This is a genomic window from Flavobacterium sp. LC2016-23 (assembly GCF_009674775.1).
Lineage (GTDB): Bacteria > Bacteroidota > Bacteroidia > Flavobacteriales > Flavobacteriaceae > Flavobacterium.
Window position 1 is genome coordinate 115,343 of sequence record NZ_WKKE01000002.1, and the last position, 57,671, is coordinate 173,013.

Below are 57,671 nucleotides of genomic sequence, written 5' to 3' on the forward strand. Positions count from 1 at the left end.
AGTTGAAAAAATAGGATATTCAGGTTTTTAAGCTTTTTGTAATGAATACGTTTAATAATTTGATAAATCGTTTGGATTAATAACATGTTATGGTTTAAAAAGTAAGGAATTTAACTATGAAAAAATGAGGGTTTTTATAAATGTGTAACGTACACCTTTTCAAAATTGTCATTTGTCGAAATAATGATTTAGTTAACAAAACCTATCATTAAATTTAACATGTTATTAACTCAAAAAACAACTATATGATTAAAGATGTACTAAAATTACTGTTGGTAGTTTGCCTGTTCGGATTTCAAAGTCTTCAGGCACAAACAACAGTAAAAGGGACTATCACAGATGCTTCCAGCGGAATTCCAATCCCGGGAGCGAATGTTGTGGTAAAAGGAACAAAAACTAGTGTGTCAACAGATTTTGATGGGAAGTACAGTATTAATGTTCCAAATCAGTCAGCAGTATTAGTATTCTCTTATGTAGGCTCAGCTACAAAAGAAATCCCTGTTGGAACACAAACGAACCTCAATGTTACGTTAGGCGCAGACACGAACCAGTTAGGGGAAGTAGTAGTAACGGCACTTGGTATCAAGAGAGAGAAAAAGGCCGTTACCTATTCTGCGCAAAATATCGCGGTAGATGAGCTTTCAGAAGCAAGATCACTAAACGTTGCCAACTCACTTTCTGGTAAAGTTGCCGGTCTTAACTTCTCTACCACTTCAAACGGAGTAGGAAGTTCATCCAGAATTACACTTAGAGGGAACAGGTCTCTTAACGGTAACAACCAACCGCTTTATGTGGTAGATGGTGTGCCAATCAGTAACGGAACTACAACCGGAAATCCTGATATTGATACAGGTGGAACAACACAGCCTGACGGTATTTCGAATATTAACCCGGAAGATATTGCTTCTATGACAGTTCTTAAAGGACCTTCTGCGGCAGCTCTTTACGGAAACAGAGCAAGTAATGGTGTTATTATTATTACGACTAAATCCGGTAAAGCAGGAAAAACTTCGGTTTCATTGTCTTCTAATTTTATGGCATCTTCAGCTTATAATCTGACCAATTTTCAAAACGAATACGGTCAGGGAGACGGAGGCAATTATAATCCGATCTCGGTATCAAGCTGGGGAGGAAAATTAGACGGACGTCAGGTTTCGGCCTGGCAGTTAGCCCGTAATCCTAATTATACAGGTCCTGCAACTACAAGTTATTCAGCACAGCCTAATAACGTTATTGACTTTTATAAAACAGGATATAACCTGGCCAATACAATATCTATTACTACAGGAAATGAGAAAGCACAAGGATACTTCTCGTATACAAATACTCGTGCAGAAGGTATTGTTGGCGGAAATGCTTTAGACAGACACAACCTTAACTTAAGACTGACAAGTAAATTATCAGATAAATTTTCTTTGGATGTAAAAACAAACTACATCGTTCAGAACATCGATAATTTATTGAGAACCGGTGAGGAATCTATTGGTACATCTGCTTATTTATTGCCTCGTAGTATTAAATTCAACGAATACCGCAATTTCGAATATACCGATGCAGCAGGACAATTGCAGCAGAATTATTTTATAGATGAAGCAGGTTCTCCGGGAGGAAATCCATACTGGTCTGCCTTACGTGATGATTCAAGAGATGACAAAAGAAACAGATTTATAGGTCTTGCGTCTCTTAAGTATGATATGACAAGTAATTTAAGTTTACAAATAAGAAGTGGTCTGGATCAAATGACGAATAAAACAGTCAGAAACAGATATGCGACCCGTGCATTTAATAATAACTTAGGTTCGTATAGTGAATCATACGAAACAGTAAGTGAATTCAATACAGATGCATTACTTTCGTATAAAGATACATTTGGTGATTTTACAATTGGTCTTAACGCCGGTGCCAACATGCTGAAACAATCCAGTTCTGCATTAAATTCAGGCGGGGTTTTAAGTAAAAGAAACTATTTTTCTTTAATCAACGTGGCTACAGTTCAGTCTCTTTCTACCATGTCAGAGAAACAAGTTAATTCTGTTTACGGATTTTCTCAAATTGGATTCAGAAATTATTTATTCCTGGATATAACAGCAAGAAATGACTGGTCTTCTGCATTGCCTTCACAAAACAGATCTTTCTTTTATCCTTCAGCTGGTATTTCTGCTGTGGTATCAGATATGGTTACTTTGCCGGAAGTGATTAGCTTTGCTAAATTAAGAGCCTCTTATGCCAAAGTGGGTAATGATACAGATCCTTACCAGACAAGTTCTCAATTGTCTTACATTGGCGGTAATGGTGGTATGTTGTATTCTCAGACTACAGCTGCAAATCCTAACCTTAGACCGGAAATGTCAAGTTCTACAGAGGTTGGTGCGGATGTGAGATTTTTTAAAAACCGTTTGGGATTAGATTTTACGTATTTCCAGACCAAAACATCAGATCAGATTTTCTACATCAACACACCTGAATCTTCTTCAAAATCAAGAGCAGTATTAAACGGTGGTGATATCGAAAACAAAGGGGTAGAGCTTACGCTTACAGCAACGCCTATACAGACAGAAAATTTCTCCTGGGATATTATGGCGAATTATGCTTCTTATAAATCTAAAATTACTTCTATCTATGATAACAGAGAAGAATTGGTTATTGGTGAAGGAAGATTGGTGAGAAGTAAAGTGATTAAAGGAGGCGAATATGGTGATTTATACATCAAAGGTTTTCAAAGAGCACCTGATGGTCAGATTATTGTAAACGCTGCCGGTATACCTTTGGCGACGGATGATTTTAGTGTTCGCGCGGGTAATTTTAACCCGGACTGGACGGCTGGTTTTAAAAATAATTTCAGATATAAAGATTTTTCACTAAGTTTCCTTGTTGATTTTAGAATTGGTGGAGAAGTAATCTCTTATACACAGGCGAGACAAGCCGGTTTAGGGGTAAGTGATATCACTTTAGCAGGAAGAGAAGGCGGAATTGTTGTTCCCGGTGTAGTAGCAAGCGGAGGATCTTATGTTCAGAATACAACAAGTATTACAGCAGAACAATACTGGACAGCAATCGGACAAAGAACACCGGTAGCAGAACCTTTTATTTATGATGCCACAAACATCAGATTAAGAGAACTTGTTTTTGGATATTCATTGCCAAAGCGTATGTTGATGAACAGCGGTTTTGCTAATATAGATTTCTCAATAGTAGGAAGAAATTTATTCTTCTTCCTGAACGAAGCAAAATACTTTGATCCTGAAGCAGGAGCTGGTACAGGAAACTTACAAGGTATTGAGTCTTTTAATATTCCTTCAACGAGAGAATATGGTGTGAATGTAAAGTTTGGATTTTAATTTAAAAAAAATAACATGAAAAATAATTATAAAATTAAAACAATTGGAGTGGTCCTGTCGATGCTCTCTGTTTTTTCAAGCTGTACACAGGATTTTGATGAGATCAACACCAATAAAAATACGTTGACAGAAGATCAGTTAGATCAGACTCTTGCAGGTCCTGCATTTGCCTCAGCATTATATGCAGGGATACATAATGGATCGTACTCTTCACCGGGAGTAGATGATCAGGGAACCTGGGGTATTGCAACAGGTATTTTACCCTCTACTTTTACACAATATTTAAGCTGTGGATATGGTACAGAAAGAAATGCATTTGTAAATGGTTATGAAGGACGTGGATGGTTAAGATTCTACACCGTTGCCGTACCGGCATTAAACAATGCTATCAAAGCATCTGCAGGAAATGCTGACGCACTTGCAGTACTAAAAATCTGGAAAGTATTCATGTACAATCAAATGACAGATGCTTATGGTCCGATTCCTTACACAGAAGCAGGGAATAATAAGGAAAAAGTACCTTACGATAGTGTAGAATTTATTTATGCAGACTTTTTTAAACTGTTAGATGAAGCAAATGCTACACTTAGCGCTACTTCAGCAACAACAGTAGGTACCCTTCAGCCTAATGACAGAGTATATTCAGGAAATGTACAGAACTGGAAAAGATTTGGAAACAGTCTTAGACTGCGTTTAGCTTTAAGAATTTCGGATATTGACCCTGCAAAAGCAAAAACTCAGGCAGAAGCCGCAGTAGCTGCAGGTGTTATAGAAACGAATGAGCAAAGCGCTACTTTTAAAGTAAGTAATATTACACCAAACAACATGAACATGATTGTAAATGCTTGGGGATATTATATGACCGCTTCTATGGAAAGTCTTTTGGTAGGATATGGTGATCCAAGACTGGCAAAATGGTTCTCTCCAATTGATACAGGTGTGTATCAGGGAAGACCTGTTGGAGGTTTACAAGGGCAGTTTGGAACTACTAAGTTCTCTATGTTTAATAATGACGTGCTGGGAAGTGGTCCTAACGGAAGCCTTAGTGAGACCAAAAACATTGAAATCTTCATGGCTTCTGAAAACTATTTAAGCAGAGCTGAAGGCGCATTAAATGGATGGAACATGAGTGGTACCGCGCAAAGTCTGTACGAGCAGGGTATTGCATTATCATTGAGACAATGGGGTATTACTGATGCTACTACTATAAGTAATTATATCTCAGGAACCTCTACACCAAGTGTGCCAAATGTTGCAGCTGCTTATCCATCGTTAGGCCTACAAACTGTTCCTGTGACACTTCCTGTAGCATGGGATGCTTCTGTAGCCAACCAGCGTACACAAATTGCAGTTCAGAAATATTTAGCAATATTCCCTGAATCCTGGGAAGCATGGGCTGATTTACGCAGAAGTGATGCTAAAGTTATTTACCCGATACTGAATACAGATAATGTGGAGGCCGGCGTAGGTAAAAGCCTGATGAAACGTGTAATCTTTGTTACCAATGAATATTCATCAAACAGAGACGCCGTTACAGATGCAATCGCAAAACTTAAAGGTCCTGATTCCGGAGGTACTAAACTTTGGTGGGATACAAAATAAGTAGTTTTAGTAAAGTTTAGTTTAAGGGATTCTTTACTTGACAAGGCAAAAAGGAGAGGTAACTCTCCTTTTGCTATTTAGGGAAAACAGTCAAACAGAAAAAGCATAATAAATAGAAATGTAAACAGGAATGATTGTCGGTTTTTTAATCGTGAAGATTAAAGAATTGATAAGAGAACAATCATTCATAAATAAAAGAATAATCATGGCTAATCGCAATAAACCATCTTCTTCTGACCAGAATAGTACCTTAATTCCAATTATAATTATAGCAAGTCTTTTCTTTATTTTTGGATTCGTAACCTGGATCAATGGAGCGCTGATTCCGTTTATGAAAACCATAAACGAGTTAACATCTGCGCAATCACTTTTAGTAGCATCGGCATCGTATATTTCATTTGTAGTTATGGCACTGCCCGCATCTTATATTTTAACAAAGATTGGCTATAAAAAAGGAATGTCCCTGGGGTTGTTTATCATGGGATTAGGAGCTTTAGTATTTATTCCGGCTGCCGAGGCGAGAACCTACTGGATGTTTTTGACCGGTATTTTTATTCAGGGCACCGGAATGACATTACTCCAGACCGCATCAAACCCTTATATTACTATTTTAGGCCCCATTGACAGTGCTGCGAAACGAATTTCGATTATGGGTATTTGTAATAAAATTGCAGGAGCTTTAGGTTCCCTTATTTTTGGAAGCCTTCTGCTATCAGGAATTGATGAAATTCAGAAAAAACTAAGTGTCGTATCGGTAACAGAAAAGAAACAATTATTAGATACTATGGCAGATAGTGTCGTTGCACCCTATATTACAATGGCAGTAGTCTTATTTGTTCTGGGAATACTAATCAGGAAAGCCCCTTTGCCGGATGTCGAAGCAGAACCTATAGAAGTAGCAAAAGAAGGCAAAACGACAAAAACAAGTATCTTTCAGTTTCCGCATTTATGGCTGGGTGTGTTAACCCTTTTTATGTATGTGGGAGTCGAAGTTATCGCGGGAGATACCATTATAGCGTATGGAATCTCATTGGGTTTTCCTGCAGAAGAGGCTAAGTTTTTTACCACCTTTACCTTATTGGCAATGGTAGCCACTTATGCGCTTGGCGCTTTTTTAATTCCAAAATATATCACCCAGACAGCAGCATTAAAAGTAAGTGCCATTCTGGGGATTATATTCTCATTCTTCATTGTATTTACCTCGGGCTTTGTATCCATTTTATTTGTGGCCGCTTTAGGAATAGCAAATGCATTGGTCTGGCCTGCAATCTGGCCTCTGACATTAAAAGGTCTCGGTAAGTTTACAAAAACCGCTTCAGCATTGTTAATTATGGCTATTTCAGGAGGGGCGGTAATTCCTCCGCTGTATGGAAAATTTGTAGATTTAAACAAGGCAGATATGTTAGCCATGGGATTATCACAAAAGGCAGCGACTGCAAACGCTGCGACAGAAGGCTATTGGATTATACTTCCTTGTTATGTCTTCATTTTGTATTACGCCCTTTTTGGACATGCAGTTGGGTTGAAGAAAATTGGAAAATGAGAAAATGAGAGAATTAGAAAATTAGAGAATGAGGAAATTTGGAATTTGGAGTTTCTAATTTGGAATTTAAACACTAACTAAAATGATTTTAAAATTTAAACCTTTAGTAATTCTATTGCTGGCGCTTTGTATTTCCTGCACTTCTGTACCGAAGAAAAACCTTCAGGCAGTAAATATTACACAAAGTTACATTGCCGATGAACCTGTTACCCATAACAGCCATGCGGCAACTCTTGTCGAAATTAAGCCCAATACGCTTATGGCGGCTTGGTTTGGAGGCAAATACGAAGGCGCTAAAGACGTAGGGATTTATTTTTCGGTTTATAAAGATAAAAAATGGTCCGTACCTCAGAATCTTATTAAACCTGCGATTATCAAAGGCGATACACTGCCCTGCTGGAATCCGGTAGTATTCAAAAGCAAAAGCAATAATTTGTATTTGTTTTATAAAGTCGGAAAAAACCCGAGAGAATGGTTTGGCGCTATGATTACGTCAAAAGATGACGGGAAAACCTGGAGTGCCCCAAAGTACCTGCCGGAAGGAATTCTCGGTCCGATTAAAAATAAGCCCGTTGAGGTTGTTCCGGGTGTTCTTTTATGCGGCAGCAGTACAGAAAGTACCCAAAATAACCAATGGAGGGTACATGTTGAAACGTACACAGAAGCAACCGATACCTGGGAAAAAATAGCGGTAGCAGACAAAAAACAGTTTGATGTGATTCAACCCACGTTTTTAGTGCACGCCAATAACACGATTCAGATGTTATCGCGAAGCAAACACAATAAAATAATAACAAGCTGGTCTAAGGACAAGGGGCAGCACTGGGCGGAAACCGATAGTATTAATGTTGTAAATTCAAATTCGGGAATTGATGCTCTGACGTTATCCCCAAAAGCTTTTTTACTGGTCAATAATCCATTACCGCAAGGAAAAGACTGGTTCAACGGACGTAATATCCTTGACGTAGAATATTCATCAAACGGAATTTCATGGAAAAAACTGTTTGATCTCGAAAATCAAACCGAAGGCGAATTCAGTTATCCGGCCATTATACAGACCACAGACGGGAAAATTCATGTTTTGTATACCTACAACAGGAAATATATTAAACATGTCGCATTTGATGTCATTTGAATACAAAGAGGAAGCCAAAAACTTCCTCTTTTTTAATGCATGTATTTCACAAAATTGATGATGTATTTTGTTGTCAGTTCCGGATACTGATGCTGAGGTCCGTGACCCGTTTCAGAATAGACAATCAGTTGTGCATTGACCATATGATTGATGACAGGATACCAGTTTTCTACCGCAAAACTAATATCATGATCTCCCGAAATAACCAGCACCGGCGTTTTGGTTTTTTTAAGCTGTTCCCTGAAGTTTAAAATATCTTCCCGGAAACCGTCTCCACCCGCAAAATAAACCTGAAAAACATCCATAGTCGAAGGAATCTTTTTGACATCTAATTTTTTATGAATCCGCTCATGGGATGCTTTTGCAGCAGCACGGCTTCTTTCTGATTTCGGCTCGAAAAACAAAACCACTTCATCCTCAAAATCATTGACTGGTTTTAGCGCAGCATCCAGAAAAGCCTGCTCAAACGGCACTTCATTTTTGCCCGGGGGATTTGTTCCCAGTAAAATAGCATGAGTGACCAGATTCGGATACAATAAAGTAGCGGCCTGAGCCACCAATCCGCCATAAGACCATCCTAAAACAATAAAAGTGCCCAGTTTCAGACAGTCGGCCAGATCTTTAATATCTTTGGCTACAATCGCAATGTCAGGTGCCATAGTTCCGCCGGACGAACCAATTCCGGAGTAATCAAAAGTAATTACATGGAATCTTTTAGCCATCATGGTGATAAATAAGGGATCCCAGGTGTCAAGAGTTCCTCTGAAACGGTTTACAAAAATGATCGTTTTTCCCTTGCCATAAGAGCGATAAGCAATCTTTCGATCGCCCGTATCGGCAAAAAGGGTTTCTGTTTCATAAAATTTTTTCATAATTATATTGTAAAGATTGGAAAAATAGGAAGTGGATTTTAAACATGATGTTCGGCAAAAAAATAAAATCCGTAGAGCTCAGTTTTTCAGGTTTGTTTACCGATAATCAAATCAGGCAAAGATCAGACCAGATAGAAGAACGTGTGAAATGGGGATATTTCAGCTTTTACTACTTTTTGAATAATGATATTTCGCTATTCTTTCCTGATATTTCATACATTGTAATGAAAAATCAAAATTGTTTAAATATAGTAAAATATTTAGCAGGTAAATGTTAAGTAATTGTAATTCAGTGTTTTGATTTTGTTAAGTTGCAACTTTACCCGGATTTCGGTTGTAGTGGATACTTTATCCGAAAAATTGTACTTTTGTTTGTAAGTCCTTCAGTAAGATAAAAATGGTGTACTGCTGATCAGGACTTGTTTTAACCGGAATCTGTTTTTTGAAAGAAATTTAAATACCTTTGAAATATGAGCACAGCAACAAGACCAAATCATATAGGCCGAAAAATCAGCCGTATTCGTGAACTTCGCGATATGAAGCAGGAAGCATTGGCACAAGCTTTAGGCACCAACCAGCAAGCTGTTTCAATTATTGAAAACAGCGAAACAATTGATGAAGACAAACTGATAGAAGTTGCTAAAGCACTTGGTGTAACAGCAGAAGCCATTAAAAATTTCTCCGAAGAAGCTGTTTTAAATATTATTGGAAATACGTATCATGACAGCAATGTTGTTAATGGAAATGCATATAGCTGTAATTTCAATCCTCTTGATAAAGTAGTAGAACTTTATGAACGTTTAGTTCAGGCTGAAAAAGAAAAATTAGAGTATGTAGAAAAACTATTGAAAAAATAAAATGTTTAGCAATCACTACTCTATATAGATTGAATTGACTCCAGCTTTAGCTGGAGGTTATAATAAAATATCGCAATGGCTTTAGCCGAATTTGCGAAAAGAGGTTTAAAATAAAACCTGCAGTTTTATATGGCTAAAGCCTTCAAAGGAATTCATCTGAACCCAGAAATTGTACTTTTGTCCGTAATTCAGGCAGGAAGATAAAAATGATATACTACTGATCAGGACTTGTTTTAAACGGAATCTTTTTTTTAAAAGAAATTTAAATACCCTTGAAATATGAGCACAGCAACAAAAACCAAACACATTGGCAGAAATATCAGCCGCATTCGTGAACTTAAAGACATGAAGCAGGAGGCGTTGGCACAAGCCTTAGGAACAAGCCAGCAGACAATATCTGCTATTGAAAACAGTGAAAATATTGATGAGGAAAGACTTGTTGAGGTAGCGAAAGCATTGGGAGTGACTACAGAAGCAATTAAAAACTTTTCCGAAGAAAATATGATTAACTATTTCAATACTTTTTACGACAACAGTGCAAAAGACGGAATATTTAATTCTAATCATTGTACATTTAATCCCTTAGATAAAGTAGTTGAACTTTATGAGCGTCTCGTACAGGCTGAAAAAGAAAAATTAGAGTACGTAGAAAAGATATTAAAGGATAAATAACCTTTATAAATAGGAAAAACAAAAAGAGACTTTTTAATAAAAGTCTCTTTTTGTTTTTAATTAGAAAGAGTTTCTAAAATAGATATTTGGCGTCAGTTACCATAAAATTTCACGTCTGTAACTCTAAGTATCCTTTTTCAAATACCAATTATGGCCTCTGCGCTGTATAATTATACGTTGCGTCAGGCGTCATTGGGGTTCTGAACCCTACAAACTACGTTCACAACCTATAATTATAAACCAGAGACGCCATTAATGACGTTTAAGACGTGATGAATGGCGTTCCGGACGTCAAATTACAGGGAGCTGACGCCAATTGAGCATGTCATAACGTGATCAGTTCATGATAGAACCTCAAACAAGTGCTTGTAGAAATAGTGTATTCTGCAGTTTACTACTATTATTTTTCAGATCAACCTGACAACTTTATGGATGGTTTAAAATAAGGAAGAGAATTTCAGGTACCTAAATGTCCAATTCAGCGCTTTTTTAGACGGTTTCCCTGTTTTAATGCTTTTCTAAAGAGCGTTACCGAAATACCTTTGATGTATCAAAATCTAGAAGTGTTTGTGATTTTGAACAAATTATTAATCTAAAAAATAACTTATGAAAAATTTACAAAACAAAAAACTCGTATGGAATGCCATTGCAATTATGAGTTTTGCAGCCTTTATGCTTCCGGTTTCCGTAGCAGCTCAAAAAGCGGAAATAAAACGTACCCTGCTACAGCAGCACGATCTGAGTGTTCAGGGAAAAGAAGTCGTACAGGCCACTATAGATTTCGGAGCACATACCGCTTTTGGTAAACATTATCATCCCGGAGAAGAAATTATTTATGTTGTAAAAGGATCTTTGCAGTATGAAGTTGAAGGAAGCCTGCCGGTAACATTAAAAGCCGGAGAGGTGCTTTTTATTCCCGCAGGAACGGTTCATTCCGCTAAAAATGATACCAATGAAAATGCTGTTGAACTCGCCACTTACGTAGTCGAAAAAGGGAAACAGCTCGTAGTATTGACCAAATAAGATTTTAACGCGAAAAAGTCTTTTCAAGATAAAAAAAATGCTTTTGAAAGTGCCGTGTAAGCAATTTCAAAAGCATTTTTATGAAACAGAAATTAATCTCTTATTTGATCTCTGTTATGAATTCATTTTGTGGAGTTCTCACTTTTTTCATGTTTACCAGCCAGTCGTTTGCCTCATCTCTGTAACCAAGCGTAAGGATGATAGCACTTTTAAGTCCAAGTTCATTCAGCCCTAATAACTTATCTACTTCAGCAGGAATAAAACCCTCCATAGGTGTTGCATCTACTTTTTGTTCAGCAGCAGCAGCGATCGCAAGACCAAACGAAATGTAAGCTTGTTTGGCTGCATGTATAGCATGCCATTCCTGACCAAGAGGCTCGTACATTCCCCAAAGCATTTTTTTATAATCATCCATGGCTTCAGCAGGTAATCCTCTTTCTTTAATGGTTCTGTCAAATACAGCTGAAATTTTTTCCAGGGAATAGCCGTCCCAGGATGCAAAAACCAATACGTGCGATGCATCGGTAATCTGACTCTGGTCAAAACCTACGGCTCTGATTTTTTCCTGTAATTCTTTATTAGAAATTACAAAAATCTGATAAGGCTGTAAACCGGATGAAGAAGGAGCTAATCGTGCTGCTTCAAGGATATAATCCAGTTTCTCCTGCGGAACAACTTGTCCGTTCATTTTTTTGGTAGCATAACGCCATTCAAGTGCTTCTATTAAGGCCATATTTTTTATATTAAATTTAAATTATTGTCAAAAGTAAAGACTTTACGTTTATTTTTGTCATCTGATTACCAAAAGTAACTGTTACATCCGGGTAACTAACTAACATACGATGATTAAAGAGCTACAACACGACCAGCAAAAATGCAACAAAAACATCATGGCAGTGCACGATGCCATGGATATCCTGAACGGAAGATGGAAAATTTCGATTATTGCTTCCTTGTGTTTTAGTACGTTAAGATTCACGGATCTTTTAAGGGAAGTAGAAGGAATTTCGGGTAAAATGTTAAGCAGGGAACTCAAAAACCTGGAAGAAAATCAACTGGTGACTCGAACGGTTTTAAACACAAAACCCATAACGGTCGAATATGAGCTGACCGAATATGGTCATACCCTAAAAGAAGTGATCGAATCGTTGGCAAAATGGGGGCACAATCACAGAAAAAAAATAACAGGCAAACTATAATATTACCTGCTGCGTTCCGAAACACGCTGAAAAAAGCCTTGTGTCGCCAATTTTTGTTCGGCTTCTTCGATGGCTTTTAAAAGATTATTTTGGTTATCAGCAATTTCGGCGAGTGTGTTTTTCATGACCGTCCAGACCGGCTGCATTTTTAGAACCAGTTCTTTTCCTTTTGGCGTTAGCACAATTAATCTTTTTCGCTCGTCTGATTTATCTTTTTTAGAACTGATCATTTTTAGTTTTTCAAGTTCCTTCAGTAAACTAATCGTCGAAGGGTGAGAGTACCCAATTTCGTTGGCAATTTCAACCACGCTCAGCTTTTCTTTGATATGTAAAGTATAAATTACGGGAAACCATTTGGGCTCAAAATCAATATCGAAAGATTTATAAACCAAAGCACCATCCTTGCGCAATTGCTCACTTAAGCGCTGTAATCGGGTGGAGAGGGCAAGGATACCTATTTCATCAATTATATTCATTTTGCTGGATTTAGGGGTAAATGACAGAATACATTATCAGGTCGCATCAGCGGAAAATCATCCGGAAGCGCCTCTTTTGCGATGGTAATGAAATTATTTCTTTCGTAAAACCGCAAGGCCGCCTGTAAGATGGAAACGGTTCCTAAATATAAGTCTTTTAAGCCGTTTTCTTCACTATATTGTATTAATTGTTCTAACAATTGCTGCGCAATATTAAATTCTTTTCCCCTGTATTCTTTTCGCACAAACATTTTCCTGATCGCTCCGGCTTCCTCATTAAACTTTACCAGTGCTATAGTTCCAACCAGTTTTTCGTCAATAAAAGCGCCCAGAAAAAAACCGCCTGACTCGTAATAAAAGTTTTTGATGTCTAATAAATCCGGCTGATCTTCTAAGGTAATCGGAACATTGAATTCTTTCTGCTGAATGTTTAAAATTAAATCAACGATTTCTTTTTCATATTCATTTTGGATAAGTTTTATTTCCATTTTTATTTCAAATTAGATATAGGTACAAAACTACGTAGTTGAATACATATATCCAAATAAAAAAACTGAAAAGTATATTAAGAGACTTTTCAGTTGATGGTTACAAATAAGTATCAGAGATGAAAAACTTGATTTTTCACCTCTGATTAACTGTTGTGCTTATTTTGCAATTTTGTAGATTTTAGCATTTGCGCCATCTGTCACAGCATACAAAGCGCCGTCTTTTCCTTCTAAGACATCTCTAAAACGGCTATTAGCAGAAGTAAGCAATCTTTCTTCGGCCACTACAACATTGTCTTTAAGTACAAGTCGCACTACATGCTGACCACTTAATGCAGCAGCAAATAAATTATTTTTCCACTCCGGAATTAAATTTCCTGAGTAGAAAGTAATTCCGCTTGGCGAAACTACAGGATCCCAATAATAAACCGGTTGTTCCATACCGCTTTTGGTGGTAATACCGTCTCCGATTTTTGCACCGCTATATTCCAGGCCGTAGGTAATGGTTGGCCAGCCGTAATTTTTGCTGGCTACAATTTTATTCAGTTCATCACCTCCCAGCGGTCCGTGTTCCACTTCCCAAAGGTCTCCCGTTACAGGATGAATGGCAAGCCCCTGAGGATTCCGGTGTCCGTACGAATAAATTTCAGGCAATACACCTGTCTGACCAATAAACGGATTTCCCGCAGCAGGTTCACCATTTTTGGTGATGCGTACAATTTTACCAAGAGCAGCATCTAATTTCTGGGCCAGCGGTCTTGAGGCGATATCAGAACGTTCCCCGGTGCTTACAAAAAGATTTCCCTGTTTGTCCCAGGCAAGGCGTGAACCGTAATGTAACGTGCTGTTAAATTCCGGAATTGCTTTATAAATTATAACAGCATTTTCGATTTTGGTCTCGTCTGCAGAAAGTTTTCCTTTTGCTACGGCTGTTGCAGTACCTGCAGTTCCGTTAAACGAAAAACTCCAGTACACCATTCGGTTTGTAGCAAAGTCAGGATCAATGGCAACATCTAATAAACCGCCTTGTCCGTTACTGTTTACTGCCGGAATTCCGGTAATTGTTCCGCCAACAGTTCCGGCCTGAGTAACAATTCTCATGGTACCCGCTTTTTGAGTTACTATAATTCTTCCGTCAGGTAAATTATCCATTCCCCAGGGACTGGCCAAACCTTCGGCGAAAACTTTAGTCGTATAAACAGTTTCGGTTTTTATCCCGGCAATTCGGGTTTGTCCTTTAAATGCCGGAACATAAGTTGAGTTTGCAGGTTTAGTTTCTACCGGAGGAAGTGTTCCAACAGGTACATCATCATCGTCATCACTACCATTATTATTCTTATCTTCATTATTGCAGGATAGCTGACTAAGTACTAAGAATAAAACGGAAAGATAAACAAGAACATGCTGTTTTTTTAGAAATGGGTTTTTCATAATGTAATTTTTTTAATGTTAAAATTAACTTCATATAAATATAACCCTCTTTAAGATAATTTTATTGTTTTGTGATTTACATAATTCCCATGTTTTCGGTAAGAAGTGTGTTAAAAATGAAAATAGATATCTGTTTATGAGTTGATTAGCTATTTTGATGTTTCTGGTTTTTACATAAGCAGGCTCCTTTGGTTGTAATTCAAATTGGTGTTAGGCTGAGCGAAGTCGGAGCTCTTTCCATCTAAAAAAAGCCTTCGGCTCCGCTCAGGATGATATTGATTTCTAAAAGAATAAAAATAGTTTACCCAAACTAAAACAATTCCAACTGATTTCCGGGATTAGCAGGTTTGTTTTTTGGAGGTTTAGCATCGCCAAAAACGGTTCTTCCGCCATATAGATGTGATTCATTTCTTTCTTTTTGAATCAAAGCATCAAAATTAGTGTTTGGGGTAAAACCTTCTTCTGCTTTTCGGGAAATTTCAGATAATTTTCGAATCGCATCGACTTTATCACTGTTGCCAATTTTGGCACGGTTGATTGCTCTTTGTAAAGTAGTAATCGTTTCATCATAAATCTTTACCGGAACCGGAAAGGGATGGCCGTCTTTTCCGCCGTGTGCAAAAGAAAAGCGGGCAGGGTCCTCAAAGCGTGTTGGTGTTCCGTAAATAATTTCGCTTACTAAGGCTAACGATTGCAGAGCTCTTGGTCCCATTCCTTTTAGAAGTAAAAGTTCTTCAAAATCTTCAGGTTTGTTTTCGTGCGTGGCCCATAACATTGCCCCGAGACGTTTCATATTGACATCTTCCATCCTCACGTCGTGATGGGACGGCAAAGAAAGATGTTGCATTTCCTTCATGATTTTGGTCGGGGATTCTTTCGATAATTCTAAAATACCGGCTCGGGATTTCTCCGCGGTTCCGGCCGTAAGATTAAGGATCGCGCCCTGATTTTCACCGTAGATGAAAGTATGGGGTTCGTTTATAAAGGATTTTAAATCTTTCGAATGCCAATGGTACCTTCTCGCGGTTTTTGAATTCGGGTTCATTCCCTGCTGGATTACCGTCCATTGTCCTTTGTTGTCGACAATAAAATTGTGCTGGTACAATTGAAAACCATCCTGAATGGCCGTGTTGTCTACTTTAGCGGTAAGCCTGCTGCAATTGGCCAGATCATTGCCATCGAGTCCGGTTCTTTCACCTACAGACAAAAGTTCCCGCGGTGTAAGCATCGAATGTTTGCCTTTTCCGCCACAGATGTAAATTCCGAGTTCTTTCGAATGTGGATTAACCGATTTTTTTAAAGCTCCCAAAACAGAAGTTGTAATTCCCGAAGAATGCCAGTCCATGCCCATAACCGCACCAAAACTCTGAAACCAAAACGGATTACTCAGTTTACTGATGACTTCAGAGGTTGAAAATTCCATAGCAATCGTCTCTACAATCGCAAAGCCAAGTTTTGACATTCGGTCAGCAAGCCATAAAGGAACATGACCATAATGTAAAGGGAGATCTGCCGTACCGGAACGTTTCATAGGAGAGATTTGGATTGCTGTAAAATTACAAAAAAAGCGGAGGGAAAGATGTTAAAGGATTATCTGGTTTTGTTCAGGAAAGGATGTGAATTGCCGGTTTTGTTAAAAGGAAATGAAAGTGACCAATAGATTTTTATCGATTCCATCGGGCCGGCGAATATCCCAGTGAAATCCCGCCCCAGTAATGAAAATCTTTTCCGCCGCTATATTCCCTGCTTCTTCCGTAAAGGGCATATTTTAAATAAAACCGGTCTTTGATCAGTACATTTACTCCGGCACTAACATCAAATACAACACGGTTAACATCACTGTGCGGAATTTTATAAATACTGTGATCGCTGAACAGCAGCCCTTCTAAAGTGGTATTGTAGGCAACGGCTCTTATTTCGGGCGTGATAAAAACATTCATTCGGATCGCAGGAAAAATAGCAGGTGTTTTTTTAAGAAAAGTGCCGGGAACACTCGGAGAATAGTCCTGCATAATTCCGCTGTTTAAATTAAGGAGGTTTATTTTTATTCCGCCTTTTACATTCGCAGTGTAGTTTCCCAATTCTGCCCCGGCACGCCAACGCAGTTGCAGCCAGCTGCATTTTGCATCAGCATTAAATCCCGGAAAGACCGGACATTCCATTCGGGCGTTATAATTAAAAATAAAAGATCCTTTGTACCCAATTTGATTGTCCCAGCCCATGGGCACATCCCGGGTTGATCCGAACCAATGGTGTTTATGGATGTAGGATTGTGCATTGCCGGGTAGGGAAGTACCTATAGCACCAATTACAATTTCACTTTGAAGTACAGCTCCCGTTACCAAATTATAAGAGGTATTTCCAAAATTCAGGAACATCAGCGAGGCGTAAGGCCTGTCGTTTGTAATGGGTTCTGATGCCGCTAAATTTTGGGGCGTGTAAGCGGTTCCGCCAATACCAATACGCTGAATCGTGAGCGTTTCTTCCGGTTTCTTGTATTTAAAAAAAGGAAACCATTTAATGAATTCCGGAAACTGCACTTCTATTTTGGCACTTCCCGTATAATTTTCATCCTTATTCTTAATGGCTAAAAAATCATTTTCGGTGGTAAAAAGTACCTGAAAACCTTTTCCCTGTGCTTTTAAATCAGACAGAAAAAGTAGCATTATGATCAATAGTACAGGACGAAGTAAGGAAGTGCTATTCATATTATCAGGCTTTAATATGGTAAATAATTGATCTGTCTTGATTCGGTATTTATTTCTTTATGCTAAAATAGAAAGAAAATAAGTACAATTTTTAAAATTAGCCTAAAGTTAAAAGTTAAAAACCTGTAAACAATATATTTACAGGTTTTTTTAATGATTATGTTTAAAATGAAATACCTAAACTTCTTTTAATTTCGAAGGGCCCACGACTTCAGTTAAAATAAAGATTTAAGGACTATGTATTATTATGGGCTGATTGTAGGGCAGTTTGGTATTCTTCATCTGTGACAGGCTGAAGCCAGGTGACCTGCAAATCGTCTTTGTAATTTGTAATGGCAATATGCGTCATATTTGTGTTTTCTGACGCTCCGTGCCAATGCTCGACATTTTCAGGAATATTGATGACATCGCCTTTTTTAATGATTTGGGCAGCTTTATTTTTTTCCTGATAATATCCCTGGCCTTCCGTTACCAGTAAGACTTGACCTTTGGGATGTGTATGCCAGTTGGTTCTTGCCTTCGCGTCAAAGCTGACGCTGCCTGCCGAAAATTCGTTGTTTTTGTCCCGTGCAATCAAAGGAGTTAAAAAAGCCTCGCCGCTAAACCAGTCATTGGGTAGTTTGTTGCCTTTTGGAAAAAGAGTATCGTTGTTTTCTGTCGTCATTTTTTCTGAATTTTTAGTTGTACAAACCAGTAGTATAGTCGGTCTTACTGACACCAGCTATAAAGTTAAGATTTGAGTTTCAATAAACTTCAAATTTTTGTAAAAAATACAGCTAAAGTACCGAAAGCAATAACAGCTGTTTTACCGTATAAGTCCAGATAATACATGCTGTTTTTAAAAAGTTATGGAGTTTATCGCTCCAATTTTCAATTAAGCTACTTTTTCAAGAACCGGCATCGTGGCATGAGCAATAGACAATGTTAGCGGATCTAAATGGCCGGCAAAAAAAGTGTCCAGAAGTTCTTTAAATATAGGATTTGCATTTTCGACCTGACAAAATAATGTTAGTGATGAACGCAATTTTCGGGCATCTAATTCTCCCAGAATAGCTTCGGCAGATTTCCTTTTGTATTGTAATAAAAGTTGTGAGATTTCTACAAGATGTTTTTCTAAAATGGGATGCTGCAGATAGGCTTCAGCTTCTTTCAAATTTGCAATTGAATAATAATCAGCTATACTGCTTTTTCCCAATCCTTTTATCTGAGGAAAGATAAACCACATCCAGTGCGATTCTTTTTTTCCTTTTTTAATTTCTGAAAAGGCAGTAAGGTACATTTTATTTTGAGCATCTAAAAAGCGGGTTAAATCATTATTTGCGTAAGCCATGGTCGAATGTATTTATGAAAAAAGGTTGTGATTGATCCTGTTTTTATCTCTTAAAGACGTTTCAAAAATACAGCCGATCCCAATTTTTAATTTATATAATTCTCGGTGTTTGTTATATAATTTATATTATCGTTACCAGTCACAATATCAGTGGATTATTTGTTATTATTTTATCTTCTTTCCCCAACCTGCTGACGCCACATAGAATAATAAAGACCTTTTTTCTCCAGAAGTTCTTCATGGGTCCCTGTTTCAGAAATCTTTCCTTTTTCTAAAACATAAATAGTATCAGCATGCATGATGGTGGAGAGTCTGTGTGCAATTAATATGGTCATTCGCTTTCTGCTTTGTGAAATTTCCCGGATAGTTGCCGTAATTTGTTCTTCGGTCAGGGAATCCAGGGCAGATGTTGCTTCATCAAAAATAAGCAGCTGTGGTTTCCGCAGCAAGGCTCTCGCTATCGAAAGACGTTGTTTTTCGCCACCGGAAAGTTTCATTCCGCTTTCTCCTAAAATTGTATTTAAACCATGCGAAGCTTTTGCAATCAGAGCAGAGGCAGATGCTTTGCTCAGTGCTTCATTAATTTCCTCGTCTGTAGCAGCAGGATTTACAAAAAGCAGATTGTCTTTGATAGATCCGGCATACAGCTGGGTATCCTGCGTCACAAAACCAATTTGTCTTCGCAATGGGTTGTAGCGGATCTGGTCGGAGTTGATGTCATTAAAATAAATAGCTCCTTCCACAGGAATATAAAGTCCGACGAGTAATTTGACCAAAGTAGATTTTCCGGAACCGGATGGACCAACAAAGGCAATAGTATTGCCCAGACTGATTTTAAAGGAGATGTCGTCAATAGCATTGTACCCGGCAGTTTTGTGTTTGAAGACAACGTTTTTAAATTCAAGGGATTCCAGTTTGTCCACTTCGATAGAATTTTCAGGGCGCGTTTCTATGGGCCTGTTCATTAATCGGTCAAAAGTTTTTAAAGAAGCATCTGCCTCTCTGTATAAGATGATCATATTTCCCAAATCCTGTAAAGGTGTAAAAATGGCGGTCGATATAAATTGCATCGCAATTAGCTCGCCTGTCGTAAGCACTTTCCTGAAAATGAGCCATAATAAGATAAACAGGATCGATTGTTTGAGAAGATTTAGCATATTCCCCTGCAGAAAAGAAAGTACGCTTACTTTTTTTGCTTTTTGCATCTCGAGGTTGTAGATCCGTAAAGTCTGCTGATTCATTCTCTTAATTTCTGCAAATGTAAGGCCAAGACTTTTTACGAGTTCTATATTTCGAAGGCTTTCTGTAATTACTCCGGCTTGTTTGTCCGTTTGTCGGTTAATCGATTTCTGGATGCCTTTTATTCTCTTCGAAACCAGTCCCGTTAGTGATCCCAGTAAGACAACACCAATAAAAAATACAGGAACCAGCAGCCAGTTTTTATTGATGCTGTACCAAATCAGAAACCCAACACCAATGAGCGACGAGTACATGACGTTGATAAAAGAATTGATAAACCGTTCGGAATCTGTTTTTACTTTTTGGAGTACGGATAACGTAGTACCGCTTCTGCTTTCTTCAAATTCCTGATACGAAAGCCTGAGTGTTTGTTTCAGTCCATCGTTAAAAATAGACATTCCAAATCCGGCAACGGCTTTTCTGGTAAAATAATCCTGTGCAGCTTTGCTTAATCTTGCGAATACAGCTATTCCGAGTGCAATTCCGAGCCAGTATAATATTCCGGAAAGCAGTTCATTTTCAGAAAGGTTATTTTTGTTGGTGGCATACTGATCTATAATTTTTCCGAATATGACAGGATCAACCAAAGTAAGAAGCTGCGCTATTCCGGCGAGTAATAAAGAAAGAAAAACGAGATTACGATGTGGCTGTAAATATTTCCAGAGTATTTTCATTAAGCTGTTTTTTGAATAGATTGTGAGAATTGCAATTGATTTTTACTAAGTTACCATTCTTATCTTGGATTTTAAAAGTATTTTTAAGCGAACCTTTAGTAAAAAAAAGACCTGTAAACAATTTGTCTACAGGTCTTTTGTGAATTAGACCGGATTACAGTCTGAATTGTATGATTTTATCTTAATGTTTTCCTTTACCATGGACATTTCCATGACCTTTATCATGTCCGTGACCGTTATCATGTTCGTCATGAGAATGTTTATTGTTTCCTTTACCAGGTTTTGGGCCAATTGTTTTTTGTGGGCCTCCTTTGTAACCTTTACCATATTTTACTTTATGAACTTTGTAATTATCATAAGGTCTGTCTCCTCTGTAATCCGTAAGAACTACTTTGTACTCGTTGTAAAGGTCATAATTACGATAAACTCTTGGTAATGATCTTGCGCGAATCCATTTTCCGTTACTTACATAAATATAATTAGACGTATTTACATCATAATAGGTATCCAGATCTGGTAAATAGTAATAACGTGCATTATCGTATCCTGTAGGACCCCATGCAGGTGGTGTTCCAATGTTGACATTAACAGATACCTGAGCATAAGAGAAACTCAATGCGAAAAAAGAAAGTATAGTCAATAAATGTTTTAAAGATTTCATAATCATAGTTGTATTAGATTAATAATTTAGGTTAAAGACAAAAACTAAGCCGAAGTTAAAAATTAAGCAATTAAAAATGGATTTCATATAAAATGACCGCTTACATTAACTAGTTTCTAGGGCTATTTGTTTTGTCCGGGAGCGTATTTCTTTGCACTTTTATCGCCGTTCATTTTTTTGGCCTGTCCTGGTGGTATACTCTTTACCTTTCCGCTAGAGTTGCGTGAAGAGCCGCCTGAGCTTACACTGCAGCTGGCAAAAGAAAATACTGCCGACAGCATTAGAGTTTTAATCATTGTATTTTTCATGTTTTTTTTCAAAGTTAATTTTTTTAAAACACTTTACACCTATTTATTGAAAGGTTTGGTAAGCAATTGTATTTCATGTACGAATAATTTTACTTTTTAGTTTTTTCTAATTTTAAACATTCACTTTTACTTCAGTATTAGCGCTATTTTTTAATTTTAGCAACTTTTTCGGTAAGGTTTTTCCAGTACCTTTTAGGCATGTGCCGTAAGTGAAGGCGTGTGTTTTTTCTGGATTCAATATTGACATGAGTAAAATATTGCACCCACAAATTTTGAAAAAAGGCTTCTTCCTGATCACAGATTTCAGCCAGAAATTTATCAGAATTGTGCTCGCTGCTAAATTGCAGTTCTACTGTCGAGACTTTTTTGAGGTCATAATAGATGCCGTATTTTCGTTTCGCATCATAAATTAGCCAGCGCTGATCTGCATAGCGGCTACTGAAATGATTTTCGATTAGCGGAAGCACATCGCAGTCCGGTTCGATAATAGCGTAATACAACTGATCTTTCGTTAGCTTAAAACGAACAAAGGCCTTCATTCGGTGGCTCTCTCTTCTGGTGATCTGGGCGGCTTTTCTGACTCCCCATACTTCGCTGTTGGACAAATCTTCTTCAATATTTTTTTCAGAGGCGAAAACATAGCTGGCAAATCGAAACATTAAATCTTCAGACTGTGCTGTTTCTGATAAAAACGTACTGTAGATTCTTTTAAATCCTTCCTTTGAAAGCCTGTTTCTTAAACTATCGGAAACACGTTTCGCTTTTTCAGGATCCGTTACCACATAATAAGTATCCGCAAAAAGCAGACTGGTTGCCGGTTCTTGTTTTGCAAAAACGATGTCTTGTAGTTTTAATTCTTAAATTTCAAAGACGGCGGTGAGCCATCCTTCAAAAGTACCGTCATATATTACCTGTGTCATGCGCCGAATAGAGAAAGTTGATTGGAGAAATTGTTTTGGTATTTGCTTTTTTGGGCATCTAAAATGTGATCCTTGATCTGAATAGCGGTATAATCCTTCTGCAGTAGAAAGGGTGATGCAAAAGCTAGGAAGTAACGTGCGCGGCTGTAGGCAATCCCCATTTTCTGTAAGTCCGGGGCAGTGAGTTTTTTGAACTTTCTGGCCGCGACAATTTTTTGGGCGCTTAAAAAACCGATTCCGGGAATGCGTTTGATGAGTTCGAGATCCGCCGTGTTAACATCTACCGGAAATTGGTTCAGGTTGCGCAATGCCCATCCGAGTTTGGGATCAATATCCAGGTCCAGATTAGGCTGGTCAAATCCAACAATCTCATTGACATTAAAACCGTAATAGCGAATTAACCAATCGGCCTGATACAAACGGTTTTCACGGATAATAGGAACCGGTGTCCCGATAGAAGGGAGGCGGTTGTCGTAGCTTATTGGTACATATCCGGAATAATACACCCGACGCATGTTCATCTGCTGATAAAAATAGTCCGCCATTCCTAAAATTTCAAGGTCGCTTTCTTTCGTTGCGCCAATGACCATTTGCGTACTTTGGCCTGCGGGAGCAAAAAGAGGTGCCTTGAAGTTGGATTTTCGTTCTTCCTTGTGGCCGGCAATTTCATTTTTAAGGTAGTGCATGGGTTTCATGACATCACCATGATTTTTTTCCGGTGCCAGTAATTTCAGGCTTTGTTCGGTTGGCATTTCTACATTTACACTTAAGCGGTCGGCATACATTCCGGCTTCTTTCAATAATTCGTCACTGGCTCCGGGAATCGCTTTCAGGTGTATGTAGCCATTAAAATTATGTTCCAGCCTTAATTTCTTCGCAATTCTAACCAGACGTTCCATAGTAAAATCGGGATTGTCAAAAATACCGGAGCTGAGAAATAAGCCTTCAGTATAATTTCTCCGGTAAAAACCAATCGTAAGGTCCACAACTTCCTGTACCGTAAAGGCAGCACGTTTGACATCATTGCTTTTTCGGCTGACGCAATACGCACAATCAAAAATACAATGGTTGGTCAGTAGAATTTTCAGTAAAGCCACACAACGCCCGTCTTCGGTATAGGAATGGCAAATACCGGATCCGCTGGAATTTCCAAGTCCTTTGTCTTTATTCTTTCGATTGCTCTGACCAGAGGAACAAGAGACATCATATTTTGCCGCATCCGACAGAATGGCCAGCTTTTCCATTACTCTTTCATGTACCATTTTAATTTTCTTTTATAGTTGCAAATCGTTATAAAAGCGATGAATCTTCATCCAATAAAATGATCTTTTAAGGATTGCTATTTTGTTTTTGGGAATCATCCTGTTCGCTGTGAAACAGGCAAACGCTTTTAGTTGTAATAATAAATCGTGGTTTTTATCTCTTACGCTTTCAAAATTAGTTCAATTTGTAACAAGTTTGGATTGGTTTCGTGTTCTAAATTGTAACAAATAGTGTTAAAGGTAATTCTGTAAAAAGCAACAATACCTGAACAAAGGGAATTTTAAACAGGTGGCCAAATGCCGGGAGGGAATTAAAAATAAAAAATCGCAATTATCAACATATTTGATAATTGCGATTTTATTTAGTGGAGTCGCCGGGAATCGAACCCGGGTCCAAACAAGCAACTAAAGAGCTTTCTACGCGTTTATTTCCTGATTGGATTTTCGATGTTAAGCTAGGTCAGGAACAACCACTCAACACTTATCTTCTTAATTTCGAAATCCACCCGAAGCTCATGGAAATCTAGGTCTATTTTTACGGTTCCCCTGTACTGACCGCCACAAACCAAGGCTTTCAAGGAGAATCCAGCTTCCCTATCTGATAGGGACGTGGCTAATCTTACTATAATTCGGATTATGCAGCTAAAGCGTAGTTATTTTCGCCGTGTAAAATTGTAAGATCTTATATTTACGAGCAAGGTCTCAATGCTCGACGTGCTTACTTTTCAATTCGACTTGCTGTCAAAACCAGTCGACCCCAAAAATGAGTTTGCAAATTTATACTATTTGAAGTTAGTTTCGTAATAAATTTTACAGAAAAATATCTTTATTCTTCGTCCTTAAAATTAAACGGGTAATCGCCGAAAACCGGAGCCAGTTTACGCACCGCATACGTGTTTCTCGTAAATTTATTCGATAAGGCAATAATAGTAATGTTTTCTTTCTGTAACGGAATGTACGATGAAGTGTATCCATGCCACCAGCCGTTGTGAAAGTAAAAATTCTGTCCGGTCTCCCAATTGATCATTCGGATTCCCAAACCATAGTTTTTGGTGCCTTTACGTTCGTTGCTATAACCGGTATAGACTTGCTTTAATAGCGCAGGCTTTAAAAAATCAGGGGAATTTCTCGCACGGTCAAATTTTAATAAATCGCGCGGGGTCGAGAAAATGTTTTTATCGCCATAAACGGCATCCATATAATCAAGTCCGATTTCGACATTGTTTCCTTTATAAGACGGAACGATTGTTTTTCTGTCCTTTTCCCAATCGAAAACAAAAGTATGCGTCATTCCGAGTGGCTTAAAAATCATTTGGGTCATGGCTTCTTTATAAGTCAGCCCTGTTATTTTTTCAATAATAAGCGCCAGCATGGCATAATTGGTGTTGCAATAGGCAAAACGCGTTCCTGTTGTTGCTTCCAGGCCAATATTTTTAGTAGCCAGAAGCTCTAAAATATCTTTATTGGTCAGTTGATTGTGCCTGTCCCAAACCGATTTATCCCTGTCGGTGAAATAAGCGTAATTTCTCATTCCGCTGCGGTGGCTCAATAACATTCGAACCGTACATTCCGGATAAGGAAAGGTTTTTAGAATCGTGTTTACTTTTTGGTCTAAATCCAGTTTTCCGGCATTCACCAATTTTAAAACGGCAGTTGCCGTCAAAACTTTGCTGACAGAGGCAATATGAATAGGAGTATCTGCATTTATGGTAGTACCTTCATTTTTGTCTGCGTAGCCATTATATCGTTCAAAAATAATCTGACCGTTTTTAGCAACCAGAAAACCGCCGTTCATACTGTTGTTTTTCCAGTTTTTAGTGTAAAAGTGATTTATTCTTCCAGCTACCGAATTAATATAAGCCTGGCTTATTTTTTTTTCAGGCCCTAACGGTTTCATCTTAGGTAAAGTATCTTCGACCGCCGTAATCTCTTTTTCTGTATTTTTTTTATCTTTTCCGCAGGATCCTAAAACTAAGATTAGAAAAAGTATTTGTGGTATATTTGTTTTTTTAAGGAAGCTCATTTTCATCATTCTTTAAAAACAAATATATAGAATTCAATACTTTTGATTTGCCATTTTTAAATCTGTAAAATATAGTTTTTAACTTTTTTTTAACTTCTTTTTTTTGTATTCAGTTGGTCATCAGCTTTTAGCGTTACAGAACTGTTTGAAATTAAAGAATTACAACAAAAATTTAACTTATTTTGTTATATTTGAAACAAATTCAATTCAAAAAGTTATATTAATATTTACTTTAATCCGTTATAAATGAAATTTGGTATCATAAAAGAAAGAAAAAACCCACCAGACAGACGTGTTGTGTTTGCGCCAGGAGAACTGGCAAAACTGAAACAGCTTTATCATGACGCTACAGTTGAAGTTGAAAGTTCAGATATTAGAATATTTTCTGATATTCAGTACCAAAGTTTAGGGATAACTATTACAGATGATGTTTCCGGTTGTGATGTTTTATTTGGAGTGAAAGAAGTTCCGGTAGAAAATTTAATTCCGGACAAATCGTATTTCTTTTTTTCTCATACTATAAAGAAACAACCTTATAACAGAAAGCTACTAAAAGCGATCTTAGAGAAAAATATCGATTTATACGATCATGAAACTATTGTAGACAGCAACAACAGAAGGCTTATTGGTTTTGGAAAATATGCAGGAATGGTCGGTGTTTACAACGGAATTCGAGCTTTTGGGATAAAATTTGAATTGTTTAAATTGCCAAAAGCAGAAACTCTTGCCGGAAAAGACGCCCTGATTATGCACCTGAAACGCATTACGTTACCACCTTTAAAATTTGTGATCACCGGAACGGGTAAAGTGGGGAGTGGCGCGAAAGAAATTCTGGACGCTATAAAGATAAAAGAAATCACGGTTGAAAATTATTTAACCAAAAACTACACGCAGCCGGTTTATGTGCAGCTGGATGTTTTGGAATACAACAAACGAATTGACGGACAGGTTCTTGATTTTAATGATTTTGTCACACATCCGGAGGCCTATGTTTCTGATTTTGAAAAATTCACAAAAGTCACCGATATTTATTTTACAGGTCATTTTTACGCCAGCGAGGCACCGGTAATTCTGACAAGAGAAATGTTGAATGCCAGCGATTGCAAGATAAAAGTGGTAGCCGATATTTCCTGTGATGTCAATGGCCCAATTGCCTGCACTTTGCGTGCTTCTACGATTGCAGAGCCTATTTACGGATACTGGCCGGCCGAAGGTAAAGAAGTGGATGTTTTTCATCCCGGTGCTATTGTTGTAATGGCCGTTGATAATCTGCCATGCGAAATTCCAAAAGATGCAAGCGAAGGTTTCGGAGAACAATTTATGGAACATGTAATCCCCGCTTTCTTTAATGGAGATAAAGACGGAATTCTGCAAAGAGCCAAAATAACGGAGAAAGGGAAGCTTACTCCGAGATTCAGCTACTTACAGGATTATGTAGACGGGAAATAAGTTTCTAGTCTCAGTCTCAGTTTACAGTCTCTCCCAATAGCTATCGGGATCAGTCTCAGTTTACAGTTTAAGAGGGTATGTGAAAGTTTTTCCATTCCAAACAACTGAAAACTGAGACTGAGACTGAAAACTTTTTTTTACACCATCTCTTCCGGTTTTACCCAGGCATCAAAATCTTCCGGGGTAACATAGCCCAAGCGAACAGCTTCTTCTTTTAGGGTTGTTCCGTTTTTGTGGGCAGTCTGTGCAATTTCAGCAGCTTTATAATATCCGATTTTGGTATTTAGTGCGGTAACCAGCATCAATGAATTGTCTACCAATTCTTTGATACGTTTGTGGTTGGGCTCAATTCCCTGTGCGCAGTGTTCGTCAAATGAAACGCAGGCATCGCCCAATAATTGAGCGGATTGAAGGAAATTAGCAGCCATAACAGGTTTAAAAACATTCAGTTCGTAATGTCCCTGCATACCGCCAACAGCAATCGCCATATCGTTTCCGATCACTTGTGCACAAACCATTGTCAAAGCCTCACATTGTGTCGGATTTACTTTTCCGGGCATTATAGACGATCCGGGTTCATTTTCAGGAATATGAATTTCTCCAATTCCGGAACGCGGACCTGAAGCTAACATTCTGATGTCATTCGCAATTTTATTTAGGGAAACAGCCAATTGTTTTAATGCTCCGTGTGTTTCAACAATAGCATCATGAGCCGCTAAAGCTTCAAATTTATTTTCAGCAGTGACAAAAGGATGATTGGTAAAATTTGCAATATATTCCGCCACTTTCACATCGTATCCTTCCGGAGTGTTAAGTCCTGTTCCTACTGCGGTTCCTCCCAATGCAATTTCAGCTAGATGTGGCAGTGTATTTTTTAATGCTTTCAGTCCGAATGTTAATTGGGCTGCGTAACCTGAGATTTCCTGACCTAAGGTAAGCGGCGTAGCATCCATAAGATGGGTACGGCCAATTTTTACCACATCTTTATAGGCTGTTGCTTTTGCATGGAGCGTATCTCTTAATTTTTCTACACCGGGAATGGTAGTTTCTACAATCATTTTATAAGCAGCGATATGCATTCCGGTTGGGAAAGTATCATTCGAGGATTGTGATTTATTCACATCGTCATTTGCTTTTATGAATTGCTCGCCTTCACCAATCTGAAACCCTTTAAGAACCTGTGCACGGTTGGCGATTACTTCATTTACGTTCATGTTGCTTTGCGTGCCGGAACCGGTCTGCCAGATCACCAGTGGAAACTGATCGTCTAATTTACCTTCTAAGATTTCGTTACAGACTGCTGCAATGGCATCTCTTTTTTCGATTGGCAAAACACCCAAATCGTAGTTGGCATACGCAGCCGCTTTCTTTAAATAAGCAAAGCCTTCTATGATTTCTTTTGGCATAGATGCCGAAGGTCCTATTTTGAAATTGTTTCTGGAACGTTCTGTCTGCGCACCCCAATATTTATCGGCCGGGACCTGAACTTCTCCCATGGTGTCTTTTTCTATTCTGTATTTCATTTGTTTGATTCTATACTATATTTGTAAAATGTATTCTGTAATATGTGATTTGTAAGCTGAGACTGCGACTGTGACTGCAAACTGAGACCAAGACTGCAAACTAAAAAAGCTCTTATTTAAAATGAGTTTAAATATACGGATAATTGTGATTTTATAAAAATTGATTTGGTTTTTATTGGCAAGGAAAAATATAAAAGCTACATTTGTGCTTACATTCAAAAATTCCGGAAAACATGTTTGAATTTTCACAGTACTTAGGTTTTTTACTTTTCTTAACCATACTAACTATAGGGTTTTGGTTAATGTTCTTCTTAGTTGGTTTCGTATCTTATTGGGTTACGGGAGCAAGCTGGGAAATGTTCAAAGAAATGAGAGCAAAGAAAAAGCAAGAACAATCGATTTAATTTTAAATTGATTTCATAAAAAAAGGACCCGTTTTGCGAGTCCTTTTTTTTATTCCGGAAAATCCAAAATTCAATAAAAAAAATCCAAATTCCAATTTCTGCAGCTTAATTATAAAGTGTCAGTAATTGGAATTTGGATTTTAAAATTTTTGGAATTTTAAACTAAGTTAACCCGGAAATTCTCCACCACCATCATTTCCTCCTTCTTTCTGGGCAGGATTCCTTTCTCTTTCGCTTTTGGCTTTGTTAAAGCGATACGTGAACGATAAGTTGAATTGACGTTTACGGAATTGCATTTCACCATAAGAGGTCTGGCTCTCCAGTGTTGTATCATTTTGAAGATATGTATAAGACCTCATGATTCTGGAGTTAAAAATATCGCTAATATTGAAAGCAATTGTTGCTTTATCTTTTAAGACATCTTTGCTAAATGCTGTATTCATAGAAAATTGTCCCAGGTTTTTACCTTGCGCTGTTTTTTGTTCGCCGTTATAAACGCTGCTCAGTTGCCAGTCGATTTTGTATGGTAAAGTTACTTTTGAGCTAATTCTTGCGAACCATGTATTGGCTTGATTGTTTAGATTCTGTATAACAAGATTTCCTTTAGTATCTGTGTATGAGTTCTCCCCGGTTGTTTTTACGTTATATAAATTGAAGTTACTGTTTAATCTCCACCATTTAAATGGCGTGTAATTTAAGGTAAATTCAAAACCAAATTTTTGTTCTTTTCCTAAGTTAATGGGTCTGCTTAAAATAACCGGAATTCCTTCAACGGTTTGACCGGGTTGAGGAGTTACGACCTCATCATCAGGAGTTACAACATCACCAGTAGGAGATCTTACAAAGCTAAAAACATCTTTTGTGTCTTCAAAATAAGCAGAAGTATTGAATGTTACTTTGTCCCAACGTTTGATATATCCAATGTCATATTTATCTGTCAGGGATGGATCTAAATCCGGATTTCCCTGAAAGATATTTACATTACTTGAATAGTTTACGGCCGGGTTCATGAAACGGCCTCTTGGTCTTGTTAAACGCTTGCTGTAACTTGCGGTAAAATTACTTTGATCTGAGATTTCGTAGCTAATAAAAGCACTTGGAAACAAGTTATTATATTTTTTAGTATTGAAATCGTTTGAATCTAACAAGTTAACCTCAATATTAGTGTCTTCCCAGCGTAAACCAAATAAATACGAGAATTTGTTTACTTTAAAACCATATTGGGCATAAAGCGCATTAATATTTTCTTTATATTCTAAAGTATTTGATAAATTGGGATTTACCTGACCCTGATTATTGGTTATGACATATTTATTGTTCAGGTCGCCAAAACTTCCTTTATATCCAGCTTCAAACTGACTGCCTTTTCCTAATGGTAAAACATAATCAGCTTGTAACTGTATTTGTTTTTGAACCTGATCGTTTAAAGTAGTATTGGAATTGGGAGATGCAGTAATAATACTATTGCTGTCGTCTGTATTTCTTGAAATCGATAAATCAGCGGTAAGTTTATGTCCTTTATCGTTGAAGTTTTTAATTAAATTTGAAGTATATTCTACGTTTTCACTATCGGTAGCTCCATTGTTTAAACGGAAAGAAGTTCCTGTAAAAGCGTGATTAGCGTCAAAATTATTGTAGTTAATCAAGTCTCTGGTATCTCCATTGCTATTTTGGTAATTAATAGCATTTGTCCAAAAAGTATTCGGAGCAACTGTCCATTCTATCCCGGCTCTTCCGTTAAATCCTTCATTTGTTCTTTTCGTGTCACGATCTTCGTCTAAAAAACCTTTAGGAGTTCCGTTAGCATTAAGATATTCTGTATTTGTTAATCCGCCGCCTTCATTGGTTCTGTAGTTGTACCCTGCAGTCGTAAAGTAGTTTAATTTTTCGGTTTTATAATTCAGATTCGCACTTAAACCATAGGTTTCAGGAATCCCTGTTGAAGCTATAAAAGTTCCGTTAAGACCCTGGTTTTTTCCTTTTTTAAGGATAATATTAATTAATCCGGAGCCACCTTCAGCATCATAACGCGCAGATGGATTGGTAATAACTTCTACCTTGTCAATGGCATCGGCAGGCAGCTGGCGTAATGCTTCAGCCACATTGATCGCGTTTGAGGGTCTTCCGTCAATTAAAATTCTGACATTATCACTTCCTCTTAAGCTTACATTTCCTTCGGTATCGACAGAAACAGACGGCACATTATCCAAAACGTCACTTACAGTTCCGCCCTTTACCATCATGTCCTGACCCACGTTGTACACTTTTTTATCCAGTTTTATTTCTACGGTAGATTTTTCTGCACGAACCACAACTTCATTCAGTTGTGCTGCATCTTCAGAAAGATTTACAACACCTAAATTAGTATCAGACTGAATGTTTTTTTGTTTGATTTCGGTTGACTTAAACGAAATAAATTCAATTTTTATGTCGTAAGTCCCCGGAGCTACGGCCACTTCAAATTCTCCTTTAGGATTTGTAATTCCCCCGGCAATAACTTTAGTGTCATTTGGAGCCATAATCGAAATGGTAGCATATTCCAACGGCTGTTTGCTTACTTTTTCTAAAACTTTTCCGGCAACTTTTACCTTATTTCCACCAGATGGCGGTTGTTGTGCATAGTTGTAAAAACTTGTAAAAAGCAATACAAGTAATACAGCAAATTTGATTTGTTTCATTGTGTATTTTGGTTTCTTTTCTTCTTAGACCACAAATTTAGCTTTTGGTTTAAAGCGAAAAGTCACAAAAAAATGTTAATGCTGTTCTTTATAATCAATCTAAAAAAGAAGCTACCAAATCTAAATCTCTTCCAATAATGGCTTTTCCGTCTTTTATAACAATCGGACGTTCTATTAAGATGGGATGATCCGCCATTGCCTGGATAATTTCATCCTCATTCAGGTTCTTTTGCTTGTAATTTTCGATCCAGATTTTTTCTTTAACCCTTACTAACTGAAGAGGTTTTAAGCTTAGTTTTTCAAGCAGCAATTTTAAATCAGCAAAAGAAGGTGTTTCTGTCAGGTACGGAATGATTTTGTAATCCTGATTGGACTGATCTAAAAAAGCCAGGCAATTTCTTGATTTTCCGCAACGTGGGTTATGGTAAATTTCTATCATTTTATTTTTTTAATTTATAACAGGAGTGTTAAAGTAAAAATTCGGTATTTTAGCAAGACCAAAAATAAGATTTACTTATTAAACTGAATTCTCATTTTTAAATTTTTATCGATATGTTTTTAGAACAAGGAATTAAACCCGAAAATAAATTCTGGAAATATCTTCTAGGTTCGGTTTTTATTATTACCGCCTCATTTATTGGCCAGATTCCCTTTTCTATTGCAGTTCTCTATAAAAGTTTTAATTCCACTAAACCTATTCCAACAGACAGTGATTCGGCTTTAAAAATGTTTGAACCCAATCTGACCTTATTTTTAGTGATGATTTCTTTTGCTTTTGCTTTTGCCGGGATTTACTTTGTGGTGAAGTATCTTCATAATCAGACTATTTTATCGATAACAACGTCCCGGAAAAAAATAGACTGGTCGCGTATTTTGTTTTCTTTTGCATTATGGTCGTTTTTCTCTGTAATCAGTTTTTTAGTGGTCTATTTTAAAGCTCCTGAAAATTTTGTATGGAATTTTAAATTAGTTCCCTTTCTGGTTTTAGTCGTTATTGGTAGTTTATTGATTCCAATACAAACCAGCACGGAAGAATATGTCTTTAGAGGCTATCTGATGCAGGGATTTGCTAATCTGGCCCGAAACAAATGGTTTCCGTTATTATTGACATCGTTAATTTTTGGTTCAATGCATGTCTTTAATCCCGAAGTCGCTAAAATGGGGTATGTTATCATGATATATTACATTGGTACAGGTTTCTTTTTAGGCATTCTGACACTAATGGATGAAGGGATTGAGCTCTCGCTGGGATTTCATGCTGCGAATAATCTGATTGGTGCGCTTTTAGTTACTTCAGACTGGTCTGTTTTTCAGACGCATTCCATTTTTAAAGATATGTCAGAACCTTCAGCGGGCTTAGATGTGATTTTGCCAGTTGTGGTTATTTATCCGATCCTGCTTTTTATTTTCACTAAAAAATACGGATGGAACAACTGGAAAGAAAAATTAACGGGTAAAATTAATAGTGTAGAATCACCAAATTAAAAATTTCATGTTAGAATTAACACATAAAAATGTCCATAATTATTTTAAAATAAACGGATATCATCTTAACGCGGCAGATTTATGCCGTGTCGCTTACAGTTATATAAAAGAAGGAGATTCGAACGAACAGGCCATTGGTGAATTTCTTCTGGACTGGTTCGATAATAAAGAATTCATCGAAATGAAAACGTCCGGAACAACCGGGCTTCCAAAAGTGGTTCGTCTGGAAAAACGCGCAATGATTCATTCTGCTCTGTCTACAGGAGATTTTTTTCTTTTAGAACCCGGAGATAAAGCTTTGTTGTGTTTACCGGTTCAATTTATAGCAGGGAAGATGATGTTGGTCAGAAGTATGATTTTAGGCCTTGATTTGGATGTAGTAGCTCCAAGTACAACGCCTTTAGCTCTAAATACAACTCTATATGATTTTGTGGCAATGGTGCCCCTGCAAGTTCAAAATTCAATTGAAGCTTTAAAGAATGTAAAGAAGCTAATTGTGGGTGGTGCTAAAATGGATGCTTCACTCGAAGAAAAAGTGTTGCCCCTGAAAACAGAGGTGTACGAGACGTACGGAATGACAGAAACGATTACACATATTGCAGCCAGAAAAGTGGGTGAGAATGTTTTTACGGTGTTGCCAAATGTAGGAATAGCCCAGGATGATCGTGGCTGTCTGGTCATTACGATTCCGGTTATTTCTGAAGATCCTGTTATTACTAATGATCTCGTTGAGATTGTAAGAGAAAATCAGTTTATTTTCCTAGGAAGAATTGATAATATAATTAATAGTGGAGGAGTGAAGCTTATTCCGGAACAGATAGAAGCCAAACTGCTTGACAAAATTAGCGGAAGATTTTTTGTAACCGGAATTCCGGATTCTGTTCTGGGCGAAAAACTGATTCTGGTTATTGAAGGCGAGAAACAAAATTTTGCAGCTGATTTTTTTGATGGTTTAGGTAAGTATGAAAAACCAAAAGAAATTGTTTTTGTTCCAAAGTTCAAAGAAAACGAAAACGGTAAATTATTACGCAAACAGAGTTTGGTTTAACAAATAAAAGTTTAAAATAAAAAATCCCAAATCCCAATTTAGCAGTTGGAATTTGGGATTTTTTATTTTTGGAATTTAACTCTAATTATTCTTTAACTACAGCATCTTTGCGTTCCAGTAAAGCCATATAAAATCCGTCGAAACCAGATTCGGAGGCCAAAATTTTACGATCTTTTACGAATGTAAATTGTTTGCCGATTTCAGTTTTTAAGAATTTCTCTACCTGCTCCTGATTTTCTGATGGTAAAACAGAACAAGTGGCGTAAACTAATTTTCCACCTGGTTTTACAATTTTAGAATAACTTTCTAAAACTTCTGCCTGAACTTTACGGATGTTATCAATAAATTCAGGTTGCAGTTTCCATTTGGCGTCAGGGTTTCTTTTTAGAACTCCTAAACCGCTGCATGGCGCATCGATCAGTACACGATCTGCTCTTTCATGTAATTTTTTGATCACCTTTGTAGTGTCAATGATACGGTATTCAATATTAAAAGCACCATTTCTTTTTGCTCTTAATTTCAGTTGTTTCAGTTTGCTTTCGTACAAATCCATTGCAATCAATTGTCCTTTGTTTTCCATCAAAGAAGCAATGTGTAATGTTTTTCCTCCGGCTCCTGCACAAGTGTCCACAACACGCATTCCTGGTTTTACGTCAAGAAAACCGGCAACCAATTGTGAGTTTGCATCCTGAACTTCAAAAAGTCCCTGTTTAAAAGCATCCGTCAAAAACACGTTTGCTCTTTCTTTTAAAACTAAAGCTTCCGGCTGATCTTTTAAATATTCTGTTTCAATATTCAAATCCATCAGGGTGTTTCTCAGGTTTTCTTTGGTACCTTTAAGTGTATTGGTTCTTAAAATAACTTTTGCAGGCTGGTTTTGTGCAGCAATTTCTGTTGCCCAGACTTTTTCACCTAATTCTTTAACACCCAATTCATCCATCCAGTCCGGAATAGATTCTTTCAGAGCTCTGATTTTAGAAAGCTCGTCAAAACGACCTTTTATTTTTCGTTCCGGTGTTCCTTCCAGTTGTCTCCAATCCGGAATTGGGTATCCTCTTAAAACGGCCCAAACCGCAAACATTCTCCATAAATTGTCTCTGTCAAAAGGTTCTTTTACTTCGGCAATTTCTGCGTATAATCGTTTCCAACGAACAATTTCGTATATCGTTTCAGCAACAAACTTCCTGTCGGAACTTCCCCAACGTTTGTCTTTTTTTAATGCTCTTGCTACCACTTTGTCTGCATATTCCCCTTCATTGAAGATCGCGTTTAAAGAATCGATGGTAGTATAAACTAAATTTCTGTGTAATCTCATTTTAATTATTTGAGTTGCAAAGGTACTATTAATTGATTGAAAGTTAAATTTTTAATTTTGATTGTTATTTTAACTTTTATTAAAAAGAAAAAAAACACTCTAATAAAGTTTAAAAGAGTGTTTTTTCTGAATTTATTTTTGGAACAACTTTATTTTATAATTCGTGTTAATCCAATATTTTCCGGAGCGTGAAGCACCATAGGGAATTTTTCTATTTTTACGGAACTGCTGTCCAGACCAAAAGCTCTTTCTTCAGATAAACTTAATTTTTTGATAAAGAAATACGAGTTCATGATGATATTTTCGTGCCATCTTAAATCGTTGTCATTCGAAAGGAATTTCTCAGACAGTACAAATTTAAAGTCTCCGATAATATTGTTTTTATTTAAGGACTCATATCGGCTGGTAATATCTACTTCGCCATTTTTTACCATGTCCCTGATTACTTCACGGAACATCAGGTTGATTTTGGTTGGCTCCCTGAAGCCTAAATTAAAATCGACTCTGTAAATATCGTCTTTTGCAATTTCGGTAACTTTATACTGTGTTTTATAAGGTTCTGTTAAAATGTTTACGTGTACAAACCAGTAAATATCAGCTCTTTTCGGGCGTTTTTGCAGGATGGAATACATTACTTTCTGCTCTAGCTCGTCAACACGATTGGCATTGGTCATGTAAACCAAATGTGTCGCGTATTTTGGAATAGATAAGTCTTCGCTCAACTCCATCAATACTTTTTTGTAGTCGTCGATTTTGACAATTTTAGTATAATTTTTATTGATTTTCTTAGCCAGATACCAGATCGTCATAATCGAAATTAAAACAGCTGCAATAATTAAAGTTACATAACCGCCTTCGGCAAATTTGGTCACATTGGCAATCAAAAAGCTAAATTCAATTAGTAAGTAAATCGTAATTAAAGGTACCATGAAAATTAACTTAATACGTTTCATGATCAGGTAATAGTTAAGCAGGATAGTCGTCATGATCATACATAGTACAATTGCCAGACCATAGGCATGCTCCATGTTGCTTGATTTCTCGAAATGGAGAACAATTCCCACGCAGCCAAAAAACAACAGCCAGTTGATTGACGGAATATACAATTGACCTTTTACTTCCGTCGGATATTTGATTTTTACTTTCGGCCAGAAATTAAGTCGCATCGCCTCATTGATCAAAGTAAATGATCCACTGATTAAGGCTTGTGATGCAATTACGGCTGCTAAAGTGGCAATAACAATTCCTACCGGTTGAAACCAGTCCGGCATAATCAGGTAAAACGGATTTCCATTTTCTCCTCCTAAGGCCTGTAAAGTCTGACCTTCATGGTGGATCAAAAAGGCTGCCTGACCGAAATAATTTAATACTAAGGTAAGTTTTACGAAAATCCAGCTTATTCTGATGTTTTTTCTTCCGCAATGCCCCATATCCGAGTACAATGCTTCTGCTCCGGTTGTACATAAAAACACAAGTCCGAGAACAAAAAAGCCTTCAGGATGTATCTGTAGTAAGTGATACGCGTAATAAGGATTCAGTGCCTTTATAACTTCAGGGTGATGTGAAATCTGAATCACTCCCAGAGTTCCTAACATGGTAAACCAGATTAGCATCATCGGAGCGAAGAATTTCCCCACTAATTTAGTTCCAAATTGCTGAATGGTAAAAAGAACAAATAAAATTCCAATCACAATCGGAATCGTATTGATTTCAGGATAGTAGGTTTTTATTCCCTCTACAGCCGACGAAACCGAAATGGGCGGTGTAATAATTCCATCTGCCAGCAAGGCACTACCTCCAATAATGGCCGGGACAATCAGCCAGGTAATCTTGGTTTTTTTGACTAATGCGTAGAGCGCAAAAATTCCACCTTCACCGTGATTATCTGCACTAAGTGTAATAAGCACATATTTTATGGTAGTCTGTAGGGTTAATGTCCAGAAAACACATGAAATACCTCCTAAAACAATGTCAGCACTAATGATGTGTTCTCCCAGAATGGCTTTCATTACATATAATGGAGAAGTACCAATATCCCCATAAATAATTCCTAGTGTGATTAGTAAACCTCCAATAGACAACTTACTGTGTAAGTTTTTATGCGCTGCGCTCATGTATGTTTTTATAAAAGACGGTTGCAAATTTACTGTTTTAAAATAAATTAGCGTCAATTAAAATTAAAAAGATAAAAAAAAGCACAATCGTAAAATTGTGCTTTAATTTTTATTAGAAATTTAAGGAACAGAATTAAATTCTTCTGTTTCCGCCTCTGGAGCCTGAATTGTTTTCTCTTTGCGGCTGACTGCCTCTTGATTCCTGATTTACTCTCGGGGACTCAGCTCTTTGAGGTGCCTGCGCTCTTGAAGTGTTAGCTCTGTTTTCAGAACTGCCTCTGTTTTCAGGCATGCTTCTTGGCACTTCTGTTCTTTGTACCGGAGCAGTTCTGTTAGAATTCCCTCTGTTTTCAGAATAAACTCTGGAATTATTCTCATTAGCGTTTCTTCTCACTTCATTTCTTTGCGTGTTTTCAACTCTTGCAGGGGTATTGACATTTGCTGAATTATCTCTGCTGGCTGGTGTTGCACGATTGGTGTTATAATTTCTGTCTGAATTAGGTCTGTTAACAGCTGCGTTTCTGTTATCGGCATAGTTTCTGTCAGTACCAGTTGTTCTTCCCGCATTGGATCTGTTGGTATTGTAAACATTTTGGTTTCTGTTAGATTCTCTGCTTGCAACACGTCTCTGATCCAATTCATATCTGTTGTTGGTGTTGGCATGTCTTTGAGAAAAACTATAGTTTGGACGTCTTGTTTCGTATCCGTAAGAACGTCTTGTTTCATACAAAACCGGAGCTCTGTAACTTCTTCTGGTGTTTACGTAATTATAATGGTTGTTTACGTTGATACAAACATTTATATTTCTTCTGTATCTGTAAATAGGGTAAGGTCTCCATGCGGTATAATAAGTTGGATAGTAGTTCCAGCCCCATGTAGAATAATAAGGTCTGTAGTTGGTGATCCAAAACGAAGTATAAATTACCGGAGCTACATTATAAACAGGCTCATAAATATAATTGTCCCCATACAAATAAGAGTTTCCTACTACCTGAACAACTACTTTGTTGTAATTGTCTCTTTCAACATCAATTGTGGCGATATCCTGATATACATCGCGATCCAGAACGGCCTGTATGATTACAACGTGGGTTCTGTCTTCTACGGATTCAATTACACGCAGGTAATCAACTTCGTCATCATCATTTAAATCAAGGTTAGAGATCTGATATTTAGGATCATTCAATCGTCTTTCAAAATCCTGAAGATTGGCTGATTCTCCAAATATAGAGGCAACTGCCCTAAGGTCTAAGTTGTCGCTTATATCTGAATTTTTTGCATAAACAGTTGTTTGGCTTTGCGCCTCAACTGTACTAAAACCTAGGGCTAGTAATGCTATAAAAAGTAGTTTCGATTTCATGACAAATCATATTAAGATTAATATTGTGGAATATCCAATTACTGTGCCAGAAAAAAAAACAAAACATATTTTATATGTTATAATTAATTGTATTTTAGCATGAAAAAAAAGTAATTAATATGAAAAAAGTAATTTTATTTTTTGGTGCTTTTGTTTTGTTTATGTCTTTTAAAACATTGAATAATAATGGGAAAGAGTTTGTAAACAGTGGCTTCACCTCAGTACAAATAGAAACTTTATTTCAGGATAAAATTAGTATCAGAGCGATTGCGATTGATAAAAATAAGGTCTGGTATGGAGGTGATAATTCTCGTTTTGGATGGTATGATTTAGATAAAAAAGAAAAATTTGAGGATCATATTTATCGCGATACGCTAAAATTAGAATTCAGAAGTATTGCTCAGACTTCAAAAAGTATTTATTTATTAAGTGTTGCGAACCCTGCCCTGTTGTATCAGGTTTCTAAAAAGACCCATAAAGTAAAATTGGTATACAAAGAAATCAATTCCAAAGTGTTTTACGACAGTATGCAATTCTGGAACGATAAAGAGGGGATTGCTATAGGCGATCCTACGGAAGATACTTTCTCGATCATTGTTACCCGTGATGGAGGCGAAACCTGGACCAAATTACTGTCCGATAAATTGCCGACAAACGCCAAGGGAGAAGCTGCTTTTGCTGCCAGTAATTCAAATATAGTGATTAAAGGCGACGATACCTGGCTGGTTTCAGGAGGAAAAAAAGCACGTGTTTTTTATTCTTCTGATAAAGCAAAAACATGGAAAGTGATGGATACGCCGATTGTTCAGGGAAAAACAATGACCGGCATTTTTACGGCTGATTTTTACGATTCCAAACATGGATTCATCGCCGGTGGAGACTATGAGCTTCCTGAGCATAAGAAAGATAATAAGGCCTTTACAAAAGATGGCGGAAAAACCTGGGAGCTAATAGGTCAGGATCAGGGTTTTGGTTACGCTTCGTGCATACAATATGTGCCGGGAGGAAATGCTAAAGAGCTGGTTTGTGTGGGTGCGTCAGGTATTCAGTATTCTGCAGATGGAGGGGTTTCCTGGAAAGAATTGTCCAGTGACAGCAAGTTTTTTACCATTCGTTTTATCAATAAAAACACGGCAATTGCTGCGGGGTTTAATAAATTAGCCAGGTTACATTTCAATTAAAAATAATAAGAACCCTAAATAATAAAGTAAGTATTATTATATAGGGTTCCTATCGCTGTTGTTTCTTATGGTATTAGTTTTTTGCCGCCTTATCCCGATATTGCTTTAGTAATTTTCGGTTAAAATCATCTTCTGATTTTTTAAGCTTCAGTATTTTTTTTGCTGAAAGTACTTTTTTAAGATTCGCCATGTATTTTTCACGTAAAAGATATAATTCTTTATCTGTGCTTTCTATTTGAGAAAGGAGTACGGCAGCTTCTTTTTCTGAAATTGAATTGATGTTATCATCATCCAGTTTACGTAAATAGGTTTTCATTTTATCATGACGTAATTCGAATTGCTTATCATCAAAAGCATTGTAAATAGGCCAGAATTTTTCAGCTTCTGTAGAAGTGAGTTCAAGTTCAGTTGTTAAGAAAGAGACTTTGTAAGCTTTGATTTTTTCGCGTTTCTCATCTATTTTGTCACTTTGAGCGTAGAAGGAAAAACTAACTAAAAATAGAAGTAGCGGAAATATATTTTTGATTTTCATATTTTTAAGTTTTTGTTTTATTCTGAAATTAAATTTTCAATATTTGGATTGGAAGAAAGAATGTCCTCAAGTGTTTCCTGTTCAAGCGCAACATTTTTATTGAGCGACTCAATGTCTTTCGAATCAAGCTGATTAATTAAATCATACTGATTCAGATTAGACTGATAAGCCAAATACGTTTCTAAAGTATTTTCATCCAGTTCTTTTGATGTATTGTTGTAATTATTGACTATTGGAATCATCATGGCAATCACAATTACGGCTGCAGCAACCATTGTAAGAACCTTTTTGCGTTTGTAAATAGGAATAACTTTTACTTCTCTTTCATTAATTTGCTGTAAAACTCTTCCCGAAAGATCATTAAAATAATTTTCAGGCGTTTTAAATCCTGTCGTTATCTTCGGTTCGTTTTCTAATTTAAATGCTTTCATAATGTCTATAAGATATGTTTTATAACAAAAGGTTTAATTTGATGTAACATATAATTCAATTTTTTTTATCGCATGGTGGTAAGATGCTTTCAATGCGCCTACAGAAGTTCCAAGGATTTCTGAGATTTCTTCATATTTTAATTCTTCAAAATATTTCATTTTAAAGACCAATTGCTGTTTTTCGGGTAATGTTACTATAGCTTTCTGGAGTTTTAACTGTATCTCATCTCCGTCAAAATAGACATCGGCTCTTAAATTTTCAATTGTTTTATTTTGCAAAGCCTCAGAGGTTAATCCGTTTAGTTTCGCTTTTTGATTCAGGAAAGTCAAAGCTTCATTGGTCGCAATGCGGTACATCCACGAAAAGAGCTTACTTTCTCCTTTGAAGTTCTTTAAATATTGAAAAATTTTCACAAAAGTATTCTGCAGGACATCATCTGCATCATCATGATTCAAAACAATGTTTCGGATATGAGAATACAAAGGCCTTTGATAATCGGACAAGAGTTTTTGAAACGCTGTGTTCTGCGTTTTGGGATTTAATAATTGTGCTATAAATTCCTTCTCGTTTGTCAAACTTGTTGATTTATCTAGTTAGAATGAATTTAAAACAAAAGGTTTAATCTGCCTTTATTCTTTTTTAGAATTCTGACTCTTCCTGCTCTGCCGGAGGAGGGGTTGTTGGAGTAGAAGCAGGTTTTTTTGGTTTTACAGTAGTGTTTGGTTTTGCAGTAGTACTAGTGGGAGTAGTAGCAGTGGTGGTTTCTGTCTGTGGTGTGTAAACCGGAACATCCACAACCGGAACTGCCTTAGGTTTTACCGGAAAATAAATTTCAGTCATTAACTTAGATTGACTTTTTGTATCTAGTTTACTGATTGTAAGTATTTCAAGATGCGACCAGCTTAAATCCGGAACTATTTTTTCTCTGTTTATAAAAGCCGTTGTTTTTGAAATTGCTTCGGCTGTATGTGTGTAATCACCCGTTAAGGTCGTTTTTACCGCTTCAAAACCATTTAATTTTCCGGAAAGTATATCACTTCCGGCGCTTATTGAAATGTCTTTATTTATAGGTAAACAGATCGAAATTTTGGCTAAACCATTTGTGGTGTCATAGGTATGGTAAATGATAAATGGCTTTCCGGTGGTGCTTAAACCGTTTGTCTCGCTAAAATGGATCAGTTTCGGAATTACGACTCTGGCGTTTTTATTTATCTTTTGAATTTCACTGGTAAAAGTCTGTCTGATATACGGAGTTTCTGTTTTCTTTACAACACCATTGACTTTAATGGCATAGGTTTTAGTTTCGTAGTCCAGATTTTTGTCAATATTGGCAAGGCTTTTTTCATAAACAGTTCCAATCACATTGTCAGAACCGCCATTTAGCGCTGTGTATATTTTAAACATAAAACTCATGGTTCCCTTTGCTTTCCAGGTCACTTTTGTTTTACCGGCCAAGGTATCTTTGAAGGTCCAGTTTACATCTGCTTCAGTTCCGTTAAAAGTCATTTTTTGGTGAATGCTTTCTCCGTCTTTTGTTTGTAGTGTAACCGATTTCCCTATTCCTTCGGTTCCCTCCCATGAAAACGAGGCTCCGTTGCCAATGGTCTTCGCCGGAAATGACATTTTCATTGCCGGGTCTTCAACGGACCATGATTCAAAATCTTCAAAATTTCTAAAATCATTTACATAGTTATAAACAGTAGTTCTTGGTGAATTGATCACTTTGCTTCTTTCTATGGAAAAATCTCCTTTTTGAGTAGCTACAAAAACAGTAAGGGCAACTAAGCTTAGTAATGCTAAAAGAAACAGATATTTTAAAATCTTCATTGGGTAGGTTGTTTGGTGTCGTAAAGTTATAAATTTTATTACTACTCTTGGGGACGGTATTAAATATAAATAACAATTCTTGCTTGTATTCGGATCAAATAAGGTCTAAATAAAACAATTTTTGAAAATAGTATGCAAATTTCCGCTGTTTATTTTTGATCTTTAAATATAAGGAAAAAATACAATTATCTTTTTAAAAATATTTTGATGACAAATAAGATTGCAATAAAAAGAAAGAAGCCAATCAATACTTTGTAATTTCCTTTATAAAAAATTTTATGTAATGCCAGATCTTTTCGATAAGCAAATATCATTGCGATTACAAATGCAATAAAAAAACAGAGTGCGAATATTAATTGTCCTTGACTAAACATAGTTGAAATTATTTTTGACAAATTTAGAGAATTGTATAGGAATAGTTACTAATTTGGTGGTTCAATTAATTAAATAAAATCATGAAAAAGCAAATAGATGCAGTGAAGGAATTTCATACTGCTTTTAAAATAGGACACAGTGAAACACCAATTGCAGATTTGGGCGAAACCAAAAAATACCTTCGTTATAATCTGATGAAAGAAGAAAATGAAGAATATCTTGATGCTGCTCAGAAAAATGATTTAGTTGAAATTGCTGACGCGCTGGGAGATATGATGTATATTCTATGCGGAACTATTATTGAACATGGTTTACAGGATAAAATCGAGGCTGTTTTTGATGAGATTCAGCGCAGTAATATGAGTAAACTGGGCGAAGATGGAAAGCCTATTTACAGAGAAGACGGAAAAGTAATGAAAGGACCGAATTATTTTAAACCTGATTTTTCGAAACTCCTATAAAAAACAAAGCCCGACAAATTTTAGAATCTGTCGGGCTTTATATTTAAGAGACTTTTACTTATTGCACTTTTACAGTCCATCCAAAAGTATCTTCGGAAAGTTTGTTTTGAAGACTGGTTAGTTTTTCTTTTAAAAGAGAAGCATAAGAATTTTCAACCGGTGTCATTTCGTAATACGTATCCTGATAAGAGAATCCTTTAATAACACTAATAACCGCAGCGGTTCCGGCTCCGAAAATTTCTTTCAGTGATCCGTTTTTAGCGGCTTCTACCAATTCTGAAACAATCACAGGTCGAACTTCTACATTCAGTCCTTCTTTTTCAGCCATAGCGATTAAACTTTTTCTGGTGATACCATCTAAAATTCTTTCACTTGTCGGAGCAGTAAGCAAAGTATCGTTAATTCTGAAGAAAACGTTCATTGTGCCAGCTTCTTCCAGTTTTGTGTGCGTGGCGTCATCTGTCCAGATTACTTGTTGAAATCCTTCTTTGTTGGCAAGATTGGTTGGGTAAAACTGTGCAGCATAGTTTCCGGCAGCTTTTGCAGCTCCGATTCCTCCATTTGCAGCTCTGCTGTAATGCTCAGCTATAATTACTTTTACTTCACCGGCATAATACGATTGTGCAGGAGAAAGTAAAATCATGAATTTATATTCGTCAGACGGGTTTGCTACAACACCAGCTCCGGTTGCAATCATAAAAGGACGGATGTACATACTGCTTCCGTTTCCTCTTTTGATCCATTCCTGGTCTAATTTTAGTAATTCATTCAAACCTTCCATAAAAACATCTTCCGGAACTTCTGGCATCGCCATACGTACGGCAGAATTGTTAAAACGTTTGAAGTTTTCATCAGGTCTGAACAACCAGACATCATTGTTCTCATCTTTATAAGCTTTCATGCCTTCGAAAATCGCCTGTCCGTAATGGAAGACTTTTGAAGAAGGATCCATCAAAATTGGAGCATAAGGCTTAATGACAGGAGTCTGCCACTGGCCATTTTTAAAATCACATTCAAATAAATGGTCTGTAAAAACAGAGCCAAAACTTAGGTTTTCAAAGTCAACTGCGCTTATTTTTGACGAAGTAGCTTTTCTGATTTCAATTTTGCTTGTTTGAGTTGTACTCATAATAATGTAAAGGTTTTATAGAATTTTCATTTCAATAGAAAAACTAAAGCAATGATCTGGTGTAAAATAGATTTTAATAAATGCAAAATTAAGGAAAAATATGTAATTTACTTGGTAAAACTGCCTTAATTACAGCGTTTGACTGAGATTTGTTTATCTTATAACAAACTCAAATAATTGGCACAGTTTTATAAAGAATTTATGAAAAAACCATCGATTTTTAAGGCTTTACGCATTTGTTTTGACTAAATTTGACTCCTGAATTAACTTGAAAACCAGCAAAATCGCATCGTAAATTCTTAAAAAGGTGAAAAGAGAAATAATTAAAACGCTAGATGGCTCAACCACAATTCATTTGCAGGAATGGGATGAATGTTATCACTCTAAGCACGGGGCCATTCAGGAAGCAAAGCATGTATTTATTAAAAACGGACTTTCATTGTTTGAGAGCAATCCGGTTAGTATTCTGGAAATAGGTTTTGGTACCGGACTGAACGCTTTTATTACTTTCCTGGAAGGCGTTCAAAAACAGCAAAAAATAAATTATGTTGGAGTAGAGGCCTATCCGGTGGAAGCAAGGGAAGTTCTGGAAATGAATTATGTCGATGAATTAGATGCCATTGCCTTTAAAGATGTTTTTGCAAAAATGCATGAATGTGAATGGAATGAAAAAATCGATATTAGTACCGATTTTTCGTTAACCAAAAGGAAACAATTTTTTGATGAAATAAACGATTTAGAAATTTTTGATTTGATTTACTTTGACGCCTTCGGATACAGGGTGCAGCCCGAGCTTTGGAGCACGGAGATTTTTCAGAAAATGTACGATAGTTTGAAGCCTAATGGTGTTTTGGTAACTTACGCTGCCAGAGGAGTTGTTAAAAGAAGCATGATTGCTGTTGGATTTACGGTAGAAAAATTAGCAGGTCCACCGGGGAAAAGAGAAATGTTTCGGGCGTTTAAAAGGGTTTAGATGAGTTATTTGTAATTATTCTAAATTGATTTATATGTATTAAGAAAACGTATTCGTTGCTAAAGTTTTTAAAATAATAAGTTAAAATCAATGTTTGTATATCATATTTGTTTAAATTTGCTGCGAGTTTAAAAATATAGATAACCCCAAAATCTTATTTTATTATGTCAAAAATGATGTTTGATTACACGAAATCAATACTTGAGAGAGTTAGTTTCGATCCGATACTTTTCTGTAAAGAATTAGAGAAAGCTATCAAAACACTGTTACCTTACGAAATGGAACAATTGCAGGAATGGTTATTAAATTTCATTATTGAAAAACCAGAATTAAAACAAAGTTTACTACTAATTAAAGTATAAAAAAAGGAGCCAATTTGGCTCCTTTTTTATTTTTACTTTTTTTGTAGCGGACTGATGATTTGAACATTTTGAAAAACAATTGCTCCCTTTACAACTCCGGCGATTGTGGATCTTAACGCGTCAATGATTTGCATTTTTAATTCGCTTTTAGGGTAAATTAAACTTACCTCACGAGCAGGTTTTGGTTCCTTAAAGTTACGTAATTTCAGTTTATCGGAATCTTTTAAGTCTAAGGTGTGCAGGTACGGAAGTAACGTTGTACCAAGTCCTTCGTCTGCTAATTTTATAAGGGTTTCAAAACTTCCGCTTTGAATCTGAAAATTATTCTGGTCAATATCGGAACCATTTTTACATAAATTCAAAATCCCATCTCTAAAACAGTGTCCATCCTGTAAAAGCAGGATTTCATTCAGGTTTAAATCAGAAACTTCAATTTCTGTTTTCTCAAAAATGGCATGATGCTCCGGTATGTAGGCTACAAAAGGCTCAAAATACAAAACAATTTCCTTGATTTTTTCGTCTTCCAGCGGAGTTGCGGCGATAGCAGCATCCAAATGACCATTTTTTAATTTTGTAATGATTTCATCTGTGTTTAACTCTTCGATAAGGAGTTTTACTTTTGGATATTTCTTGATGAAATTATTTAAAAACATGGGTAAAAGCGTCGGCATAATGGTCGGAATAATTCCCAGACGAAATTCTCCGCCAATAAATCCTTTTTGCTGCTCTACGATATCTTTGATTCTGTCGGCTTCGTTTACAATATTTTTGGCCTGATTGACAATTTTCTGACCTATATCTGTCAGTTGAATCGGTTTTTTAGTCCTGTCGAAAATCAGGATGTTAAGTTCTTCTTCAATTTTCTGGATTTGCATACTTAACGTTGGCTGGGTTACAAAACATTTTTCCGCAGCAAGGGTAAAATTTTTATGTTCGGCAACAGCTAACACATATTGTAATTGAGTGATCGTCATATTGATAGTATTTTTTGATGCAAAAATAAGAAAATATAATTTTTATTGATATAAAATTTAAGGAACTTGCTTTAGTTTTGTAGTAAATTAGTGTAAAAAACAAGATTATGAAAACAAATATTTTAGGGTTACCCGTAAAAGAGTCAGAAATAGTAGTAAAGGAATTAAATATATTATTGTCCAATTTTCAGGTGTATTATCAAAACTTAAGAGGGATTCACTGGAACATCAGAGGAAAACGTTTCTTTGATCTTCATGTGAAATTTGAAGAATTATACACAGATGCACAACTAAAAATTGATATGATAGCCGAAAGAGTTTTGACTATAGGAGGAACACCGCTTCATACTTTTGAAGATTACATCAAAAATAACAAAATAGCGATTGGAAAAAACATCTCCAATGATGAAAAAGCGGTGCAGCTCATCGTTCATTCTTTATCTGATTTATTAAAGATCGAAAGAGAAATACTAAAGAAATCCGATGAAATTAATGATGAAGGAACAAATTCTATGATGAGTGATTTTATTGCCGAACAGGAAAAGACCATCTGGATGATGAATGCCTGGCTAGAAGAAACATTGTAAAATTCTCATTATAAAGGAACTAAAATCGGAATGATGAAATTTTGTCATTCTGATTTTTTATGAATGTTAAATTTGTATAAATTTTTTGCCATCCGGCTTTGATTTTATTTGTTTAACGCTATTTTTGCCACAATGAAATTAATTGCTCGCATACTGTTATTTATATTTATTGCTTTTTTATCGACCCCAACTATTGTGACGGTAATAAAAAAAAGCAGTAATACCACTATAGCCTTCAGTTTTTCTGAAGAGGAGCAAGCGCACAAAGAACTTAAAGCAGCTGTTTTTGCAGCTATATTTCAGCATGAATTGGTTATGCCAGTTTTTAATGAGTCTAAAATTATAGTATCAGGAAATATTGTAAAATTAGATAATATTTCTCCAAGCATTTTTGCTCCCCCTCCAAATTTGGCATAATACTTCCGATTATTTTAAATCAATTGTATTTATCGTAAATGCAATTGGCTCTTTAATGTATCAATTTTTAGTATTGTATTATGACAAAAAAAATTAATCTTTTTGCCAACCTTAAATCTGATTTTGCTTCAGGTTTAGTGGTTTTCCTGGTGGCTCTTCCGTTGTGTTTAGGTATTGCAATGGCTTCAGGAGCTCCTTTATTCTCCGGAATTATCGCAGGTGTTATTGGTGGTATAGTGGTAGGCTATTTAAGCCAGTCCCACATTAGTGTATCAGGACCGGCAGCCGGTCTGACAGCTATAGTCTTAACAGCTATTACTGATTTTGGCGCTTTCGATGTGTTTTTACTGTCTGTTTTTATTGCTGGATTAATTCAGTTAGCATTAGGGTTTTTAAAAGCCGGAAGTATTTCAAATTATTTTCCAACCAATGTTATCGAAGGAATGCTGGCGGGTATCGGAATCATTATTATTTTAAAGCAATTACCGCACGCTTTTGGTTACGATGCTGATTTTGAAGGTGATCAGGCTTTTATTCAAAACGACGGAAGTAATACTTTTTCTTTTCTGTTTGATCTTTTAAATCATATTCAGTTAGGCGCAGTAGTGATTTCCATTGTTTCATTGGTCATACTAATTTCGTGGGATAAGATTTCGTTCTTAAAGAACTTAAAATTAGTTCCGGGAGCACTTATTGCGGTTATTGCGGGAGTAGTTCTTAACGAGATTTTTGTTTCTTCGGGAAGCTCTCTGGCCATTGCCAAAGAACATTTGGTTTCTTTACCGGTTCCAAAATCTTTTGATGAATTTAAGTCTATCTTAATTCTGCCCAACTTTGGTGCGATAACGAATCCGCAGGTTTGGGTTGTGGGTGTTACCATTGCGATTGTAGCTTCTATCGAAACATTATTGTGTATTGAAGCTGCTGACAGAATGGATGTTCAGAAGCGTTATACCAATACCAATGTAGAACTTAGAGCTCAGGGAATTGGTAATATTTTAAGTTCACTTTTAGGTGGTTTACCAATGACTTCTGTTGTGGTGAGGTCTTCTGCAAATAACAATGCGGGAGCGAAATCTAAAATGTCTACAATTATTCATGGTTTACTTTTATTGATCAGTGTTTTGTCTATACCGGCAATTCTGAATAAAATTCCGTTGGCCACTTTAGCGACTGTGTTGATTTTGGTTGGCTATAAATTAGCAAAACCGGCAACATTCTTCCATTTCTGGGAAAAAGGAAAATACCAGTTCGTTCCCTTTATCGCTACTTTAGTATTTGTAGTCGCTACAGATTTACTGAAAGGTGTAGCTTTGGGAATTATCATCAGTATTATTTTTGTATTGAGAGGTAACCTGAAAAGAGCCTACAGTTTCAAAAAAGAAGAATATGAAGACGGAGATGTTATTCATATTGATTTAGCACAGGAAGTTTCCTTTTTGAATAAAGCGGCTATAAAATTGACTTTAAGTGAAATTCCTCAAAATTCTAAAGTAATCATCAATGCGCACGATACCGAGTATATTGCACATGATGTCTTAGATTTGATTCGTGAATTTAAGGAAACCCGTGCTGTTGATGAAAATATAAAAGTAAAACTGAAAGGATTTAAGAAAGCCTATCAGTTAGAAAACTCACCGGAAATCAATAACCATGTGTCAATTGAACATTATTATGATGTTGCCAAGAGAGCATTGGTTAAAAAAGAGGTGGTAAAAGAAGATTTTAAAACAAATTAAATCAATTAACTTATTTCTAAAGTAAAAGAAGTAGCATAAATCAGGTAACTTTACACTAAAGTTATTTCTGAGATGTTTATTCGTGGAAATACCGTTCAAAAAATAAAAAAGAATGAGAGAGTTTTATAATAAATTATTAGAAAACAATAAAGCGTGGGTTGAAAAGTCATTAGCATTAGACCCAAATTATTTTGCAGATTTAGCCAAAGGACAAACTCCGCCATTATTATGGATTGGATGTTCGGACAGCCGTGTTCCTGCAAATGAAATTATCGGTGCTAAGCCGGGTGAAGTTTTTGTACACAGAAACATAGCCAACATGGTCGTGCATTCTGATATGAATATGCTGAGTGTTTTAGATTATGCGGTAAACGTACTAAAAGTAAAACACGTTATTGTTTGCGGACATTATGGTTGCGGCGGTGTAAAAGCGGCTATGGGTAACCAGTCTGTTGGAATTATTGATAACTGGATTCGCCATATTAAAGACGAGTACCGTTTACACGATAAATATCTAAATTCAATTCAGGATGAAACGGACCGTTTTAATGCTTTTGTTGAAATTAATGCTAAAGAACAGGTGTACAACTTAGCAAAAACTTCGATTGTACAGGGCGCCTGGAAAAATGGTCAGGAACTAATGCTTCACGGCTGGGTTTACGGCTTAAATTCTGGTTTTGTAACCGATTTGAATGTAAATATCAGTTCGAATGAAGAACTTGACGAAGTTTACCAATTGGATCTTTAGAATATAAAAAAAATCGCCTCGAAGGGCGATTTTTTTTATTCGTTTTCGTCCAGATTTTCATTGAAGGCAGACGGTAATAAAGTGGGAATAAACTTTATTAAAATGGGAAGCAGTAAACTTCCGCCCGGGAGCAAAAATATGGTTAATGACGGAATCGTTTTGCAGATATCCAGCAATTGTTTTTTTACCTTTTTCTTTTCTTTGGCATCCAGATCTCTTGTCGTCGAATGTGCCAGCAGAATCATTAATTCCTTACTTTGAATAATTTCCTTCACTAATCGGTTTTTGTTTCTTACGATCAGTTTTACAACGGTGTGTGTCATCTGATCATAAAAATGTTTGACCGGATTGGAATAATTGAAATACGGAATTTTCTTTTTATGGGTAGTAATAAAAGTATTGGTTGTATCAATGCTCCTCGTTACAAAATCGTCTGAAACGCCCATCATCGATCCTAAGGAATACAGGAAATATGCTTCTTCGTTTTCAACAACGCCATCGCTCCAAAGGGCCATTCCCGCCATATCGATTAGGTAATACTGTTCGAGTTTATTACTGAAATATTCCAGTTGCAGGGTTTCCAGAGTATCAACGGTAACTTTTGAAAATTTTGAATAGCGTATAGAGGCTTCAAAGAGTTTAATAAGCAAATCATCGTGCTGTGATTTAACCGTTTTTGTTTTTAAGGCCAGCGCGACAATGCCGAGAACTGTTTCTTCAATTCGCTTTAAGTATTTTTCAGGAATTTCACCAAGCGCCAAATACTGCCTGAAAGCCAAAACATCTATAAATAATAAAGCGTTGGTTACCAGATGCGAAAAGTTTTTACTAATAATACTGTCATTAGTCTGTACTCTCTGATCGATTATGTTTTCTAAAGCTAAAGAAGGCGTGTCTTTCGGAAGCAAAATTTTGAACAGACTAAATCCTTCCGGACTCATTTCTTTGTAGAATTTTAAAACTTCAGCGATAAAATTGTTGGGTTCCGAGCTTCTTTTTTCTAAGCAAAAAACATTGTATAAGGTGTTTAAAAGGGCTACTTTCGAAATTTCAGTTTTAAACCAGCCTTTTATCGGAATAGGAATCTGGGAATCAATTGATATGATATGACCATAGATAAAGCCAGTTTCCCTGACTTTATAATAAAACGAATCTATAGTTTCAAAAGGTATTGCTTCTGAAAACTTTTGTTCGCTAAAAAATTTATCTATCCAGCCTGCTGCCGATGCGTTAATCATTAACTTTAGTTTGAGGATACAAAGCTATATCTTTTTCTTGTGTTAAGATTGGTTTTTAAATGAAATAACCACTAGATTTTGAGAAAAATAGTGGTTATGGTCTTTTTTATTTGATGATTCCGGCGCAGGCAACGCGGCCACCGGCATTTCCGGTAGGCTGTGTCGTAAAATCATCGGTTCCCTGATGCACGATTAAACCTTTTCCTAATACATCTTTTGTCGCGTCACCACAGCCAACACACCATTCGTCAGTGGTTAAAGTGATCGTTCCGTTTCCTTTTGCATCGGCGGTAAAGTTGCCTATATCACCTTTGTGATATTCAGCTGAACCCCATTTTCCGTGTTTTTTAAAAGTAGGATTCCAGTGTCCGCCTGCAGAACTTCCGTCTGCTGCAGTACAATCTGATTTTTCATGAATATGGATCGCGTGAAGTCCGGGCTGTAAACCTGCCACTTTTGCCACAAAAGTTACTTTTCCGTTTTTTTCCGTAAAAGTGGCAGTTCCGCTCACGGTACTATTGCTTTTTGGCTCTAAAGTGACCGTCAGGGTTTTGGCGTCATTTGATTTTGTACTGGTCTTACAGCCAATTATTAAGGCTGTAATTATAGCGATAGAAAGAATTACTTTTTTCATATTGGAGGCTTTTAAATTAAAGATTAAGTAAATTTAACATAAAAATACCGATTAACTTGGAGCCAAAAAGTTAAAAAAAAACTAAAACTATTCGTTGCATTTTAATGTTATTTTGGGAATGGTGCCCAAAAATATTGCTTAAATTCGTGTAAGGTTTTGATCAAAAATTTCCCTTTTCCCGTTTTTTAATTCATTAATATTTTAAATATTTAACGTTATGATAAAGAATGTTTTTATCCTTTTTGTCTTACATACAATTTTGATTTCGTGTAGTGCTTTCAAATGTAAAAAAACAGAAGCAGTTTCGAAACTTGAAGGAAATTGGGAGCTTAATTATATTACAGGTCCGAGAATTGCTTTTGATGGTTTGTACCCGAATAAAAAGCCAACTATAAATTTTAATACTAAGGAGAATCAGGTTTCAGGAAATAATAGCTGTAACTCTTTTACCGGAAAACTTATTGTAAACGGAAATAAACTTGATTTTAAAGCGCCAATGGCTACAACGAAAATGATGTGTATGGACAATGGGCAGGGCGATCGGGTTTTTATGGGGACACTGCAAAAAATAACTTCTTATGATGTAACCGATGACGGTAAAACATTAAACCTCATTTCAGGCGATATTGCGATGATGCGATTTTCAAAAAAATAAAAGTCATTTTATAAGACTGCTAAAAGTATAGGGTATGAAAACTAAATCATTTATTTTATTAGTATTATGTTGCTTTTTAAGTTTAGCCGTTAAGGCGCAGGAAAAATCTAAAAAAGAGCTTAGGGCAGAAAGAGAACTCCAAAAAAAGAAAGAAACCGAAAGCCTCCTTAATTCAAAAAATTTTGTTTTTTATGCTGAGAAAGCAAATCCGTTGGGATACAGAATGATCATTCTGGATTACAATACGTATACTATAAAAGTTACGGAAGAGAATGTGGTTTGTGATCTGCCGTTTTTTGGGCGTGGGTACAATGTTGCTTACGGATCTTCTGACGGAGGTATAAAGTTTGAAGGCAAGCCGGAGAATATTACGATAGAAAAAAAGAAAAAAAGTTATATCGTGAAAATGACCGTAAAAGGTAAAGATGATGTTTACAATCTTTTGTTTACTGTTTTTTCAGATGGTGGATCAAATGTCTCTGTTACCAGTAATAACAGGGCTTCAATTTCTTACGATGGTGAAATTAAGGCACCAAAAGTCAAAATCGAACAATAGGCTTTACATAAAATAAAACGGCAGCAATTTTAAAATTGCTGCCGTTTATTATTTCTTTTAATGAATCTATTTTGCAGTTTTAACTTCATAGATGGCATTGACCATTCCGTTTTGAGGACTGTCCAGAGTAAGTTCCCAAAACATTATTCCGCCCAGTTTTTTAGATTTTACGTATTCTGTTTTTGCTTTTATAGATTTCAGATCATCTGATGTAGCAAATGTTTTGGAAGCCGCATTATACCAATAAGGCGCTTTTGCCTTTTCATCCCAAAAAGATTTCCAGCCATTGGCTTCCGTGTAAGTTGAGGCGAAGTTTTTAAAGTTAACGCCCTCAATATGCTCTCCGGGCTGATATAAACCGTTGTTTACGTTTTCAACATTCTTCCATGTTCTGGAATAAAAAGCTCCGCCTATAATCAGTTTTTCAGCAGGAACGCCTTGTTTTAGCAAATAGGTAACTGCTCTGTCGGTAGATTCTTCGTTCGGATTGGTACTGTATAATGGGGTATGATGTCCGGTAACTTTAGAATAGCCATTCACCAGATCGTAACTCATGATGTTGATGCGATTTACCAATGGTACCACAGCTTTCCAGTCTATGGATTCGTCAAGATATTTTTGAAATCCTCCGGCCGCAAAACTCAGTTCGTATTTTTTACCTAAAGTAGAACGTAAAATTTTAATTAATTCGGTGAAATTAGGTTTGTCAGCAGCCTGAAACAGATGTCCCGGAAGTCCTTCAATGGCAGGATATTCCCAGTCTAAATCTAAACCGTCTACTTTAAAATAAGTGCTCACTTCTTTTACCGATTTTGCAAATTTCAATCTGCCTTCAGCTGTTGAAAAAGCACCAGAACAAGGCTCACAGCCTCCCCAGCCCCCAAGTGATAAAACAATTTTAAGTTGTGGATTTTTGGCTTTTAAAGAAACTAAATATTTAATGGTAGTAGAATCTTTAGGCGAATCAACACTTAGTTTACCGTCTTTTAAATGACAGAAACTAAAAATAATCTGGTCTAATTTGTTGACTTCGTATTCGTTAATCAATTTATCATCACCTGTATAGTAGGCGATGATATCCATTTTTTTATTTTTTTGCGCAAAAGTATTTGTGGTACACAAGCACAGAAAAAATAAGGCAATCACGTTAATCTGTTTCATTTTTAAGCTTTTAGTTTTTTGAAATGCTAAATATAAAACATTAGAATTGAAAATTCACTATCAGATATGTAACAGAAACGTGATTTTAATAAAGATTTGTGAAATGATCTCAAAGATAATGTAGAGGCGCACAGCAGCGCGTCTCTACAATATGGTGAAAAAATATGGTGAAAAAATGAAAAAATAAACCCGCACTGTTTCGGACAAGTGCGGGTTTAAACAAATTAAAAGCTAAAAACTATTTTTATATTAGAAGCAGTATTCGTTTTCTGCTACTAATTTAGAAGTAATAACCTCTCTTAAGGCTACCACATTTGGATTGTTTGTATATTTTGTAAAACGTTTTAATCCCATTAACATCATACGTTGCTCGTCACCTTCAGCAAAAGAAATAATTCCTTCTTTTCCTCTTGAGTTAACGATGTCTACCGCTTTATACAAGTATAATTTTGCCATTGCAATTTGCTCCTGTACTTTAGCTTCACCCTGATTTTTGGCTAATTTCTCCGTTCTAAGAATAGTACTTTCTGCCATGTATACTTCAATTAAGATATCAGAAGCAGCCATTAATAACTGTTGGTGAGAATCTAAATCCGGTCCGTATTTCTGAACGGCACTTCCTGCAACCATTAAGAAAACTTTTTTAAGGTTAGCGATGATTCCTTTTTCTTCAGCAAATAATTCAGAGAAATCAGGAGTGTCGAAAGATGGGATTCCCATTAATTCTTCAGAAACTTTCATAGCCGGGCCTAATAAATCAACATGACCTTTCATCGCCTTTTTGATCAGCATACCCACAGAAAGCATTCTGTTAATTTCGTTTGTTCCTTCGTAGATTCTGGCAATACGGGCATCTCTCCAGGCACTTTCCATCGGAGTGTCTTCAGAGAATCCCATTCCACCGAAAATCTGAATTCCTTCATCAGCACAAGACTGAACGTCTTCAGAAACAGCTACTTTCAAAATAGAACATTCGATAGCATATTCTTCAACACCTTTCAATTCCGCTTCCTGATGAGAAGTTCCCTCTGCTTCACGGGCAGCAATTCGGTCTTCAATATCTTTTGCAGCACGGTAAGAAGCACTTTCTCCGGCGTAGGCATTCGTTGCCATTTCAGCTAATTTAGAACGGATCGCTCCGAAAGATGAAATTGCAGTGTTAAACTGAATTCTTTCGTTAGCATATTTTACAGCGTTTGAAGTTACTCTGCGTTGTGCATCTAAACAGGCAGCTGCCAGTTTAATACGACCCACATTCAAAGCGTTCATGGCGATTTTGAAACCGTTTCCTCTTTCAGACAACATGTTTTCTACCGGTACTTTTGTATCGTTGAAGAAAACCTGACGCGTAGAAGAAGCACGGATTCCTAATTTATGCTCTTCTTCATTCATAGAAATTCCGTTAGACGGATCGTTTTCTACGATGAAACCTGTAATGTTTTTATCATCTCCGATACGGGCAAAAACGATGAATACGCTACAGAAACCTGCATTTGAAATCCACATTTTTTGTCCTGTAATTTTATAATGCGTTCCGTCTTCAGATAAAACCGCTTTAGTTTTTCCGGAGTTAGCATCAGATCCTGCGCCTGGCTCTGTTAAGCAATAAGCTCCAAACCATTCTCCTGAAGCTAATTTAGGAACGTATTTTTTCTTTTGTTCTTCCGATCCGTAAAGCGTAATTGGCATTGTTCCAATTCCGGTATGTGCACCAAAAGCAGTCGAGAAAGATCCTGTAGCACCTGAAATGTAATCGCAAACTAACATAGTAGAAACGAATCCCATTCCCAATCCGCCGTATTCTTCCGGAACGGCAACTCCTAAAAGTCCCAATTCACCTGCTTTACGCATAGAAGCTTCTGTATACGCATAATCTTTCTTCTCGAAACGATCTTTATGCGCCCATAATTCTTTGTCTACGAACTCTTTTACAGAGTCACGCATCATTAATTGCTCTTCTGAAAAATCTTCTGGTGTAAAGACATCTTCGCATTTTGTTTCTTTAACTAAAAACTGACCACCACGGGTTACGTTTTTTTCGATTGTATCTGCCATTTTGTTTTTGTTTAGATAAAGATGAAAGAGTCAGGAAGAAAGATTTTAATCTAACTTACTTATGAAACCTGTTGTCATCTTTTGAAATTCAATTATTTTGTTTTCTAATTCTTCTGTTTTTGTCTTGGATAGATAATCATTTTGAAAAGCTATCAGTAATTGTGTTTGTAATTCAAATGATGAACCTAAACTAATATTCAAATAATGCTGAAAGTGTTTATTTCCTCTGTTTGAACCTTCAGCAATATTAGAAGGCATGGAAACAGAACATCGGTTCATTTGATTTGTCAAACTATACGTTTCTGATTTTGGAAAAGTGGCAGTTAGTTTATAGATATCATTAGTAATGTCCATAGCTAAAATCCAAATTTTCAAATTCTTAAAATTGTGTCTCATTTTTTTTGAGGCAATATAAGAATTATGATTTTAAAAAGTAAGTTTTTTACTACTTTAAAAATGTGCTTTCAAAATGTATTCATTCCCATAATAAATCTTTGC

The 57,671-nt window shown here is 36.5% G+C and carries 54 protein-coding genes and 1 other RNA gene; 21 read left to right on the forward strand and 34 right to left on the reverse strand.

Going from position 1 to position 57,671, the window contains the following annotated elements; translation table 11 throughout:
• Positions 1 to 245: 245 nt before the first annotated feature.
• The 4 genes from GJU43_RS02070 to GJU43_RS02085 all read left to right on the forward strand — a co-directional run bounded on the left by GJU43_RS02070 (position 246) and on the right by GJU43_RS02085 (position 7,618).
• Positions 246 to 3,338, forward strand: a complete 3,093-nt coding sequence (locus GJU43_RS02070) for a SusC/RagA family TonB-linked outer membrane protein (RefSeq protein ID WP_154339192.1) — start codon at positions 246 to 248, stop codon at positions 3,336 to 3,338.
• A gap of 15 nt (positions 3,339 to 3,353) precedes the next feature.
• A complete protein-coding gene (locus tag GJU43_RS02075) occupies positions 3,354 to 4,940 on the forward strand; it encodes a SusD/RagB family nutrient-binding outer membrane lipoprotein (protein ID WP_154339193.1) in 1,587 nt (528 codons plus the stop codon).
• Between the two features lie 205 nt (positions 4,941 to 5,145).
• Positions 5,146 to 6,483, forward strand: coding sequence for a sugar MFS transporter (locus tag GJU43_RS02080; protein ID WP_154339194.1), 1,338 nt, complete (start codon positions 5,146 to 5,148; stop codon positions 6,481 to 6,483).
• Between the two features lie 82 nt (positions 6,484 to 6,565).
• Positions 6,566 to 7,618, forward strand: a complete 1,053-nt coding sequence (locus GJU43_RS02085) for an exo-alpha-sialidase (protein WP_154339195.1) — start codon at positions 6,566 to 6,568, stop codon at positions 7,616 to 7,618.
• Positions 7,619 to 7,650: 32 nt separating this feature from the next.
• Here GJU43_RS02085 and GJU43_RS02090 read toward each other — a convergent pair whose 3' ends face one another.
• On the reverse strand, positions 7,651 to 8,490 hold the full coding sequence (locus GJU43_RS02090; protein ID WP_154339196.1) for an alpha/beta fold hydrolase: 840 nt from the start codon (positions 8,488 to 8,490) through the stop codon (positions 7,651 to 7,653).
• Positions 8,491 to 8,960: 470 nt separating this feature from the next.
• Between GJU43_RS02090 and GJU43_RS02095 the strand changes: the two genes are divergently transcribed.
• The 3 genes from GJU43_RS02095 to GJU43_RS02105 all read left to right on the forward strand — a co-directional run bounded on the left by GJU43_RS02095 (position 8,961) and on the right by GJU43_RS02105 (position 11,042).
• On the forward strand, positions 8,961 to 9,347 hold the full coding sequence (locus GJU43_RS02095; protein WP_154339197.1) for a helix-turn-helix domain-containing protein: 387 nt from the start codon (positions 8,961 to 8,963) through the stop codon (positions 9,345 to 9,347).
• A gap of 279 nt (positions 9,348 to 9,626) precedes the next feature.
• The gene (locus GJU43_RS02100) at positions 9,627 to 10,019 is read left to right on the forward strand and encodes a helix-turn-helix domain-containing protein (protein WP_154339198.1); all 393 of its coding nucleotides are present in this window, start codon (positions 9,627 to 9,629) and stop codon (positions 10,017 to 10,019) included.
• A 606-nt stretch (positions 10,020 to 10,625) separates the two neighbouring features.
• Positions 10,626 to 11,042 (forward strand): cupin domain-containing protein, encoded by a 417-nt coding sequence (locus GJU43_RS02105; RefSeq protein WP_154339199.1) that lies wholly within the window; start codon positions 10,626 to 10,628, stop codon positions 11,040 to 11,042.
• A 100-nt stretch (positions 11,043 to 11,142) separates the two neighbouring features.
• Here GJU43_RS02105 and GJU43_RS02110 read toward each other — a convergent pair whose 3' ends face one another.
• On the reverse strand, positions 11,143 to 11,775 hold the full coding sequence (locus tag GJU43_RS02110; protein ID WP_154339200.1) for a nitroreductase family protein: 633 nt from the start codon (positions 11,773 to 11,775) through the stop codon (positions 11,143 to 11,145).
• A 109-nt stretch (positions 11,776 to 11,884) separates the two neighbouring features.
• Between GJU43_RS02110 and GJU43_RS02115 the strand changes: the two genes are divergently transcribed.
• Positions 11,885 to 12,241 (forward strand): helix-turn-helix domain-containing protein, encoded by a 357-nt coding sequence (locus tag GJU43_RS02115; RefSeq protein ID WP_229654982.1) that lies wholly within the window; start codon positions 11,885 to 11,887, stop codon positions 12,239 to 12,241.
• A gap of 2 nt (positions 12,242 to 12,243) precedes the next feature.
• On the opposite strand, the gene GJU43_RS02120 is transcribed toward GJU43_RS02115, so the two are convergent.
• From GJU43_RS02120 to GJU43_RS02185, 14 genes are all read right to left on the reverse strand, one after another.
• Entirely contained in the window at positions 12,244 to 12,717 is a 474-nt protein-coding gene (locus GJU43_RS02120; protein ID WP_154339201.1) for a MarR family winged helix-turn-helix transcriptional regulator, read from the reverse strand.
• Positions 12,714 to 13,205 carry a GNAT family N-acetyltransferase gene (locus GJU43_RS02125; RefSeq protein WP_154339202.1) on the reverse strand — a complete coding sequence of 164 codons (492 nt, stop codon included), beginning with the start codon at positions 13,203 to 13,205 and terminating at the stop codon, positions 12,714 to 12,716. The genes GJU43_RS02120 and GJU43_RS02125 overlap by 4 nt, the downstream gene beginning before the upstream one ends.
• A gap of 159 nt (positions 13,206 to 13,364) precedes the next feature.
• Positions 13,365 to 14,636 (reverse strand): PQQ-dependent sugar dehydrogenase, encoded by a 1,272-nt coding sequence (locus GJU43_RS02130; protein ID WP_154339203.1) that lies wholly within the window; start codon positions 14,634 to 14,636, stop codon positions 13,365 to 13,367.
• 310 nt (positions 14,637 to 14,946) lie between these two features.
• Complete coding sequence (locus GJU43_RS02135; RefSeq protein ID WP_154339204.1) at positions 14,947 to 16,167, reverse strand: DUF763 domain-containing protein; 1,221 nt, start codon at positions 16,165 to 16,167, stop codon at positions 14,947 to 14,949.
• Between the two features lie 133 nt (positions 16,168 to 16,300).
• A complete protein-coding gene (locus GJU43_RS02140) occupies positions 16,301 to 17,344 on the reverse strand; it encodes a lipid A-modifier LpxR family protein (protein WP_154339205.1) in 1,044 nt (347 codons plus the stop codon).
• Positions 17,345 to 17,579: 235 nt separating this feature from the next.
• On the reverse strand, positions 17,580 to 18,008 hold the full coding sequence (locus tag GJU43_RS02145) for a cupin domain-containing protein (RefSeq protein ID WP_154339206.1): 429 nt from the start codon (positions 18,006 to 18,008) through the stop codon (positions 17,580 to 17,582).
• A gap of 210 nt (positions 18,009 to 18,218) precedes the next feature.
• Positions 18,219 to 18,674: a DUF1810 domain-containing protein gene (locus GJU43_RS02150; protein WP_154339207.1), complete on the reverse strand. Its 456-nt coding sequence runs from the start codon at positions 18,672 to 18,674 to the stop codon at positions 18,219 to 18,221.
• A 170-nt stretch (positions 18,675 to 18,844) separates the two neighbouring features.
• Positions 18,845 to 20,587 carry an ABC transporter ATP-binding protein gene (locus tag GJU43_RS02155; protein ID WP_154339208.1) on the reverse strand — a complete coding sequence of 581 codons (1,743 nt, stop codon included), beginning with the start codon at positions 20,585 to 20,587 and terminating at the stop codon, positions 18,845 to 18,847.
• 181 nt (positions 20,588 to 20,768) lie between these two features.
• Complete coding sequence (locus GJU43_RS02160) at positions 20,769 to 21,248, reverse strand: hypothetical protein (RefSeq protein ID WP_154339209.1); 480 nt, start codon at positions 21,246 to 21,248, stop codon at positions 20,769 to 20,771.
• A gap of 122 nt (positions 21,249 to 21,370) precedes the next feature.
• Entirely contained in the window at positions 21,371 to 21,544 is a 174-nt protein-coding gene (locus GJU43_RS02165) for a hypothetical protein (RefSeq protein WP_229654983.1), read from the reverse strand.
• Positions 21,545 to 21,699: 155 nt separating this feature from the next.
• On the reverse strand, positions 21,700 to 22,395 hold the full coding sequence (locus tag GJU43_RS02170; RefSeq protein WP_370455482.1) for a TIGR03915 family putative DNA repair protein: 696 nt from the start codon (positions 22,393 to 22,395) through the stop codon (positions 21,700 to 21,702).
• Between the two features lie 77 nt (positions 22,396 to 22,472).
• The gene (locus tag GJU43_RS02175) at positions 22,473 to 23,738 is read right to left on the reverse strand and encodes a putative DNA modification/repair radical SAM protein (RefSeq protein ID WP_154339210.1); all 1,266 of its coding nucleotides are present in this window, start codon (positions 23,736 to 23,738) and stop codon (positions 22,473 to 22,475) included.
• A gap of 363 nt (positions 23,739 to 24,101) precedes the next feature.
• Positions 24,102 to 24,497, reverse strand: a transfer-messenger RNA (tmRNA) gene (ssrA, locus tag GJU43_RS02180).
• 67 nt (positions 24,498 to 24,564) lie between these two features.
• Positions 24,565 to 25,767 (reverse strand): serine hydrolase, encoded by a 1,203-nt coding sequence (locus tag GJU43_RS02185; RefSeq protein WP_154339331.1) that lies wholly within the window; start codon positions 25,765 to 25,767, stop codon positions 24,565 to 24,567.
• 240 nt (positions 25,768 to 26,007) lie between these two features.
• Here GJU43_RS02185 and GJU43_RS02190 point away from each other — a divergent pair, with 240 nt between their 5' ends.
• Positions 26,008 to 27,210, forward strand: a complete 1,203-nt coding sequence (locus tag GJU43_RS02190; RefSeq protein WP_154339211.1) for an NAD(P)-dependent oxidoreductase — start codon at positions 26,008 to 26,010, stop codon at positions 27,208 to 27,210.
• A 137-nt stretch (positions 27,211 to 27,347) separates the two neighbouring features.
• Here the strand turns inward: GJU43_RS02190 and fumC are convergent, their stop codons facing one another.
• The 3 genes from fumC to arsC form a co-directional block, all read right to left on the reverse strand.
• Positions 27,348 to 28,733 carry a class II fumarate hydratase gene (gene fumC / locus GJU43_RS02195; RefSeq protein WP_154339212.1) on the reverse strand — a complete coding sequence of 462 codons (1,386 nt, stop codon included), beginning with the start codon at positions 28,731 to 28,733 and terminating at the stop codon, positions 27,348 to 27,350.
• 571 nt (positions 28,734 to 29,304) lie between these two features.
• Complete coding sequence (locus tag GJU43_RS02200; RefSeq protein ID WP_154339213.1) at positions 29,305 to 31,815, reverse strand: outer membrane beta-barrel family protein; 2,511 nt, start codon at positions 31,813 to 31,815, stop codon at positions 29,305 to 29,307.
• A gap of 94 nt (positions 31,816 to 31,909) precedes the next feature.
• Positions 31,910 to 32,254: an arsenate reductase (glutaredoxin) gene (gene arsC, locus GJU43_RS02205; RefSeq protein WP_154339214.1), complete on the reverse strand. Its 345-nt coding sequence runs from the start codon at positions 32,252 to 32,254 to the stop codon at positions 31,910 to 31,912.
• Between the two features lie 113 nt (positions 32,255 to 32,367).
• On the opposite strand from arsC, the gene GJU43_RS02210 reads away from it, so the two are divergent.
• Together GJU43_RS02210 and GJU43_RS02215 are read left to right on the forward strand one after the other, a co-directional pair.
• Positions 32,368 to 33,300, forward strand: coding sequence for a CPBP family intramembrane glutamic endopeptidase (locus GJU43_RS02210; protein ID WP_154339215.1), 933 nt, complete (start codon positions 32,368 to 32,370; stop codon positions 33,298 to 33,300).
• Between the two features lie 7 nt (positions 33,301 to 33,307).
• Positions 33,308 to 34,348: an AMP-binding protein gene (locus tag GJU43_RS02215; RefSeq protein ID WP_154339216.1), complete on the forward strand. Its 1,041-nt coding sequence runs from the start codon at positions 33,308 to 33,310 to the stop codon at positions 34,346 to 34,348.
• Between the two features lie 85 nt (positions 34,349 to 34,433).
• On the opposite strand, the gene GJU43_RS02220 is transcribed toward GJU43_RS02215, so the two are convergent.
• The 3 genes from GJU43_RS02220 to GJU43_RS02230 all read right to left on the reverse strand — a co-directional run bounded on the left by GJU43_RS02220 (position 34,434) and on the right by GJU43_RS02230 (position 39,137).
• Entirely contained in the window at positions 34,434 to 35,663 is a 1,230-nt protein-coding gene (locus GJU43_RS02220) for an RsmB/NOP family class I SAM-dependent RNA methyltransferase (protein ID WP_154339217.1), read from the reverse strand.
• Between the two features lie 149 nt (positions 35,664 to 35,812).
• The gene (locus GJU43_RS02225) at positions 35,813 to 37,777 is read right to left on the reverse strand and encodes a KUP/HAK/KT family potassium transporter (RefSeq protein WP_154339218.1); all 1,965 of its coding nucleotides are present in this window, start codon (positions 37,775 to 37,777) and stop codon (positions 35,813 to 35,815) included.
• Between the two features lie 133 nt (positions 37,778 to 37,910).
• The gene (locus GJU43_RS02230) at positions 37,911 to 39,137 is read right to left on the reverse strand and encodes a hypothetical protein (protein ID WP_154339219.1); all 1,227 of its coding nucleotides are present in this window, start codon (positions 39,135 to 39,137) and stop codon (positions 37,911 to 37,913) included.
• Positions 39,138 to 39,256: 119 nt separating this feature from the next.
• On the opposite strand from GJU43_RS02230, the gene GJU43_RS02235 reads away from it, so the two are divergent.
• Positions 39,257 to 40,318, forward strand: coding sequence for an oxidoreductase (locus GJU43_RS02235; protein WP_154339220.1), 1,062 nt, complete (start codon positions 39,257 to 39,259; stop codon positions 40,316 to 40,318).
• A 73-nt stretch (positions 40,319 to 40,391) separates the two neighbouring features.
• Here the strand turns inward: GJU43_RS02235 and GJU43_RS02240 are convergent, their stop codons facing one another.
• The 5 genes from GJU43_RS02240 to GJU43_RS23025 form a co-directional block, all read right to left on the reverse strand.
• Positions 40,392 to 40,850, reverse strand: coding sequence for a sensor of ECF-type sigma factor (locus tag GJU43_RS02240; RefSeq protein ID WP_154339221.1), 459 nt, complete (start codon positions 40,848 to 40,850; stop codon positions 40,392 to 40,394).
• Positions 40,851 to 40,867: 17 nt separating this feature from the next.
• Positions 40,868 to 41,281, reverse strand: a complete 414-nt coding sequence (locus GJU43_RS02245) for a hypothetical protein (protein ID WP_154339222.1) — start codon at positions 41,279 to 41,281, stop codon at positions 40,868 to 40,870.
• A gap of 33 nt (positions 41,282 to 41,314) precedes the next feature.
• Positions 41,315 to 41,857 carry an RNA polymerase sigma factor gene (locus GJU43_RS02250; RefSeq protein WP_154339223.1) on the reverse strand — a complete coding sequence of 181 codons (543 nt, stop codon included), beginning with the start codon at positions 41,855 to 41,857 and terminating at the stop codon, positions 41,315 to 41,317.
• A 64-nt stretch (positions 41,858 to 41,921) separates the two neighbouring features.
• Positions 41,922 to 43,109 carry a transcriptional regulator gene (locus GJU43_RS02255; protein ID WP_154339224.1) on the reverse strand — a complete coding sequence of 396 codons (1,188 nt, stop codon included), beginning with the start codon at positions 43,107 to 43,109 and terminating at the stop codon, positions 41,922 to 41,924.
• Between the two features lie 185 nt (positions 43,110 to 43,294).
• The gene (locus GJU43_RS23025; protein WP_154339225.1) at positions 43,295 to 43,483 is read right to left on the reverse strand and encodes a hypothetical protein; all 189 of its coding nucleotides are present in this window, start codon (positions 43,481 to 43,483) and stop codon (positions 43,295 to 43,297) included.
• Positions 43,484 to 43,564: 81 nt separating this feature from the next.
• On the opposite strand from GJU43_RS23025, the gene GJU43_RS02265 reads away from it, so the two are divergent.
• Positions 43,565 to 43,945 carry a nucleoside triphosphate pyrophosphohydrolase family protein gene (locus GJU43_RS02265; RefSeq protein WP_154339226.1) on the forward strand — a complete coding sequence of 127 codons (381 nt, stop codon included), beginning with the start codon at positions 43,565 to 43,567 and terminating at the stop codon, positions 43,943 to 43,945.
• A gap of 58 nt (positions 43,946 to 44,003) precedes the next feature.
• Here the strand turns inward: GJU43_RS02265 and GJU43_RS02270 are convergent, their stop codons facing one another.
• A complete protein-coding gene (locus tag GJU43_RS02270) occupies positions 44,004 to 45,074 on the reverse strand; it encodes a branched-chain amino acid aminotransferase (protein ID WP_154339227.1) in 1,071 nt (356 codons plus the stop codon).
• A gap of 307 nt (positions 45,075 to 45,381) precedes the next feature.
• Here GJU43_RS02270 and mnmD point away from each other — a divergent pair, with 307 nt between their 5' ends.
• Both mnmD and GJU43_RS02280 read left to right on the forward strand, forming a co-directional pair.
• Complete coding sequence (gene mnmD / locus GJU43_RS02275) at positions 45,382 to 46,047, forward strand: tRNA (5-methylaminomethyl-2-thiouridine)(34)-methyltransferase MnmD (RefSeq protein ID WP_370455473.1); 666 nt, start codon at positions 45,382 to 45,384, stop codon at positions 46,045 to 46,047.
• A 164-nt stretch (positions 46,048 to 46,211) separates the two neighbouring features.
• On the forward strand, positions 46,212 to 46,409 hold the full coding sequence (locus GJU43_RS02280; protein WP_017496117.1) for a hypothetical protein: 198 nt from the start codon (positions 46,212 to 46,214) through the stop codon (positions 46,407 to 46,409).
• A gap of 32 nt (positions 46,410 to 46,441) precedes the next feature.
• Here GJU43_RS02280 and GJU43_RS02285 read toward each other — a convergent pair whose 3' ends face one another.
• A complete protein-coding gene (locus tag GJU43_RS02285; protein WP_154339228.1) occupies positions 46,442 to 47,383 on the reverse strand; it encodes a LysR substrate-binding domain-containing protein in 942 nt (313 codons plus the stop codon).
• Positions 47,384 to 47,490: 107 nt separating this feature from the next.
• Here GJU43_RS02285 and GJU43_RS02290 point away from each other — a divergent pair, with 107 nt between their 5' ends.
• The 4 genes from GJU43_RS02290 to can all read left to right on the forward strand — a co-directional run bounded on the left by GJU43_RS02290 (position 47,491) and on the right by can (position 50,874).
• The gene (locus tag GJU43_RS02290) at positions 47,491 to 47,970 is read left to right on the forward strand and encodes a Dps family protein (RefSeq protein WP_154339229.1); all 480 of its coding nucleotides are present in this window, start codon (positions 47,491 to 47,493) and stop codon (positions 47,968 to 47,970) included.
• A 132-nt stretch (positions 47,971 to 48,102) separates the two neighbouring features.
• On the forward strand, positions 48,103 to 48,387 hold the full coding sequence (locus tag GJU43_RS02295) for a hypothetical protein (RefSeq protein ID WP_154339230.1): 285 nt from the start codon (positions 48,103 to 48,105) through the stop codon (positions 48,385 to 48,387).
• 80 nt (positions 48,388 to 48,467) lie between these two features.
• The gene (locus GJU43_RS02300; RefSeq protein ID WP_154339231.1) at positions 48,468 to 50,126 is read left to right on the forward strand and encodes a SulP family inorganic anion transporter; all 1,659 of its coding nucleotides are present in this window, start codon (positions 48,468 to 48,470) and stop codon (positions 50,124 to 50,126) included.
• A gap of 112 nt (positions 50,127 to 50,238) precedes the next feature.
• Positions 50,239 to 50,874, forward strand: coding sequence for a carbonate dehydratase (gene can, locus GJU43_RS02305; RefSeq protein ID WP_154339232.1), 636 nt, complete (start codon positions 50,239 to 50,241; stop codon positions 50,872 to 50,874).
• A gap of 35 nt (positions 50,875 to 50,909) precedes the next feature.
• Here the strand turns inward: can and GJU43_RS02310 are convergent, their stop codons facing one another.
• Together GJU43_RS02310 and GJU43_RS02315 are read right to left on the reverse strand one after the other, a co-directional pair.
• On the reverse strand, positions 50,910 to 52,112 hold the full coding sequence (locus GJU43_RS02310) for an LETM1-related biofilm-associated protein (protein WP_154339233.1): 1,203 nt from the start codon (positions 52,110 to 52,112) through the stop codon (positions 50,910 to 50,912).
• A 106-nt stretch (positions 52,113 to 52,218) separates the two neighbouring features.
• Positions 52,219 to 52,746 (reverse strand): superoxide dismutase family protein, encoded by a 528-nt coding sequence (locus GJU43_RS02315; RefSeq protein WP_154339234.1) that lies wholly within the window; start codon positions 52,744 to 52,746, stop codon positions 52,219 to 52,221.
• Positions 52,747 to 52,963: 217 nt separating this feature from the next.
• Between GJU43_RS02315 and GJU43_RS02320 the strand changes: the two genes are divergently transcribed.
• Both GJU43_RS02320 and GJU43_RS02325 read left to right on the forward strand, forming a co-directional pair.
• On the forward strand, positions 52,964 to 53,401 hold the full coding sequence (locus GJU43_RS02320; RefSeq protein WP_154339235.1) for an META domain-containing protein: 438 nt from the start codon (positions 52,964 to 52,966) through the stop codon (positions 53,399 to 53,401).
• Positions 53,402 to 53,435: 34 nt separating this feature from the next.
• On the forward strand, positions 53,436 to 53,957 hold the full coding sequence (locus GJU43_RS02325; protein ID WP_154339236.1) for a DUF4251 domain-containing protein: 522 nt from the start codon (positions 53,436 to 53,438) through the stop codon (positions 53,955 to 53,957).
• A gap of 66 nt (positions 53,958 to 54,023) precedes the next feature.
• Here the strand turns inward: GJU43_RS02325 and GJU43_RS02330 are convergent, their stop codons facing one another.
• The 3 genes from GJU43_RS02330 to GJU43_RS02340 form a co-directional block, all read right to left on the reverse strand.
• Positions 54,024 to 55,118 (reverse strand): glycoside hydrolase family 18 protein, encoded by a 1,095-nt coding sequence (locus tag GJU43_RS02330; protein WP_154339237.1) that lies wholly within the window; start codon positions 55,116 to 55,118, stop codon positions 54,024 to 54,026.
• 249 nt (positions 55,119 to 55,367) lie between these two features.
• On the reverse strand, positions 55,368 to 57,173 hold the full coding sequence (locus tag GJU43_RS02335; RefSeq protein WP_154339238.1) for an acyl-CoA dehydrogenase family protein: 1,806 nt from the start codon (positions 57,171 to 57,173) through the stop codon (positions 55,368 to 55,370).
• A 45-nt stretch (positions 57,174 to 57,218) separates the two neighbouring features.
• Entirely contained in the window at positions 57,219 to 57,569 is a 351-nt protein-coding gene (locus tag GJU43_RS02340; protein WP_154339239.1) for a four helix bundle protein, read from the reverse strand.
• Between the last annotated feature and the right edge of the window lie 102 nt (positions 57,570 to 57,671).

Excerpts from the sequence above, each read along its gene's own strand:
- GJU43_RS02070 (WP_154339192.1), top strand. The coding sequence starts at position 246 with ATGATTAAAGATGTACTAAAATTACTGTTGGTAGTTTGCCTGTTCGGA.
- GJU43_RS02075 (WP_154339193.1), top strand. The coding sequence starts at position 3,354 with ATGAAAAATAATTATAAAATTAAAACAATTGGAGTGGTCCTGTCGATG.
- GJU43_RS02080 (WP_154339194.1), top strand. The coding sequence starts at position 5,146 with ATGGCTAATCGCAATAAACCATCTTCTTCTGACCAGAATAGTACCTTA.
- GJU43_RS02085 (WP_154339195.1), top strand. The coding sequence starts at position 6,566 with ATGATTTTAAAATTTAAACCTTTAGTAATTCTATTGCTGGCGCTTTGT.
- GJU43_RS02090 (WP_154339196.1), bottom strand. The coding sequence starts at position 8,490 with ATGAAAAAATTTTATGAAACAGAAACCCTTTTTGCCGATACGGGCGAT.
- GJU43_RS02095 (WP_154339197.1), top strand. The coding sequence starts at position 8,961 with ATGAGCACAGCAACAAGACCAAATCATATAGGCCGAAAAATCAGCCGT.
- GJU43_RS02100 (WP_154339198.1), top strand. The coding sequence starts at position 9,627 with ATGAGCACAGCAACAAAAACCAAACACATTGGCAGAAATATCAGCCGC.
- GJU43_RS02105 (WP_154339199.1), top strand. The coding sequence starts at position 10,626 with ATGAAAAATTTACAAAACAAAAAACTCGTATGGAATGCCATTGCAATT.
- GJU43_RS02110 (WP_154339200.1), bottom strand. The coding sequence starts at position 11,775 with ATGGCCTTAATAGAAGCACTTGAATGGCGTTATGCTACCAAAAAAATG.
- GJU43_RS02115 (WP_229654982.1), top strand. The coding sequence starts at position 11,885 with ATGATTAAAGAGCTACAACACGACCAGCAAAAATGCAACAAAAACATC.
- GJU43_RS02120 (WP_154339201.1), bottom strand. The coding sequence starts at position 12,717 with ATGAATATAATTGATGAAATAGGTATCCTTGCCCTCTCCACCCGATTA.
- GJU43_RS02125 (WP_154339202.1), bottom strand. The coding sequence starts at position 13,205 with ATGGAAATAAAACTTATCCAAAATGAATATGAAAAAGAAATCGTTGAT.
- GJU43_RS02130 (WP_154339203.1), bottom strand. The coding sequence starts at position 14,636 with ATGAAAAACCCATTTCTAAAAAAACAGCATGTTCTTGTTTATCTTTCC.
- GJU43_RS02135 (WP_154339204.1), bottom strand. The coding sequence starts at position 16,167 with ATGAAACGTTCCGGTACGGCAGATCTCCCTTTACATTATGGTCATGTT.
- GJU43_RS02140 (WP_154339205.1), bottom strand. The coding sequence starts at position 17,344 with ATGAATAGCACTTCCTTACTTCGTCCTGTACTATTGATCATAATGCTA.
- GJU43_RS02145 (WP_154339206.1), bottom strand. The coding sequence starts at position 18,008 with ATGACGACAGAAAACAACGATACTCTTTTTCCAAAAGGCAACAAACTA.
- GJU43_RS02150 (WP_154339207.1), bottom strand. The coding sequence starts at position 18,674 with ATGGCTTACGCAAATAATGATTTAACCCGCTTTTTAGATGCTCAAAAT.
- GJU43_RS02155 (WP_154339208.1), bottom strand. The coding sequence starts at position 20,587 with ATGAAAATACTCTGGAAATATTTACAGCCACATCGTAATCTCGTTTTT.
- GJU43_RS02160 (WP_154339209.1), bottom strand. The coding sequence starts at position 21,248 with ATGAAATCTTTAAAACATTTATTGACTATACTTTCTTTTTTCGCATTG.
- GJU43_RS02165 (WP_229654983.1), bottom strand. The coding sequence starts at position 21,544 with ATGATTAAAACTCTAATGCTGTCGGCAGTATTTTCTTTTGCCAGCTGC.
- GJU43_RS02175 (WP_154339210.1), bottom strand. The coding sequence starts at position 23,738 with ATGGTACATGAAAGAGTAATGGAAAAGCTGGCCATTCTGTCGGATGCG.
- GJU43_RS02185 (WP_154339331.1), bottom strand. The coding sequence starts at position 25,767 with ATGAAAATGAGCTTCCTTAAAAAAACAAATATACCACAAATACTTTTT.
- GJU43_RS02190 (WP_154339211.1), top strand. The coding sequence starts at position 26,008 with ATGAAATTTGGTATCATAAAAGAAAGAAAAAACCCACCAGACAGACGT.
- fumC (WP_154339212.1), bottom strand. The coding sequence starts at position 28,733 with ATGAAATACAGAATAGAAAAAGACACCATGGGAGAAGTTCAGGTCCCG.
- GJU43_RS02200 (WP_154339213.1), bottom strand. The coding sequence starts at position 31,815 with ATGAAACAAATCAAATTTGCTGTATTACTTGTATTGCTTTTTACAAGT.
- arsC (WP_154339214.1), bottom strand. The coding sequence starts at position 32,254 with ATGATAGAAATTTACCATAACCCACGTTGCGGAAAATCAAGAAATTGC.
- GJU43_RS02210 (WP_154339215.1), top strand. The coding sequence starts at position 32,368 with ATGTTTTTAGAACAAGGAATTAAACCCGAAAATAAATTCTGGAAATAT.
- GJU43_RS02215 (WP_154339216.1), top strand. The coding sequence starts at position 33,308 with ATGTTAGAATTAACACATAAAAATGTCCATAATTATTTTAAAATAAAC.
- GJU43_RS02220 (WP_154339217.1), bottom strand. The coding sequence starts at position 35,663 with ATGAGATTACACAGAAATTTAGTTTATACTACCATCGATTCTTTAAAC.
- GJU43_RS02225 (WP_154339218.1), bottom strand. The coding sequence starts at position 37,777 with ATGAGCGCAGCGCATAAAAACTTACACAGTAAGTTGTCTATTGGAGGT.
- GJU43_RS02230 (WP_154339219.1), bottom strand. The coding sequence starts at position 39,137 with ATGAAATCGAAACTACTTTTTATAGCATTACTAGCCCTAGGTTTTAGT.
- GJU43_RS02235 (WP_154339220.1), top strand. The coding sequence starts at position 39,257 with ATGAAAAAAGTAATTTTATTTTTTGGTGCTTTTGTTTTGTTTATGTCT.
- GJU43_RS02240 (WP_154339221.1), bottom strand. The coding sequence starts at position 40,850 with ATGAAAATCAAAAATATATTTCCGCTACTTCTATTTTTAGTTAGTTTT.
- GJU43_RS02245 (WP_154339222.1), bottom strand. The coding sequence starts at position 41,281 with ATGAAAGCATTTAAATTAGAAAACGAACCGAAGATAACGACAGGATTT.
- GJU43_RS02255 (WP_154339224.1), bottom strand. The coding sequence starts at position 43,109 with ATGAAGATTTTAAAATATCTGTTTCTTTTAGCATTACTAAGCTTAGTT.
- GJU43_RS23025 (WP_154339225.1), bottom strand. The coding sequence starts at position 43,483 with ATGTTTAGTCAAGGACAATTAATATTCGCACTCTGTTTTTTTATTGCA.
- GJU43_RS02265 (WP_154339226.1), top strand. The coding sequence starts at position 43,565 with ATGAAAAAGCAAATAGATGCAGTGAAGGAATTTCATACTGCTTTTAAA.
- GJU43_RS02270 (WP_154339227.1), bottom strand. The coding sequence starts at position 45,074 with ATGAGTACAACTCAAACAAGCAAAATTGAAATCAGAAAAGCTACTTCG.
- GJU43_RS02280 (WP_017496117.1), top strand. The coding sequence starts at position 46,212 with ATGTCAAAAATGATGTTTGATTACACGAAATCAATACTTGAGAGAGTT.
- GJU43_RS02285 (WP_154339228.1), bottom strand. The coding sequence starts at position 47,383 with ATGACGATCACTCAATTACAATATGTGTTAGCTGTTGCCGAACATAAA.
- GJU43_RS02290 (WP_154339229.1), top strand. The coding sequence starts at position 47,491 with ATGAAAACAAATATTTTAGGGTTACCCGTAAAAGAGTCAGAAATAGTA.
- GJU43_RS02295 (WP_154339230.1), top strand. The coding sequence starts at position 48,103 with ATGAAATTAATTGCTCGCATACTGTTATTTATATTTATTGCTTTTTTA.
- GJU43_RS02300 (WP_154339231.1), top strand. The coding sequence starts at position 48,468 with ATGACAAAAAAAATTAATCTTTTTGCCAACCTTAAATCTGATTTTGCT.
- can (WP_154339232.1), top strand. The coding sequence starts at position 50,239 with ATGAGAGAGTTTTATAATAAATTATTAGAAAACAATAAAGCGTGGGTT.
- GJU43_RS02310 (WP_154339233.1), bottom strand. The coding sequence starts at position 52,112 with ATGATTAACGCATCGGCAGCAGGCTGGATAGATAAATTTTTTAGCGAA.
- GJU43_RS02315 (WP_154339234.1), bottom strand. The coding sequence starts at position 52,746 with ATGAAAAAAGTAATTCTTTCTATCGCTATAATTACAGCCTTAATAATT.
- GJU43_RS02320 (WP_154339235.1), top strand. The coding sequence starts at position 52,964 with ATGATAAAGAATGTTTTTATCCTTTTTGTCTTACATACAATTTTGATT.
- GJU43_RS02325 (WP_154339236.1), top strand. The coding sequence starts at position 53,436 with ATGAAAACTAAATCATTTATTTTATTAGTATTATGTTGCTTTTTAAGT.
- GJU43_RS02330 (WP_154339237.1), bottom strand. The coding sequence starts at position 55,118 with ATGAAACAGATTAACGTGATTGCCTTATTTTTTCTGTGCTTGTGTACC.
- GJU43_RS02335 (WP_154339238.1), bottom strand. The coding sequence starts at position 57,173 with ATGGCAGATACAATCGAAAAAAACGTAACCCGTGGTGGTCAGTTTTTA.
- GJU43_RS02340 (WP_154339239.1), bottom strand. The coding sequence starts at position 57,569 with ATGAGACACAATTTTAAGAATTTGAAAATTTGGATTTTAGCTATGGAC.